53 protein-coding genes (2 of these 53 only partly in view) are annotated in these 57204 nt (G+C 60.3%); 35 read left to right on the forward strand and 18 right to left on the reverse strand.

Annotation, left to right across the window (positions count from 1 at the left end; genetic code table 11):
• The 4 genes in view from atpA to ACZYTD_RS13520 are tightly spaced (at most 46 nt apart) and all read left to right on the forward strand, a layout consistent with a single transcriptional unit that may run on beyond the window.
• Positions 1-786 carry the 3' portion of a F0F1 ATP synthase subunit alpha gene (atpA, locus tag ACZYTD_RS13505; RefSeq protein ID WP_463892749.1) on the forward strand. Its footprint begins 756 nt before the window's first position, so the window shows 786 of its 1542 coding nt (coding positions 757-1542); its start codon lies off the left edge, out of view; its stop codon occupies positions 784-786.
• Between the two features lie 46 nt (positions 787-832).
• Positions 833-1696 carry a F0F1 ATP synthase subunit gamma gene (gene atpG, locus ACZYTD_RS13510; RefSeq protein ID WP_463892750.1) on the forward strand — a complete coding sequence of 288 codons (864 nt, stop codon included), beginning with the start codon at positions 833-835 and terminating at the stop codon, positions 1694-1696.
• A gap of 33 nt (positions 1697-1729) precedes the next feature.
• Positions 1730-3118, forward strand: coding sequence for a F0F1 ATP synthase subunit beta (gene atpD, locus ACZYTD_RS13515; RefSeq protein ID WP_463892751.1), 1389 nt, complete (start codon positions 1730-1732; stop codon positions 3116-3118).
• An 18-nt stretch (positions 3119-3136) separates the two neighbouring features.
• Positions 3137-3562: a F0F1 ATP synthase subunit epsilon gene (locus ACZYTD_RS13520; protein ID WP_463892753.1), complete on the forward strand. Its 426-nt coding sequence runs from the start codon at positions 3137-3139 to the stop codon at positions 3560-3562.
• Positions 3563-3621: 59 nt separating this feature from the next.
• On the opposite strand, the gene ACZYTD_RS13525 is transcribed toward ACZYTD_RS13520, so the two are convergent.
• A complete protein-coding gene (locus tag ACZYTD_RS13525) occupies positions 3622-4824 on the reverse strand; it encodes a hypothetical protein (RefSeq protein ID WP_463892755.1) in 1203 nt (400 codons plus the stop codon).
• A 314-nt stretch (positions 4825-5138) separates the two neighbouring features.
• Here ACZYTD_RS13525 and glmU point away from each other — a divergent pair, with 314 nt between their 5' ends.
• On the forward strand, positions 5139-6503 hold the full coding sequence (gene glmU / locus ACZYTD_RS13530; RefSeq protein ID WP_463892756.1) for a bifunctional UDP-N-acetylglucosamine diphosphorylase/glucosamine-1-phosphate N-acetyltransferase GlmU: 1365 nt from the start codon (positions 5139-5141) through the stop codon (positions 6501-6503).
• A gap of 41 nt (positions 6504-6544) precedes the next feature.
• On the opposite strand, the gene creD is transcribed toward glmU, so the two are convergent.
• From creD to norR, 5 genes are all read right to left on the reverse strand, one after another.
• Positions 6545-7861 (reverse strand): cell envelope integrity protein CreD, encoded by a 1317-nt coding sequence (gene creD / locus ACZYTD_RS13535; protein WP_463892757.1) that lies wholly within the window; start codon positions 7859-7861, stop codon positions 6545-6547.
• Positions 7862-7987: 126 nt separating this feature from the next.
• Positions 7988-9430 (reverse strand): two-component system sensor histidine kinase CreC, encoded by a 1443-nt coding sequence (creC, locus tag ACZYTD_RS13540; protein WP_463892758.1) that lies wholly within the window; start codon positions 9428-9430, stop codon positions 7988-7990.
• The gene (gene creB, locus ACZYTD_RS13545) at positions 9421-10098 is read right to left on the reverse strand and encodes a two-component system response regulator CreB (protein WP_463892759.1); all 678 of its coding nucleotides are present in this window, start codon (positions 10096-10098) and stop codon (positions 9421-9423) included. Before creB ends, creC begins: the two co-directional genes overlap by 10 nt.
• A gap of 85 nt (positions 10099-10183) precedes the next feature.
• Positions 10184-11293 carry an AI-2E family transporter gene (locus ACZYTD_RS13550; RefSeq protein ID WP_463892760.1) on the reverse strand — a complete coding sequence of 370 codons (1110 nt, stop codon included), beginning with the start codon at positions 11291-11293 and terminating at the stop codon, positions 10184-10186.
• A 129-nt stretch (positions 11294-11422) separates the two neighbouring features.
• Positions 11423-12964 (reverse strand): nitric oxide reductase transcriptional regulator NorR, encoded by a 1542-nt coding sequence (gene norR, locus ACZYTD_RS13555; RefSeq protein ID WP_463892761.1) that lies wholly within the window; start codon positions 12962-12964, stop codon positions 11423-11425.
• A 155-nt stretch (positions 12965-13119) separates the two neighbouring features.
• Here norR and ytfE point away from each other — a divergent pair, with 155 nt between their 5' ends.
• From ytfE to ACZYTD_RS13610, 11 genes are all read left to right on the forward strand, one after another.
• Positions 13120-13797: an iron-sulfur cluster repair protein YtfE gene (gene ytfE, locus ACZYTD_RS13560; protein WP_463892762.1), complete on the forward strand. Its 678-nt coding sequence runs from the start codon at positions 13120-13122 to the stop codon at positions 13795-13797.
• Positions 13794-14984, forward strand: a complete 1191-nt coding sequence (gene hmpA, locus ACZYTD_RS13565; protein ID WP_463892763.1) for an NO-inducible flavohemoprotein — start codon at positions 13794-13796, stop codon at positions 14982-14984. The genes ytfE and hmpA overlap by 4 nt, the downstream gene beginning before the upstream one ends.
• Before the next feature lie 213 nt (positions 14985-15197).
• Entirely contained in the window at positions 15198-15977 is a 780-nt protein-coding gene (locus ACZYTD_RS13570; protein WP_463892765.1) for a DeoR/GlpR family DNA-binding transcription regulator, read from the forward strand.
• 17 nt (positions 15978-15994) lie between these two features.
• The gene (gene glmS / locus ACZYTD_RS13575) at positions 15995-17824 is read left to right on the forward strand and encodes a glutamine--fructose-6-phosphate transaminase (isomerizing) (protein ID WP_463892766.1); all 1830 of its coding nucleotides are present in this window, start codon (positions 15995-15997) and stop codon (positions 17822-17824) included.
• A 192-nt stretch (positions 17825-18016) separates the two neighbouring features.
• Positions 18017-19270 (forward strand): AAA family ATPase, encoded by a 1254-nt coding sequence (locus ACZYTD_RS13580; protein ID WP_463892767.1) that lies wholly within the window; start codon positions 18017-18019, stop codon positions 19268-19270.
• Positions 19267-19779 carry a hypothetical protein gene (locus tag ACZYTD_RS13585; protein WP_463892769.1) on the forward strand — a complete coding sequence of 171 codons (513 nt, stop codon included), beginning with the start codon at positions 19267-19269 and terminating at the stop codon, positions 19777-19779. The genes ACZYTD_RS13580 and ACZYTD_RS13585 overlap by 4 nt, the downstream gene beginning before the upstream one ends.
• A 37-nt stretch (positions 19780-19816) precedes the next feature.
• Positions 19817-20314: a TOTE conflict system archaeo-eukaryotic primase domain-containing protein gene (locus ACZYTD_RS13590; RefSeq protein WP_463892770.1), complete on the forward strand. Its 498-nt coding sequence runs from the start codon at positions 19817-19819 to the stop codon at positions 20312-20314.
• 268 nt (positions 20315-20582) lie between these two features.
• Positions 20583-22649 carry a PA5441 family protein gene (locus tag ACZYTD_RS13595; RefSeq protein ID WP_463892772.1) on the forward strand — a complete coding sequence of 689 codons (2067 nt, stop codon included), beginning with the start codon at positions 20583-20585 and terminating at the stop codon, positions 22647-22649.
• On the forward strand, positions 22646-22894 hold the full coding sequence (locus ACZYTD_RS13600; protein ID WP_463892774.1) for a hypothetical protein: 249 nt from the start codon (positions 22646-22648) through the stop codon (positions 22892-22894). The genes ACZYTD_RS13595 and ACZYTD_RS13600 overlap by 4 nt, the downstream gene beginning before the upstream one ends.
• A gap of 368 nt (positions 22895-23262) precedes the next feature.
• On the forward strand, positions 23263-24027 hold the full coding sequence (gene modA, locus ACZYTD_RS13605) for a molybdate ABC transporter substrate-binding protein (protein ID WP_463892775.1): 765 nt from the start codon (positions 23263-23265) through the stop codon (positions 24025-24027).
• Between the two features lie 94 nt (positions 24028-24121).
• The gene (locus ACZYTD_RS13610) at positions 24122-25261 is read left to right on the forward strand and encodes a porin (protein WP_463892777.1); all 1140 of its coding nucleotides are present in this window, start codon (positions 24122-24124) and stop codon (positions 25259-25261) included.
• A gap of 78 nt (positions 25262-25339) precedes the next feature.
• On the opposite strand, the gene ACZYTD_RS13615 is transcribed toward ACZYTD_RS13610, so the two are convergent.
• Complete coding sequence (locus ACZYTD_RS13615; protein WP_463892778.1) at positions 25340-25768, reverse strand: TOBE domain-containing protein; 429 nt, start codon at positions 25766-25768, stop codon at positions 25340-25342.
• Between the two features lie 216 nt (positions 25769-25984).
• Between ACZYTD_RS13615 and ACZYTD_RS13620 the strand changes: the two genes are divergently transcribed.
• Positions 25985-26809 (forward strand): TOBE domain-containing protein, encoded by an 825-nt coding sequence (locus ACZYTD_RS13620; protein ID WP_463892780.1) that lies wholly within the window; start codon positions 25985-25987, stop codon positions 26807-26809.
• A 44-nt stretch (positions 26810-26853) separates the two neighbouring features.
• Here ACZYTD_RS13620 and ACZYTD_RS13625 read toward each other — a convergent pair whose 3' ends face one another.
• Complete coding sequence (locus ACZYTD_RS13625) at positions 26854-27957, reverse strand: diguanylate cyclase domain-containing protein (RefSeq protein WP_463892782.1); 1104 nt, start codon at positions 27955-27957, stop codon at positions 26854-26856.
• A gap of 75 nt (positions 27958-28032) precedes the next feature.
• Entirely contained in the window at positions 28033-29265 is a 1233-nt protein-coding gene (locus tag ACZYTD_RS13630) for a multidrug effflux MFS transporter (RefSeq protein WP_463892783.1), read from the reverse strand.
• A 305-nt stretch (positions 29266-29570) separates the two neighbouring features.
• Here ACZYTD_RS13630 and ACZYTD_RS13635 point away from each other — a divergent pair, with 305 nt between their 5' ends.
• The 16 genes from ACZYTD_RS13635 (at position 29571) to ACZYTD_RS13710 (ending at position 46908) form a co-directional block, all read left to right on the forward strand.
• Positions 29571-30533 (forward strand): LysR family transcriptional regulator, encoded by a 963-nt coding sequence (locus ACZYTD_RS13635; protein ID WP_463892786.1) that lies wholly within the window; start codon positions 29571-29573, stop codon positions 30531-30533.
• An 863-nt stretch (positions 30534-31396) separates the two neighbouring features.
• The gene (locus tag ACZYTD_RS13640) at positions 31397-32176 is read left to right on the forward strand and encodes an ABC transporter substrate-binding protein (RefSeq protein WP_463892788.1); all 780 of its coding nucleotides are present in this window, start codon (positions 31397-31399) and stop codon (positions 32174-32176) included.
• Between the two features lie 54 nt (positions 32177-32230).
• Entirely contained in the window at positions 32231-32917 is a 687-nt protein-coding gene (locus ACZYTD_RS13645; protein WP_463892789.1) for an ABC transporter permease, read from the forward strand.
• A complete protein-coding gene (locus ACZYTD_RS13650) occupies positions 32914-33630 on the forward strand; it encodes an ABC transporter permease (RefSeq protein ID WP_463892792.1) in 717 nt (238 codons plus the stop codon). Before ACZYTD_RS13645 ends, ACZYTD_RS13650 begins: the two co-directional genes overlap by 4 nt.
• An 18-nt stretch (positions 33631-33648) precedes the next feature.
• Positions 33649-34431 carry a histidine ABC transporter ATP-binding protein HisP gene (hisP, locus tag ACZYTD_RS13655; protein WP_463892794.1) on the forward strand — a complete coding sequence of 261 codons (783 nt, stop codon included), beginning with the start codon at positions 33649-33651 and terminating at the stop codon, positions 34429-34431.
• Positions 34432-34623: 192 nt separating this feature from the next.
• Positions 34624-35616, forward strand: a complete 993-nt coding sequence (locus ACZYTD_RS13660; RefSeq protein ID WP_463892796.1) for a GlxA family transcriptional regulator — start codon at positions 34624-34626, stop codon at positions 35614-35616.
• A gap of 100 nt (positions 35617-35716) precedes the next feature.
• Positions 35717-36934, forward strand: coding sequence for a bifunctional succinylornithine transaminase/acetylornithine transaminase (locus tag ACZYTD_RS13665; protein WP_463892798.1), 1218 nt, complete (start codon positions 35717-35719; stop codon positions 36932-36934).
• A 5-nt stretch (positions 36935-36939) separates the two neighbouring features.
• Positions 36940-37977 carry an arginine N-succinyltransferase gene (locus ACZYTD_RS13670; RefSeq protein WP_463892800.1) on the forward strand — a complete coding sequence of 346 codons (1038 nt, stop codon included), beginning with the start codon at positions 36940-36942 and terminating at the stop codon, positions 37975-37977.
• Positions 37978-38034: 57 nt separating this feature from the next.
• Positions 38035-39060, forward strand: a complete 1026-nt coding sequence (gene astA / locus ACZYTD_RS13675; RefSeq protein WP_463892801.1) for an arginine N-succinyltransferase — start codon at positions 38035-38037, stop codon at positions 39058-39060.
• A gap of 1 nt (position 39061) precedes the next feature.
• Complete coding sequence (gene astD, locus ACZYTD_RS13680) at positions 39062-40564, forward strand: succinylglutamate-semialdehyde dehydrogenase (protein WP_463892802.1); 1503 nt, start codon at positions 39062-39064, stop codon at positions 40562-40564.
• Positions 40564-41898, forward strand: a complete 1335-nt coding sequence (gene astB, locus ACZYTD_RS13685; RefSeq protein WP_463892804.1) for an N-succinylarginine dihydrolase — start codon at positions 40564-40566, stop codon at positions 41896-41898. The genes astD and astB overlap by 1 nt, the downstream gene beginning before the upstream one ends.
• A gap of 27 nt (positions 41899-41925) precedes the next feature.
• Complete coding sequence (astE, locus tag ACZYTD_RS13690) at positions 41926-42933, forward strand: succinylglutamate desuccinylase (protein WP_463892805.1); 1008 nt, start codon at positions 41926-41928, stop codon at positions 42931-42933.
• Between the two features lie 6 nt (positions 42934-42939).
• Positions 42940-44109, forward strand: coding sequence for an ADP-forming succinate--CoA ligase subunit beta (gene sucC, locus ACZYTD_RS13695; RefSeq protein WP_463892807.1), 1170 nt, complete (start codon positions 42940-42942; stop codon positions 44107-44109).
• Positions 44106-44993: a succinate--CoA ligase subunit alpha gene (gene sucD, locus ACZYTD_RS13700; protein ID WP_463892810.1), complete on the forward strand. Its 888-nt coding sequence runs from the start codon at positions 44106-44108 to the stop codon at positions 44991-44993. Before sucC ends, sucD begins: the two co-directional genes overlap by 4 nt.
• Positions 44994-45165: 172 nt before the next feature.
• Positions 45166-45813, forward strand: coding sequence for an oxygen-insensitive NAD(P)H nitroreductase (gene nfsB, locus ACZYTD_RS13705; protein ID WP_463892812.1), 648 nt, complete (start codon positions 45166-45168; stop codon positions 45811-45813).
• Between the two features lie 438 nt (positions 45814-46251).
• Entirely contained in the window at positions 46252-46908 is a 657-nt protein-coding gene (locus ACZYTD_RS13710) for a class I SAM-dependent methyltransferase (RefSeq protein ID WP_463892813.1), read from the forward strand.
• Positions 46909-46942: 34 nt separating this feature from the next.
• On the opposite strand, the gene dgcA is transcribed toward ACZYTD_RS13710, so the two are convergent.
• The 5 genes from dgcA to ACZYTD_RS13735 all read right to left on the reverse strand — a co-directional run bounded on the left by dgcA (position 46943) and on the right by ACZYTD_RS13735 (position 51325).
• Positions 46943-47932, reverse strand: a complete 990-nt coding sequence (dgcA, locus tag ACZYTD_RS13715) for an N-acetyl-D-Glu racemase DgcA (RefSeq protein ID WP_463892815.1) — start codon at positions 47930-47932, stop codon at positions 46943-46945.
• Between the two features lie 3 nt (positions 47933-47935).
• Complete coding sequence (gene dgcN, locus ACZYTD_RS13720) at positions 47936-48955, reverse strand: N-acetyltransferase DgcN (protein WP_463892816.1); 1020 nt, start codon at positions 48953-48955, stop codon at positions 47936-47938.
• Between the two features lie 90 nt (positions 48956-49045).
• Positions 49046-49777 (reverse strand): ABC transporter permease, encoded by a 732-nt coding sequence (locus ACZYTD_RS13725; RefSeq protein WP_463892817.1) that lies wholly within the window; start codon positions 49775-49777, stop codon positions 49046-49048.
• On the reverse strand, positions 49774-50502 hold the full coding sequence (locus ACZYTD_RS13730; protein ID WP_463892819.1) for an ABC transporter permease: 729 nt from the start codon (positions 50500-50502) through the stop codon (positions 49774-49776). The genes ACZYTD_RS13725 and ACZYTD_RS13730 overlap by 4 nt, the downstream gene beginning before the upstream one ends.
• A 22-nt stretch (positions 50503-50524) precedes the next feature.
• Positions 50525-51325, reverse strand: coding sequence for an ABC transporter substrate-binding protein (locus ACZYTD_RS13735; RefSeq protein WP_463892822.1), 801 nt, complete (start codon positions 51323-51325; stop codon positions 50525-50527).
• 160 nt (positions 51326-51485) lie between these two features.
• On the opposite strand from ACZYTD_RS13735, the gene ACZYTD_RS13740 reads away from it, so the two are divergent.
• Positions 51486-52457: a LysR family transcriptional regulator gene (locus tag ACZYTD_RS13740; RefSeq protein ID WP_463892823.1), complete on the forward strand. Its 972-nt coding sequence runs from the start codon at positions 51486-51488 to the stop codon at positions 52455-52457.
• A gap of 61 nt (positions 52458-52518) precedes the next feature.
• Here ACZYTD_RS13740 and ACZYTD_RS13745 read toward each other — a convergent pair whose 3' ends face one another.
• The 4 genes from ACZYTD_RS13745 to ACZYTD_RS13760 form a co-directional block, all read right to left on the reverse strand.
• Positions 52519-53154 carry a LysE family translocator gene (locus tag ACZYTD_RS13745; RefSeq protein WP_463892825.1) on the reverse strand — a complete coding sequence of 212 codons (636 nt, stop codon included), beginning with the start codon at positions 53152-53154 and terminating at the stop codon, positions 52519-52521.
• Between the two features lie 97 nt (positions 53155-53251).
• Positions 53252-53764, reverse strand: coding sequence for a hypothetical protein (locus ACZYTD_RS13750; RefSeq protein WP_463892827.1), 513 nt, complete (start codon positions 53762-53764; stop codon positions 53252-53254).
• A 20-nt stretch (positions 53765-53784) separates the two neighbouring features.
• Positions 53785-54264 (reverse strand): magnetosome magnetite crystal formation protein family, encoded by a 480-nt coding sequence (locus ACZYTD_RS13755; RefSeq protein WP_463892829.1) that lies wholly within the window; start codon positions 54262-54264, stop codon positions 53785-53787.
• A 109-nt stretch (positions 54265-54373) separates the two neighbouring features.
• On the reverse strand, positions 54374-55210 hold the full coding sequence (locus ACZYTD_RS13760) for an alpha/beta hydrolase (RefSeq protein ID WP_463892830.1): 837 nt from the start codon (positions 55208-55210) through the stop codon (positions 54374-54376).
• A 231-nt stretch (positions 55211-55441) separates the two neighbouring features.
• Here ACZYTD_RS13760 and ACZYTD_RS13765 point away from each other — a divergent pair, with 231 nt between their 5' ends.
• A protein-coding gene (locus ACZYTD_RS13765; protein WP_463892831.1) for a PA5441 family protein crosses the window boundary here: on the forward strand, positions 55442-57204 show its 5' portion. 385 nt of this gene lie beyond the right edge of the window; 1763 of the gene's 2148 nt are visible here — the first part of the coding sequence; the start codon lies at positions 55442-55444; the stop codon falls past the right edge of the window.

Raw genomic sequence — 57204 nt, forward strand, 5'->3', positions numbered from 1 at the left:
GGTGAAGATGCACTGGTGATCTATGACGACTTGTCCAAGCACGCTGTGGCTTATCGTCAGATCTCCTTGCTGCTGCGTCGTCCGCCAGGACGTGAAGCCTATCCAGGTGACGTATTCTATCTGCACTCTCGTTTGCTGGAGCGGGCTTCTCGCGTCAACGAAGAGTATGTTGAGAAGTTCACCAAGGGTGCGGTGAAGGGCAAGACCGGTTCTCTGACCGCGCTGCCGATCATCGAAACCCAGGCGGGTGACGTCTCTGCCTTCGTACCGACTAACGTGATTTCTATCACCGATGGTCAGATCTTCCTGACCACCCAACTGTTCAACGCCGGTATTCGTCCTGCTGTTGACCCAGGTATCTCTGTATCCCGGGTAGGTGGTGCGGCGCAGACCAAGATCATCAAGAAGCTTTCTGGTGGTATTCGTACCGCCCTGGCTCAGTATCGTGAATTGGCGGCGTTTGCCCAGTTCTCTTCCGATCTGGATGATGCGACTCGCAAGCAGTTGAGCCATGGCCAAAAGGTTACCGAGCTGATGAAGCAGAAGCAGTATGCGCCCATGAGCGTAGCTGCGCAGACTCTGGTGCTGTTTGCCGCCGAACGTGGTTATCTCGACGATGTCGAATTGACCAAGATCGGTGACTTCGAAGCGGCTCTGCTCTCCTTTGCCAATGCTGAACATGCCGAACTGATGGCCGACATCAACGCCAAGGCTGATTACAACGACGACGTTGTAGCCAAGCTGACCACGTTGATCGACAGCTTCAAGGCGACTCAAACCTGGTAACTTAAAGTGGCTGCGCAGGCAGCCACCTTGAATGGAGAGTCTAGAGATGGCCGGCGCTAAAGAGATACGTAACAAGATCGGGAGTGTGAAAAACACTCAGAAGATCACCAGCGCAATGCAGATGGTCGCCGCATCCAAGATGCGTCGCGCACAGGAAAGCATGGCTGCAAGCCGTCCTTATGCAGTAACCATGCGCAAGGTGATCGGTCATATCGCTCTGGGTAACCTGGAATACAAGCATCCTTACCTTGAAGAGCGTGAGGTCAAGCGGGTTGGTTACATCATCATCTCGACCGATCGGGGTCTGTGTGGTGGCTTGAACATCAACCTGTTCAAATCTGCCCTCGGCTCGATGAAGAAGTGGAAGGATGAAGGTGTTGAGACCAGTCTGGCACTGGTAGGCGCCAAGGCTTGTGGTTTCTTTGCCCGCTACGGTGGCAAGGTGTTGGCACAGGTTTCCGGCTTTGGCGATAACCCGACGGTCAACGACTTGATCGGTTCGGTGAAAGTCATGCTGCAGGCCTATGACAATGGGGAAATCGATCGTCTCTACCTGGTGTACAACAACTTTGTTAACACCATGGTGCAGCAACCCAAGGTTGATCAACTGTTGCCGCTACCCCAGGCAAAAGATGAGAAGCTGAAGAAGCGTCACTGGGACTATCTGTATGAGCCTGATCCCAAGCATCTGCTGGATCAACTGCTCAGTCGCTACATAGAGTCTCAGGTCTACCAGGGTGTCGTCGAGAACCTGGCCAGTGAACAAGCCGCCCGTATGGTGGCGATGAAGGCAGCTACCGACAACGCGGATAATCTGATCACCGATCTGCAACTGGTGTACAACAAGGCCCGTCAGGCCAGTATCACCCAGGAGTTGACCGAGATCGTGTCCGGTGCCGCTGCGGTATAGGGCTAAGGTATTCATAGGTTTAGAGGATTTGACATGAGTAACGGTATCATCGTTCAAGTCATCGGTGCTGTGGTGGACGTGCAGTTCCCGCAAGACTCCGTACCTAAGGTGTACGATGCACTGAAGATTGTGAGCGAAGGCCAGACCAAGGGTCTGGTACTGGAAGTTCAGCAACAAACTGGCGGCGGTGTCGTCCGTTGTATCGCCATGGGTACCTCTGACGGTCTGCGTCGTGGTGCCGAAGTGGTCAACACGGGTGAAGCCATCAAGGTTCCGGTCGGCAAGGAAACCCTTGGCCGCATCATGAACGTGCTGGGTGAGCCGGTAGATGAGCAGGGTCCCATCGGTGAACAGGATAACTGGGTTATCCACCGGGCGGCCCCTAGCTACGAAGATCAATCCAACACCACTGAACTGCTGGAAACTGGCATCAAGGTTATCGACCTGATCTGCCCGTTTGCCAAGGGCGGTAAAGTCGGTCTGTTCGGTGGGGCCGGTGTTGGCAAGACCGTTAACATGATGGAGCTGATCAACAACATCGCCAAGGCCCACTCCGGTCTCTCCGTGTTTGCCGGTGTCGGTGAACGTACCCGTGAGGGTAACGACTTCTACTATGAAATGAAGGAGTCAAACGTTCTCGACAAGGTAGCCATGGTGTATGGCCAGATGAACGAGCCACCAGGAAACCGTCTGCGTGTGGCACTGACCGGCCTGACTATGGCCGAGAAGTTCCGCGATGAGGGTCGTGACGTACTGTTGTTTATCGACAACATCTACCGTTACACGCTCGCGGGCACTGAGGTATCCGCACTGCTGGGTCGTATGCCTTCTGCCGTAGGTTATCAACCTACCCTGGCTGAAGAGATGGGCGTGTTGCAGGAGCGTATTACTTCGACCAGAAGTGGTTCTATCACTTCTGTTCAGGCCGTTTACGTCCCTGCGGATGACTTGACCGACCCGAGCCCGGCCACCACCTTTGCCCACTTGGATGCGACCGTGGTTCTGTCCCGTCAGATCGCGGCTCTGGGTATCTACCCAGCCGTTGACCCGCTGGACTCTACCTCTCGTCAGCTGGATCCGCTGGTGGTAGGTCAGGAGCACTACGATGTGGCTCGTGGCGTACAAACCGTGCTGCAGCGCTACAAGGAGCTCAAGGACATCATCGCCATTCTGGGGATGGATGAACTCTCCGAGACCGACAAGCTGGTGGTAGCCCGTGCTCGTAAGATCGAACGTTTCCTCTCCCAGCCGTTCAGCGTGGCTGAAGTATTCACCGGCTCTCCCGGTAAGTACGTGTCGCTGAAAGAAACCATCCGTGGTTTCAAAGGCATACTGGATGGTGAGTTCGACGATCTGCCCGAGCAGGCGTTCTACATGGTTGGCTCCATCGACGAAGTGGTCGAGAAGGCCAAGAAACTGTAATCCGGGGCAGGAGGATCTATGGCTGAGATTACCTTCCACCTGGATGTGGTCAGCGCCGAGGGGATGTTGTTCTCCGGTCGCGTTGAATCCGTTCAGGTTTCCGGTGCGGAAGGGGAACTGGGCATCCGCCATGGTCACTCGCCGCTCCTGACGTCCATCAAGCCTGGCTTGGTGCGTCTGGTGAAATTGCACGGTGTCGAAGAGGTGATGTACATCTCTGGCGGCATGATGGAAGTGCAACCGGAAGCAGTGACAGTTCTGGCGGACACCGCCATCCGCGCTGCGGATATCGATGAAGCCAAGGCTCAAGAGGCGAAGCGGGCTGCCGAAGAGAAACTCAACGGCAAGTCTGGCGATGTGGACTACGCGGAGGCGGTTGCAGAACTGGCCAAGGCACTAGCCCAGTTGCGCGTGGTGGAACTCACCCGCAAAAACTATCGCTAAACCCTCGGCAACACAAAAAGCGGCCCGCGGGCCGCTTTTTTTATGCTCTTTGTGTTTATTTAGAAGGTGGCAGTCAGCATCATCCACGCCTTGTCGGTGTCGGTCACTAGCTTAGTGGCCTCTTGCTCGCCATCAAAATGGGCATACTTCACCATACCCGTCAGGTAGTTGGTCAGCGGGTAACTGGCGACCAAGTCCAACTCGCTGCCGAAATTCAGATCCCCTTCATCTGCCTTGAACTCATGCCAGGTGGCGGCAAATTCGCACTTGTACTTCTTGCCACCCACAGTCAAGTAACTATCACGAATGCCCTGCTTGGGCGTGGTCAGGAATTTGTCGGCAAAGCCCTGGAATTTGTGCAGGGTAGCCAGAGGAGTAGCGAAGCCTTTCTTGCCATCATCAGAGCCTAAGACCTCATAGCCCGGATTCAGATAGTAGCCATGCCAGGAGGCAGTCAGTTCGGCCAGATAGTAATGGGCATCGTAGTTAATTGGCGCATCACCGGCATCGCTCTGCTGGGCATAACTCAGGTGTGCCTTGAGCCAGGGTAGCAAGGTGCCGGTATATTCGACGCCATAGGTATTGGCAGAGTTAGTTGGCGGGTTGTTGTAATCCAGCAGGTAGCCGAAACCGGCCAACGCATGGTTGCCATTGATAAAGTAATCGGCGCGTAGCAGGTGAAAGTCGCCATCCAGCTGGCCATTGGGGTTATCCGGGCCAAATACGGTATTGATGCGCCAGCTGTAGGCATAGTCGAGGTTGAAACTGGCACTCGGTGCATAGACCAGATGGGCGGCATCGAAGGTTTGCTCCAGTTGTCGCCAGGCCACGCTACCCACAAAGCGCTCTGTGCCATGCTTGATGCGCTGGCGACCCAGCATGCCATTCCACTTCTCTGCCGTGTAGGCGAGGGCTGCCTGATTTAGTACCGTTGCTTCCGGATCGGCCACCACAGGGTAACTCTTCTTGCCATTCACCGTGCTGTTGTAGCTGTCATTGCCAATGCTGGTGACATTATCGACTTCAACTAATCCCTTGAAGCCAGCCACAGTGCCACTGGTCCAGGTCAGGCGCGATTTCAGGGTTGAGGCATTGGCCACCTCGGGTAAGCCTTCCTGATCCACATATTCATAGCGATAACGTTCAGTCACGGCGGCGCTTCCCCACTTCACGGCCGAGGCTATGCCTTCGGCAAATGTTTCGGCGTGAACCTGGCCTTGGCTAGCGAGCAAAGCCGAGATGATGAAGGTTAGTTTTTTCATGGTGGCACTCCATTGCTGTGAAATAAAAACAAAAAAGCCGACCTAATCCAGATGGATTGGGTCGGCTTCGTTGCCAGGGAACTAGATTGTTACAATTAGGTTACAGCAGGAGTCGTGCCAATAAATAAGTAGGTAAAATGCAGCTTTTAACTAGCGTGCTGCACAACTATTGGCCATCTGCACTTTATGTTGGTGCGCTTGAGGTGCAACAGGATAAAACGTAGCGAGTCAATGAACGGATCTTGGCTGGTTGCCGCTTGGCTCGGTAGATATGGTAGGATCCAGCCAATTTGGCCAGATTGTGAAGGTTGATTATGTCATTGCATGTTGTGATCCTCGCGGCGGGTAAAGGTACTCGCATGCGCTCCTCCCTGCCCAAGGTGCTGCATCCCGTCGCCGGGCGTCCCATGGTCTCCCATGTTATCGAGACGGCTCACCAGTTGGGGGCTGAGGCCATCCATCTGGTCTATGGCCATGGTGCTGAACTGTTGCAGCAGCGACTGGATGAGGCCTCGATGCAGTGGGTGCTGCAGGCTGAGCAGTTGGGAACCGGCCATGCAGTGGCCCAAGCCATGCCCGCCATTCCTGATGAGGCGCGAGTCTTGGTGCTCTATGGCGATACGCCACTGATCACTCCTGCCACGCTGAATAAACTATTGGCGGTGCAGCCAGCCGGTGGCATAGGCCTGCTGACCGTCAATCTGGATAACCCGACTGGCTATGGCCGCATAGTGCGTGAACGGGGTGCTGTGGTGGGCATAGTGGAGCAGAAGGATGCCTCAGCCGAGCAACTCACGATCGGCGAGGTGAATACCGGCGTCATGGTGGCTCCGGCAGGCAAGCTCAAGCAGTGGCTCTCTGGCCTCACCTGCCAGAATGCCCAGGGCGAATACTACCTGACCGATGTGATTGCGGCGGCCCATAACTCGGGTGCGCTCATCGAGACGGCGCAACCTGCCCAGGCGCAAGAGACGGAAGGCGCCAACAACCGTCTGCAACTGGCGGCACTGGAACGCTTCTATCAGTGTCGTGAGGCTGAGCGTCTGATGCTTGAAGGGGTCACCTTGCTGGATCCGGCCCGTTTTGATCTGCGCGGCTCGCTCAAGTGCGGTGAGGATGTGATCATTGATACCAATGTGATCATCGAAGGTCATGTCGAGCTGGGCCATCGCGTGCGTATCGGCACGGGTTGTGTGCTCAAGGAGTGCGTGATTGCCGATGACAGCATCATCAGCCCCTATACGGTGATCGAGTCCTCCAAACTGGCCCGCGCCACCACGGTCGGCCCCTTTGCCCGGCTGCGTCCCGGCTCGGTGCTGGGGGAAGAGGCCCATGTGGGTAACTTTGTCGAGATGAAGAATGCTTCTCTTGGCTTTGGTTCCAAGGCGGGTCATCTGAGTTATCTGGGTGACAGCGAGATAGGGGCCGATGTGAATATCGGCGCCGGCACCATCACCTGCAACTATGATGGCGCCAACAAGCATAAGACCATCATAGAGGATAACGTCTTCGTCGGCTCTGACACCCAGCTGGTGGCCCCGGTGACGGTACGCAAGGGCGCAACTATCGGTGCTGGCACCACAGTGACCCGTGAGGTCAAAGAGAACGAGCTGGTTATCACCCGGGTTCCCCAACGCCATGTCGCCAACTGGCAGCGGCCGGTGAAGATCAAGAAGTGAGTCTGGTTAAAACCTAACGGCCCCTTTCGGGGCCGTTGTTTTTACTCCTCTTTTTTATCGGCCAATCCGATCTGGTACCAATCCACCTTGCGGGTGACCACCATCACTATGGCGAGCACCACAAACAGCAGACCGCTGCCCAGCAGCAGGGCTATCTCTTCGGCTTGCATCAGGCCGTAGAGAATGGCGTAGAGCAGGGAGAGGAGGGCGGCGAAGCCCAGACCGCGTTTCAGGCTGCCCAGCAGATGGCTGGCGTAGTAGGCCAGCAAGCCCACACAGGCCAGGCTGGCGGCCAGATAGGCGAGTGAGAAACCGATCTGCTCGGAGAGGGCCAGCAGCACCAGATAGAAGATGATCTGGGCCATGCTGACCAGTAGATACTGGATAGGATGCAGGCGCAGTTTCTTCAGCAGTTCGAAGAGGAAGAAGCTGAGGAAGGTGAGGCCGATGAAGAGGATGCCATATTTGCTGGCGCGCTCGTTCTGTTGGTAGTGGTCAACGGGCTCGACCAGACTGACGGTAAAGGCGGGCAGGGTTCCGATCTCCTCCTCGGAGGAAAAACGCTCCTGCATATTATTGGCAAACCAGCTGCTCTCCCAGTTGGCGCTGAAGCCCTTGTCGCTGATCTGGCGCTGGCGTGGCAGGTAGTTGCCGATGAAGCCGGGATGGGGCCAGTTGCTGGTCAGCTTCAGCTGGCTGTTGGCACCGACCGGTACCAGAGCAAAGTGATCCGTACCTTGCAGCGTCAGGGCAAACTGGAAGGGGATGGGGGCACCACCCTGCAGGGAGGCCAGGGGCAGGGGGGCATGCATCCCCTGCTCACCACTGCCGAAACGGGCACCGGGCTGGAAGCTCAGCGATTGCTCGCCCCACTGCAGGGCAGGTACCTGCAGTATGCCGCGGGCATCGGCTATCATCACTGCCAGATAGGGTTGGCCCAGAGTGATATTCTCTTTGTGTAGCGACGCTAGTTCACTCATCACGAAGTGACCGTTGAAGGTGAAGTGACCATTAAAGAGTTGGCTCTGGTAGATGCCCAGCTTACGCGGCTCCACCTGCAACTGCCCCTCCACCTTCAGCTCTTCCGGCAGCAATAGCTGCTGTTTGCTGGTGACGGAGATCTTGTACTTTTTCTCTTCTTCCACATAGTCGCGGCTGGTTTCCAGGTAGGGGATCACCAGTACCGGGCCGGTCAGGCGTTGTGGGCCGCTACTGCTGGCGGTGATCTGGGATATAGCCTCGCTGCGATACTCTTGCCGCTCGGCGTTGAGCTCCATGATGGAGTGCAGGGGCAGTTGCAGCAGCAAGAAGAGGCCGACAAGCAGCGTGAGCTTGTGGCTAAGCAGATTCTTTAACATGGCAGACATCCTTTCTGGTTAATGACCAGAGCAGTGTGCGATCCCTGTGTGGGGAGAAGATGAGCCTGTGTGAACTCTCGGTGAAGTGGTGAGGTTTTTTGCGCAGCTAAATGCCACCCGAGCCCACTAGCGACAAATGGGCAGAGTCAACGTGGCACACGCCCCACTCTCTGCCTCGGGGTTATTGGCCAGGGTGATAGTGCCCTGATGCCGCTCGACCACCTCGCGCACAAAGCTGAGCCCTAGCCCTGTGCTCTTGCTCTTGTGGGGGCGGGGCAGGGAGTAGAAGCGTTCAAAGAGGCGTGGCTGGGCATAGTCGGGGATGCCTGGCCCCTGATCTATTAGGGTGAGGCGGTACTGTTCACCTACGATTTCACCTATGAGGGTGATGGCGCCGTCTGGTGGCGAGAAGTCGATGGCATTATCCAGCAGGTTGGCTATGGCTTGGCCCAGCAGCAGGGCATCGGCCTCAATGCTGGCCTCCTGCAGACTAGCGAGGAGCCTTAGCTGTCGGCGCTCGGCATGGGGTTGCAGCAGGGCAATTTGCTGCTCGATCAGCAAATGGATGGCGAGGGGCTTAAGCTCCAGGGTTGGACGCGATTCGAGGCTGGCCAGTTGCAGCATCTTGTCGATGAGATGCTGCATCCTCTCACCCTGCTCGCGGATGGAGGCAATAAAGCGGCGGGCCACCGGCTCGGGCGGTGACTCCAGCAACAGCTCGCTGGCACCACGGAGGGCCGATAGCGGGCTCTTGAGCTCATGGGTCAGGCTGTGGACATACTGCTCCACATAGGCCTTTCCCTCTAGTTTGAGGCGCATCCGCTCCAGCGCCTTGCCCAGGCGGTTGAGCTCGGGGCTGCTTAGTTTGGGCAGTGGCGCCGCTTCACCCTGGCTGACGGCTATGGCATAGGTTTCCAGGCGCCTCAGGGCACGGTTGAGCCAGAGTGTGGTGGCCAAGCCAATCAGCAAGGCTATGCCCAGCAGCAATACGGCAGCGGTCTGCAGCCGCTGTTCGCTGCGCGCCACCACGGGGGCTATGGCCCGGTTTGGGTTGGCTACCGTCAGCACCCCCACTATTTTCCCCTCCTGCAAGAGGGGGGCCGCCACATACATGACAGAGCTGCTGGCATCCTTGGGATCATCCCGACTGCTGCGGGCGCCATACTTGCCACGCAGCGTCAGGTAGACATCATTCCAACGAGAGAAGTCCTCTCCCAGATGGTTGCCGCTGGAGTCGAAGATCACCAGCCCCTTGGCATCGGTGAGATAGATGCGGTAGTTGACCTGCCGCTTGGCGAGGCCATCGACAGTCGCATCAATGGGGGTCTGTTTCAGATGTGTAATGGCCTGGCTGAGGGTTCCCTTGGCCAGGTTGTCACGGGTGAGTGACTTGCCCGCCAGATCGGCCATGGTCAGCTCGGCCAGCAGGCGCGAGGTGTCGATGAGTGAGAGCTCGGCGGTGCGGCGCACACCGGGCTTGATCTCCTGCACGAAGATGTTGAGCACAAACCAGGCGGCTATGGCCACCAGCAGGAAGAAGCCCAGCAGCAGGCGCAGACTCAGGCGCATAGGCTATAGCCCAAACCGCGATGGGTGAGTATGAGTTGGCTCTGGGTGTCTATCTCCCGCAGTTTGGCGCGTAGGGTCTTGATATGGGTATCCACGGTGCGCTCCAGGCTCTCTTCGGCATCGGCCCAAACCAGATCCATCAGTTGTTGGCGCGAATAGACCCGCTCTGGTTGTTGCAGCAGGGTCTTGAGCAACAGGTATTCGTAACGGGTGAGGTTGAGTGCGTGGCCATTGAGCGTGATGCGCGCCCGCACCTCGTCCAGTTGCAACCCGGCCGCGGGGTTGACGGGTGCCGGAGTGAGTTGTGTGCGCCTGAGTATGGTGCGAACCCGAGCGCTCACCTCGCGGGGCGAGAAGGGTTTGGCCACATAGTCATCGGCGCCCATCTCCAGTCCCAGCAGGCGATCCTGCTCCTCACTGCGGGCGGTGAGAAAGAGCAGAGGGATCTGGCTGCCATCGCGGATGCGGTGGCAGAGCTCGAAGCCACTGATATCCGGTAGCCCCACATCTAGGATCAAAAAGTCCGGCTGTTCTTTGCTCAAGGCCGCCAGTAGGGGGAGGCCGCGCTCGAACCAGCGCACGATAAAGCCCTCACTCTCCAGTGTGTAGATCAGGGTATCGGCTATGCTGGCTTCATCTTCCACCAACCAGATAGAGAGGGGTGACATGGTGTTGGGGCCTCTTGCTTTGTGGGGGAACCGGGAGACGATAAGGGGTAAATGCGCCGTCACTGTGACGGCGCATTTTTGATCATCAAGCCTCGGGTGTGGCTGTCGTTTCGGTTGCCTCAGCTGGAGGCTGGTGGTTCTTGACCCAACTCATGAAGAGCTGGTAACCCAGCGCCAGCAGGGTGGCACCGAGGAACATGCCCAGTATGCCGTTACTGACCATGCCGCCCAGTGCACCTAGCAGCACCACAGGCATGGGGGCTTCGACGCCACGACCCAGCATGATGGGCTTGAGTACGTTGTCGATCAGGCCGCCGACAAACAGCAGTACCGTGTAGAGCCCGGCCAGCAGGGGCGAGTAATCGGCACCCAGCCAGAGCCAGAGGATGGCGGGCAGGGTGATCAGGGATACCGGCAACTGGGCTATGCCCAACACCAGCACCAACAAGGCCCAAACCCCGGCCAAGGGGACACCCGCTACCATCATAATCAAACCAATGGCGATGGATTGGAGCAGCGCCACTCCCAGTATGCCCATGGCCACAGCCCGTATTGTGCTGCTGGATAGGCTGACAAAGGAGGCACCGCGTACCTGGCCGGCCAGGCGCTCGGCGATCTGCTCCATGCTGGCGGCGCCCGCCTTGCCATAGGCCATCATGATACCGGAGACCAGGAAGGCGAAGAGGAACATAAACATGCCACCGCCCATGCTGGCGGCAAAGCCCATCAACTTCTTGGTAAACGCAGCCAGTTCAGGCCCCACGCTGCCCAGCAGGGCGGGCAGATCGCTGGCAGCCTGTTGCCATAAGCCGTAGAGCTTGGGGCCAATCAGGGGCCAGCTGGCCACCTGCTCCTGAGGGGGCGGGATCTGCAGGGAGTGACTCTGCATCTTGCCTATGAGGGGGGAAACCGTATCGGCTACCGAGCTCAGCAGGAAGCCGGATGGCACCACCAGCAGCAGTACGCCGAAGAGTACTATCAGGGTCGCCGCCAGGCCGGGCTTGTTGCCCACTCTGGCGGTCAGCTTCTGGTGGGTAGGGTAGAGGGTAATGGCCAGCACCAGAGCCCAGAGCATCAGGGCCATGAAGGGGGCCAGAACCTGGTAACAGAAGAGTACCAGTAGCAGGATCAGGCCCGCCTTGATCAGAGCTTCCAGCACTGAGGCTGAGATACGGGGATCGGCTTGGTGTCGCATAGATAATCCTTGTTGGTGGAGTGATGGATCATAGGTTGGCTCGGGCTTCATTATGAACCCATTTTGTGACGCTAAACTTGGTTTCGCCCCCATTTTTAGGTGGTTTAGGCCCGGGCCCGCTGGCGAAACTCACTTCAATCCCAGGCGTTTGGCCAGTTTATGCAGGTTGCTGGGGTCCAGATCCAGATGTCGGGCGGCTTCGGCCCAGTTTTGTTCACAGGCCTCCAGTGTGTCGCGGATCAGCTGGCGCTGATAGCTATCAACCGCCACTTTCAGGGCCAATGGTGGCTGGGTTTTGCCGTTGATCTGGGGGGAGGTTGGCTCTGTGGTTACGGCTCTGGTCGACAGGGCAATGTCCAGGTCCAGGTGGGCCGGTTCCAGCGTGACTATGTCGGTACGCAGGGCACCATGGCTCACGGCGCGCAGGGCGGCGCGACTGAGCACATGCTCCAGCTCGCGGATATTGCCCGGCCAGCCATAGGCGCGCAGTGCCTGTTCGGCCCGAGCCGAGAGGCGCAGGCTGCGAAAGCCCAGCCGGGTGCGGTTGAGTTCCAGAAAATACCCTGCCAGCAGCAGTATGTCGTCACCGCGCTCCCGCAGGGGGGGGATGGGGACAGGGTAGACAGAGAGGCGATGGTAGAGATCGGCGCGGAACTCCCCTTTGCGCACCTGCTCTGCCAGATCCCGGTTGGTGGCCGCTATGATGCGCACATCCACCTTGCGCGGGACGTCTGAACCCAGGCGCTGGATCTCGCCATTTTGCAAGGCACGCAGCAGTTTGGCTTGTACCAGCAGGGGGAGCTCCCCCACCTCGTCGAGAAAGAGTATGCCGCCATTGGCCGCCTCGAAACGGCCAGCTCTATCATTGAGGGCGCCGGAGAAGGCGCCCTTGATATGCCCAAACAGCTCGCTCTCGGCCAGTGACTCCGGCAGGGCGGCACAGTTGACATGGATCATGGGGGCATGGCGTCGGGCGCTGTGGCGCTGGATGCGCCGTGCCAGCAACTCCTTGCCCACCCCGGTTTCGCCCAGCAACAGCACGGGCAACTCGGAGTCGGCCACCACATCCAGCTCGTGGAGCAGTTTCAGCAGCACAGGGCTGCGACCTATGATCTCCTGGGGCTCCTCTCCCCCATTGGCCAGTTCCGGCACTTGGGGTTGACGAGTGAGCTGGAGCGCCCGGATCTCCTCCTCCAGTCGGCAGATGCGGATCGCGGCCTCGCCACTTAGCGCCACCAGCTCCAGCTGTTCAATCACAGCCGGGGCAAAGGTCGTGCCCGCCAGGGAGTCCAGTGTCAGCACGCCCCAGCACTGTCCCTCCTGATAGAGGCGGATCCCCATGCAGTCATGGACGGGCAGGGGCTCGCCCTGGTTCGATTCCAGCAGACCATCATAGGGGTCGGGTAGCGGGCTGCCGGGGGGAAAGTGGACCAGGCCCTGTCGGGAGAGAATGGTAGCCAGGCGAGGATGCTGGCTTATGGCGAAGCGACGTCCCAGTGTCTCATGAGCCAGCCCCGCCACTGCCACCGGGCTCAGATAGTCTCCCTCCAGCTTCAACAGACCCACGGCACCACAGCCCAGCGCCTGATGAATGGCGGTGACCAACCGCTCCTGACGCACGGCTCGGGGAAACTCTGTGGTCAAATCGGTCAGCAGTTGTTGCAGCAGCATGGTCAAAAACACCCTGAATGGTTTTTTATACCCTATATCATCAGGGTTGTTTTTACCACGATAGAAAACTAACTGTTAAAAATCAGTATGTTATGTGTTGGCATATTCCCTGCAGATTATTGATTGAGATCAATTATCTGGAGCGGAGCAACGCGATGAACTATCTGGAGCAGACCCTGGCCCAACTGGCCTGTGATATTCCCGGCGCCACGCGCGTCTTCCATCAACATAAGCTCGATTTTTGCTGTGGTGGCAAGGTGACGCTGGCGGAGGCCATAGCCGGCAGACATGTCACAGCCGAGCAGATCTCGGCCGAGCTGGCTGCGATTGTCCCCTTACTCGATGATGAGCACGACTGGCGTCTGGCTACCCGGAGCGAGCTGATTGACCATCTGCTGGCCCGCTATCACGAGGTGCATCGCGTTCAGCTGCCTGAACTGATCCGTCTGGCCAAACGGGTAGAGCATGTGCACGGTGAACGTCAGGATTGCCCGAAAGGCTTGTCGGTACATCTGACCCTGATGCTGGCTGAGCTGGAGCTGCATATGCAAAAAGAGGAGCAGATCCTCCTCCCCCTGCTGCGGGATGGTCTGCTGGCCCAGGCGGCAGGTCCCATCAGCGTCATGCAACGGGAACATGAGGAGCATGGTGATAATCTGGAGACTATGGCGCGGCTGACCGATGACATCACACCGCCCCCCTTTGCCTGCGTCACCTGGCGGGCGCTCTACACGGGTCTCAACCAGTTGCGAGAAGATCTGATGGCCCATATCCATCTGGAAAATAACGTGTTGTTTCCTGCCGTGGCCATGACTCAGGAGGTGAAGGGATGACTCCACAACAAAAAGCCCTGGTGCAGGCCACCATACCCCTGTTGCGCAGCAGCGGGGTCGCCTTGACCAGCCACTTTTACCAGCGCATGTTTGAGCATAATCCCGAGCTGAAACATCTCTTCAATCAGGGGCAGCAGGGGTCCGGGCGCCAGCAACAGGCTCTGGCGGCGGCTGTGCTGGCCTATGCCGAGAATCTGGATGATCCGAGCGTGCTGCTGCCCGTGGTCGAGCGTATTGCCCACAAGCATGTGAGCCTGGGCATACGGGCGGAACACTACGGCATAGTGGGCAAACACCTGCTGGCCTCCATTCAGGAGGTGCTGGGGGAGACGGCGACACCCGAGCTTATCGACGCCTGGGCGGCCGCGTATGGGGCGCTGGCCGAACTGTTTATCGGTGTGGAGAGTGCGCTCTATCAGCAGGCCACGGCAACGTTGGGGGGGTGGAGTGGCTGGCGCCCATTTCGCATCAGCAAGCGGGTTGCGGAGAGCGAGGTGATCACCTCCTTCTACTTCGAACCGTTGGATGGCGGAGCGCTGCCCGCTTTCAAGCCCGGACAATACGTGACGCTTCGCCTCTATGTGGCGGAGTTGGATCTGTTCCAGCCGCGTCAGTACAGTTTGTCTGATGCGCCGGGTCAGCCCTATCTGCGCATCTCGGTGAAGCGCGAGGCAGCCAGCGAGCAGCATCCGGCGGGTCGCGTCTCCAACTTGCTGCACGAGCAGTATGATGAGGGGCAGATAGTCGAGTTATCGGCACCCTTTGGTGATTTTTATCTGCAGGAGTCCAGCACCTCTCCCGTGGTCTTGCTCAGCGGGGGCGTGGGGATTACACCCATGGTGTCGATCCTCAACCATCTGGTGCGCAGTGGCAGCCAGCGCCCCATTCACTTTATTCATTCAGCACGAGATGCTGCCTCCCACGCTTTCAACGCCCATCTGCAGGCGATGGCCGCCAAGCCGGGTGTGACGGTGCGCTGTTTTTACGATCGGCTCCTGCCCCAGGATGCGGGCATCGAGCAGGCGCCGTTTCTCCTGCCGCGTCATCTGCCTGAGCCGCCTCTGAACGCCGAGTATTACCTCTGCGGCCCCGTACCCTTCATGCGCCATTATCTGGGCGAGTTGGGCAAGCTGGGTATACCGGCGGCCAACATCCATGCTGAAGCCTTTGGCTCTGGCGGCATCTAACCGCGTCACTTCCGCCTTCATCACTTCTCCCCCTGAGTGCTGCTCTGGGGGAGCCACTCTGTGTTATTTTCATCTGAAGCGGATGCTCGCGGCCAGAAAGTGGCGCGAACGAATCTTGCTGTATTGTGATTTTGTGCACTGCAAGTCACTTGATCTTTCGAATCGAAAGATTAAACTGCAAAAACTTTCTTTTTGCTTTCACCTTGAAGGCTTATGCAGCCAAAGCGCAACACCCAACAGCGGCGCCACACCATAGTCACCCTGCTTGCCGAACGCGGCGAGCTGAGTGTGGATTGGTTGGCCCGCGAGTTCGAAACCTCGGAAGTCACCATCCGCAAGGATCTGGCCGAGCTGGAGCGCAACGGCCTGCTGCTGCGCCGCTATGGCGGTGCCGTGCCCGTGCCCCAGGAGCTGGTGGCCGATGTGCCGGAGGCCGAGCAGGTTTCCAAACGCAAGCTGGCGATCGCCAAGGCGGCGGCCTCCCTCATTCGCGACCATAACCGCATCATAATCGACTCAGGCAGTACCACGGCGGCGCTGATCCCGGAACTGGGCAAGCGGCGCGGTCTGGTGGTGATGACCAACTCCCTGGCCCTGGCGGCCGCCCTGCGCGAGCTGGAAAACGAACCGACCCTGCTGATGACGGGCGGCACCTGGGATCCTCACTCCGAGTCGTTTCAGGGGCAGGTGGCCGAGCAGGTGCTGCGCTCCTACGACTTTGACCAACTCTTTATCGGCGCGGCGGGCATAGATCCGGCGCGGGGCAGCACCACCTTCAATGAGCTGATCGGTCTCTCCCGGGTGATGGCCGAGGTGGCGCGGGAGGTGGTGGTGCTGGCCGAGTCGCACAAGGTGGGGCGCAAGATCCCCAACCTGGAATTGCCCTGGAGCAGCGTAGATATACTGATCACCGATACCGGTATCGATGGCACCCTCAAGGCACAGATTGAACAACAGGGCGTGCAGGTGATCTGCGCGCCGGAACTGGCGTAACTAATAAGGAACAGAGCATGTGTGGAATTGTCGGGGCGGTTGCCCAGCGTGATGTGGTGGACATTCTGGTGGAAGGGCTGCGCCGCCTGGAGTACCGGGGTTATGATTCAGCCGGGGTGGCTGTCATTCATGATAATCAGCTGCAGCGAGTGCGCCGTCTGGGCAAGGTGCAGGAGCTGGCCAAGGCACTGCAGGAGAGCCCGCTCTCTGGCGGCACAGGGATAGCCCACACCCGTTGGGCCACCCATGGCGAGCCCTCCGAAACCAACGCCCACCCCCATGTCTCCGGCACCCTGGCCGTGGTGCATAACGGCATCATAGAGAACCACGAAGAGCTGCGTCACCGGCTCAAGGGGTTGGGTTACGAGTTCATCTCCCAGACCGATACCGAGGTGATAGTGCACCTGGTGCACCACCATCGCCAAACTGAACCGACCCTGCTGGCGGCGCTGCAAAAGGCAGTGAAAGAGCTGCGCGGCGCCTATGGCACAGTGCTGGTAGATAGCCGGGAGCCGGAACGCATGGTGGTGGCCCGCTCCGGCTCACCGCTGGTCATCGGTCTTGGCATAGGCGAGAACTTTATCGCCTCGGATCAGCTGGCCCTGCTGCCGGTGACCCGTCGCTTCCAGTTCCTCGAAGAGGGGGATGTGGCCGAGGTGACCCGTCGCGAAGTGAAGATCTTCGATCTGAATGGCAATCCGGTACAACGCCCCGAGCTGGAGTCCGAACTGACTCACGATGCCGGTGACAAGGGTGAATACCGCCACTATATGCTCAAGGAGATCTACGAGCAGCCAGCGGCCCTCAACAACACCCTGGAGGGGCGTCTGAGCGGCGACCACCTGGTGCCGGAAGCCTTCGGCAACGGAGCCCGCGACATCTTCAACAAGGTGGAGCATGTGCAGATCGTCGCCTGTGGCACCTCCTACCACTCCGGCATGGTGGCTCGTTACTGGTTCGAGGAGATTGCCGGTGTCACCTGCAATGTGGAGATCGCCTCCGAATTCCGTTATCGCAAGTCGGTGACCCGCCCTGGCTCTCTGCTGGTGACCCTCTCCCAGTCCGGCGAGACCGCCGACACCCTGGCGGCGCTGCGTCTGGCCAAGGAGTCCGGCTATATGTCGAGCCTGGCCATCTGTAACGTACCCGGCTCCTCACTGGTGCGCGAATCGGCTCTGGCCTTCATGACTCGCGCCGGCGCCGAGATTGGTGTGGCCTCCACCAAAGCCTTCACCACCCAGCTGGCCGGGTTGCTGATGCTGGTGGGTAGCATAGGTCACTGTCGTGGCAATCTGGCCCCGTCTGCCGAGGCGGCGCTGGTTCACTCCCTGCGCAATCTGCCTGAGCAGGTGCAGAGTGCACTGGCGTTGGATAAGCAGATCCAGACTCTGGCCGAAGAGTTTGCCAACAAGCACAACAGCCTGTTTCTGGGCCGCGGCAGCCAGTACCCCATCGCCATGGAGGGGGCGCTCAAGCTCAAGGAGATCAGCTATATCCACGCCGAAGCCTATGCCGCCGGTGAGCTCAAGCATGGCCCGCTGGCACTGATCGATGCCGATATGCCGATTATCGTGGTGGCGCCCAACAACGAGTTGCTGGAGAAGCTGAAATCCAACGTGGAAGAGGTGCGAGCCCGCGGCGGTATCCTCTATGTCTTCGCCGACCAGGAGGCCGGTTTCAAATCCGATGCCACCATGCGGGTGATGCAGATGCCCAAGGTGGACGAGGTGATCGCCCCCATAGTCTACACCCTGCCGCTGCAACTGCTCTCCTACCACGTCGCCATCATCAAGGGCACGGATGTGGACCAGCCCCGTAACTTGGCCAAGAGTGTCACGGTTGAGTAATTGCATGATATTTATGAAAAAAACATAACAAGGTGATAAGGTTGTGTACCGAAACCTTTCTGATAAATACGTCCTCTGTTTTACATTTTAAGTAGGCTGTATTAAGAGTGAGGTACGCAATCTTACCCGATTAAAAACAAGGGTTATTCGATAAGTACTTTGAAGTTGAACGGGTATTAATAGGGATTCACCATGCTTAAAGAAGTGAAACTCCATAATTGGAAAAGTTTTGAGCAAGCCACGCTCTTTATTGACCCGTTGACCATCATCATTGGTACCAATGCCAGCGGTAAATCTAATACTCTGGATGCATTGCTTTTCTTACAACGAGTTGCCTCTGGGGTTGGTATTTTTCAAGCTATCAATGGGGATGTGTCACTTTCATCGATCCGTGGTGGTATGGAGTGGATCTGTCGTAAACCCACTAATGAATTCACGATAGAGTTGACCTTGGGTGGAGAGACAGAAAACCAAGATTACCGCTATGAGTTAAGCATACAAGTAAATGGTGCTAAGGCTGAGGTTGCTCGTGAAGAGCTCAAATTGCTGAAGTACGGTCCGCGCAGTCAAATCCCTAAAGAAAGCCGCCTTTTTTATACTCAACCCCAGGAGAGTTCTGCTCCTGGTTTACCCGCCTACTTTTCCACAGGAACTAAAGGGCCAGGTAAGCGCCTAGACGTAAATCGATCCCTTATTGTGCTAGCTCAGGCCGATACCTTGAATTTACGGAAGGAGGTTCAAGAGGGGGTTAGGCGGGTTCTCAACCAGCTTCAGCAGATATTTGTTTTTGACCCCATTCCTAGTCATATGCGTGCTTACACGCCATTTTCTGAAAAGTTGCAGGCGGATGGTTCAAACATTGCTGGTGTGCTTGCCGCTCTCGATGCGCCGCGTAAGTCAGAGGTTGAGAGAACGCTGACCGATTACCTGAAGGCATTGCCGGAACGAGACATATTGAAAATATGGACTGAGCCGGTTGGGCGATTTCAGACAGACGCCATGCTTTACTGTAAAGAAGGGTGGTCAGATTCAGCGTCACATACAGTGGATGCAAGGGGAATGTCAGATGGCACTTTGCGCTATTTGGCTATAGTCACGGCTATGCTCACTCGTCAACCAGGCAGCTTGCTGGTAATTGAAGAAGTGGATAATGGCTTGCATCCCTCTCGCGCCCATGTACTGGTTGAGATGCTACGGACTCTCGGTAAGCTGCGGGGGATAGATGTGATTGTCACGACTCATAACCCCGCACTTTTGGATGCGGCAGGTGCGAGTATGGTGCCCTTTATTACTGTTGCCCATCGCAATGGCGAGACTGGGGCCAGTCAGTTGACACAGTTGGAAGATGTTGAGCACTTACCCAAGTTGATGGCCTCAGGGTCACTGGGACGACTCACATCTGAAGGGCTTATTGAGGCTGCCTTACAGCGGGAGGCCGCCAAATGAAAAAAGTGTTGGTCATTGACACCAGCATTCTTTGTGTTTGGCTGGATATCCCCGGTATGGAAGATTGCGGCCCGGATGCGGATAAGTGGAACCGGGCCAGAGTTGCGGCCAAAATTGAGGCTGAGGAACGGGAAAACACAACTTTTGTTTTGCCTCTGGCCAGCATCATTGAGACTGGAAATCACATAGCTCAAGCACGAAATTATAGACGCGAACGCGGAGAGTCACTCGCAGAGCTGATAAGGAAGAGTGCGAATCAGGATACGCCCTGGGCTGCATTTTCTGATCAGTCAACTTTGTGGACATCAGCAAAGCTCACTGAGTTGGCTGATAGTTGGCCTGCTTTGGCTCAACAGCAGCTCTCGCTCGGTGATGCCACTATCAAGGATGTTGCTGAGTTCTATGCTGCTACGGGGTGTCGCGTTGAGATCCTGACGGGTGATGCAGGATTGAAAGCCTACGAGCCAATAGTTCAGCCTGAAATTCCCAGACGAAAACAGCGTCGATGATCTGAATTGTCCTGATGGATGTTGCGTTAGTTCCCATATGAGCCAGAAGAACACGCTTGCAGCCCTTGAAGCCGAAAATGCTCGCCTGATAGCACTGCTAGATCAGTACGGAATCGAGTGGCGGCCGCAGGAACCTGCCGCTACTGCCCCCCGAAGGCTTGAGTCATCAACGCTTTCCACCTCCGAAAAAGTGGCTCTGTTTCGCCGTCTGTTTCGTGGGCGTGCCGATGTCTATCCCCTTCGCTGGGAAAGTAAAACAACAGGCAAATCTGGGTATGTACCAGCTTGCGCCAACGAATGGCGTTCTGGTCTCTGCGAAAAACCCCGCATCAAGTGCGGTGAGTGCCGCAACCGCCTGTTGAGTCCACTGTCCGATAACGTGATCTACGATCATCTGGCAGGCTGCCACACAGTGGGCGTCTATCCGCTACTAGAGGATGATTCCTGCCATTTTCTTGCCATCGATTTTGATGAGGCCGATTGGCGCGAGGATGCCTGCGCGATAGAAGAGCTGGGTGCCCCTACCGCAATGTAATATGGCTTGTGGTGTGATTTGGTATGAAACTTTATTGCTCACCCACAGGCGCTGAAAAATAGCGCGGATTGAAAAAGCCTCCCTTGCTTATGCAGCGGGAGGCTTTTTCGTTTGAACTCCGAGGGCGGGGCCGGCTACTCGACCAGGGCGACTGATTTGGCCTGTTTAATGCCCTTTCCGTGACGGCAACTCACTACTCTTGGCATAATGGGGCTCATTGGATACCAACTTGTGCCGCATTGAGAGGCTGTACGCTCAGGGAGAGAGCATGAATACCCCATGGAAAGTTGCCAGCGTTCTGGCGTTGATGGCCACCCAACCCGTTTGGGGTTGTGGTGGTGACGATGAGTGTGAGCCCTATCTGGCTTTGCAGGGGGATGGTCTCGACTGTGAAGTGCGGTCGCTCCCCTTCCTGTCACCGAACAACGACCTGGGCACCAATCTGGCGCTCTTGTATCCGACCACAGCACAACCGGGGGGGGCCACCTCGTCTGAGCCGATTGATGAGGTCGATCGCGATCAGTTGACCGAGCAGGCGCTACCGCCGATGAGCTCGTTGGCCGGGGCTCTAGGCGTCAACCCTACGCTTATCGAAGAGGCCGGCAAACGGGCGAGTGGCTGGCTGGAGGGGCGCTGTAGCCTGAATCGCCCTCAGGCGGCCACCCCCTTCTTACAGGCCCTGCAGGCCAGTGGTCTGCCTGCCGAGGAGCAACGGCAACTGGCCGAGGCGCGGGTAGCGCTGCTGGGCTTGTGTCAGAGTGATACCCTGCCGGATTTCAGCGCCCTGCCATCGACCCCGGCTGCTGTCGGTTACAGCGATTATCTGCGCGGTGCGCGCGCCTTCTATCTGGGGGATTTCCCGGATGCCAAACAACGCTTCACGGCGCTGAGTCAGCAGGAACAACCCTGGCTCAAGGAGACCGCCAGCTATCTGCTGGCTCGGGTCGCCATCAATCAGGCCCAGGCCAAGGCCGTGGATGACGAAGGATTCTTCGATCCGACCAAGGCCGATCCGGCGGCGCTGAGCGAGGCTGAGCAGGCTTTCGCCCACTATCTGGCCACCTATCCCAAGGGGAGGTATGCCAACTCGGCGATCGGCCTCCATGAGCGTCTCTATCTTTTGCAGGGAGCACAGAACAAGCTTGGCGCCATCTATCTCAAGGAGTTGCAGAGTCTGAAACCCGAGGATGACAAAGCGGCGGTGTTTACCAAGATCGTCCGCAATCTGATCAATGAGCCGGGTCATGGTATGCCGCCGCGCTTCCTGTTGATCCAGGATCTGAACCATCTGCAGGGGGGCGGCGATCCACAGTGGCTGCTGTCGGCCGAGGCGCTAGCCGCCCAGCAGCCCAGCTTCGCGGCGGCCGGCATGCAGGCCGAGTATGACTATCTGCAACTGGTTCGTCGTTACTACATAGATCACGACTATGCTGGCGTGGTGCAGGCCATCACACCGCCTGCCGACGGTCAGCCACTGGATCGTCTGACCTTCAGTCGGCAGATGCTGCGCGGCATGGCGCTGCTGGCTCAGGAGCAGTGGCCTGAGGCCGAGGCGCACTGGCGCCAGCTGTGGGCCATGCAGCCGGACTCGAGCCAGAAATCCGCTCTGGAGCTGGCGATGGCGATGACGCTGGAGCGCAGCTATCGGCTGGAGGCTATGTTTGCCGCCGACTCTCTGGTGACCAATCCGGAATGGCGTCTGCGGTTGCTGAACTTATCGGCACCGGGCGAGACGCTGCGCAAGGTGGTGACGGATACCAGCCTGTCGGCCGAGGTGCGGCAGACCGCTCTCTCCACCCTGTTCACCAAGCAGCTGGAGCACAGCCACTTCACCCGGTTCCTCAAGGATTATGCGGCCTTGACCCCCACCATGCCGGATCCGGCGGCCTATGCCACCGTGTTTGCCCAACCCTATACCACAGAAGAGGGGTATAGCTGTCCCTCCCTTCTGGAGACGGTCCAGCAGCTCGCCAAGCCGGGGGCTGGCGCCAGGATCCGACTCTGTTTCGATGTCACTCCTCGATCCGGCCCTAACAGTCGCTATTATGATGAGAAGCCGACGCTGCCTGCTCTGGGCGGTGCCGGAGATGGCTTCGTCGGTCCGTTCCCGGAGTCGATGACCCTCTATCGGGCGGTGATGACGGATCCATACGCCGCGGCAGAGGAGAAGAGTTTTGCGCTCTACAAGGCAATCAACTGCTTTGCCAATCAGGGAGATAACCACTGTGGTGGTGGGGAGGAGATCCCCATCGAGGTGCGCAAGGGGTGGTTCCAGACCCTGAAACACCGTTATGCCGCCATGCCCTGGTCGAAGCAGCAGAAGTACTACTGGTGAGTCGATGGTGGGGCGCCGGGCTGCTGGTGCTGAGTGGTCTGGCAATGCGGCTCTGGGGTTGGATGGCGGCGGATGCCTCATCACCCACGGCGGTTGCACCAGCGACCGAGAAACCGATACGGGTCGATGCGGCAATCTCTTCTGCAACAACCCGCTGGGGATACCCCATGAGTGAATATCAATACTACGAGTTCAGGGCGCTGGCCGAGTATCTGGCGGTTACCCCAGTCTCCTTCGCTGCTTAGCCTCATAGGCACAATCGCCCAGCGCTGTCTTTTATAGGGGATAGCGCTGGCTGGTGCCGCTATCTCCTCCGAGGTTAACCCTTAGCCTGGGCTATCTCTTGTGGCCTCCCGCCTAATATCCCGATTTTGGCCTCTATCTTGCTTTTACCCTACTGCACCCGCTGTTGTGGCATGAGGCCAAAGAGAGGGCGCCAGGATAAAATGCTGTTTAAACTGGGTTTGCTGATTAATTTTATCGGCAACTATGGCTCTATCGTTATATAGCTAGAGTTATAGCCATATGGTTGAACGCCTCCTGTTTGTGCACTGTCGTTATACCCGTGTGGATATAGCGACATTGGAGAGAATCAGACACAAGGAATAACAAGATGAAACAAGACTCGCATCGTTTAACCCTCGCCTCTTTGCTGTTGACCCTGCTGGCTTGCTCCTCTGCGGCTCATGCCGATGAGGTGCTGGTGGCGGTGGCAGCCAACTTCCTGGCTCCCATGCAGGAGATTGCTACCGAATTTGAGAAGAGCACCCAGCATCATGTGGTTATCACCTCGGGTGCCACCGGTAAGCTGTTTACCCAGATCCAGAATGGGGCGCCGTTCGAGGTGATGGTCAGCGCTGACAGCAAGACCCCGAAGAAGCTGGTGAAGAGCGAGCTGGCCCTGGCCGACTCCCTGTTTACCTATGCTCGGGGCAAGCTGGTGCTCTGGTCGGCGGATGCCAAGTTGGTGGATAACCAGGGGGCCGTGCTCAAGAGCGGTAGCTTTAAACATCTGGCCATTGCCAATCCCAAGACGGCTCCTTATGGTGCCGCCGCTATCGAAACCCTGGATAAGCTGGGTCTGAGTGCCAGCCTGCAGAGCAAACAGGTGACGGGCGAGAACATCTCCCAGACCAAGCAGTTTGTGGATTCAGGCAATGCGGAGCTGGGGTTTGTCGCCCTGTCGCAAGTCTATAAGGATGGCCAGATCCCCAAGGGTTCCGCCTGGCGGGTGCCGGAAAACCTCTACAGCCCCCTCTATCAGGATGCGGTCTTGCTGAAGAGAGGCGAAGACAACCCAGCCGCCACCGCCCTGCTTAACTACCTCAAGAGCGATACGGCCAAGGCCATCATGGTCAGCTACGGCTACAGCCATTAATTGCATTGGAGTTGGGGCTCTAGTGAGTCCCTCCATTCAACCCATTCATCAGAAGAATTTGATATTCAGATAATCCAAATTTAGGACGCTCATCATGAAGACAACACTATTTGCGGTGGCGCTGGCCGTCACTGCCGGGCAAGCTCATGCCGTTTCTCTGCTCAACAATCAATATGGCTCCATTGATATGACGGGGCGCGCCTATGCGGGCCATTACTTTGGTGATGAGCGGGATAGCGAGCTGTATGGCTCTAACACCTTCCTGCGCTTTGGCCTCAAGGGCCGAAGCAAGATCAACGATACCTTGACTGCCATTGGTACCTATGAGGGGCAACTGAACGTGGGTGATAAGGCCAGCCCCAGCACTGTGCCCACCCTAGATACCGAGAAGGGCAGCACGGTTGCCACCCGGTTGGCGTTTGGTGGGGTCTCGCACACCGATTTTGGCACCCTCACCTTTGGTCGCCAGAATGGTGCCGCCAACTTGGTAACCAGTTGGACCGATGTCTCGCTGACCGATGGTTATGGCAACCATGGTCTGGGGGTGGGGGTCGACAAGTTCGGTACCAAGCGCTCCTCAGATCAATTCAAGTACTCCCTGAGTTACAAGCAACTGGGCATGGATTTGAGCTACAAGCTGCGCACTAATCAAGACACCTGTGCCGATGGGGTCTGTACCAGCAAGGACAGTAACGGCAAGAGTCAGCAAGAGGTGGCGGTGGATAAGGATAACAGCGCCTATGGGGTGGCTATGAGTTATAAGCCGCTGCCCGTGGCGAGTCTGGGGGCCAGCTACAGCGTGGGCCAGCAGGGGAGCTATGAGGATGCCAAGCTCTGGACTCTGGGCGCCAAGTATGACGACAAGGCGCTCTATGCGGCGTTCGCCTATGGCTCGGGTCAGCAGTGGTACAAGCCAGGCTATGATCACGATGGCTATGAGGCGACGCTGGGCTATAACTTCCAAAATGGCGTTGGTGTGCTGGCCATGTGGAACAAGCAGGAGGCCGAGGGCGTTGACGCTGTGGCAGGCAAGAGTAATGGGGTGAGCAGTGATACTGTGGATTACTACACGCTAGGCGCCAACTACAAGTTCAACCGTCGCCTGAGCCTGGCGGCTGAATTCCGCATCAACAACAAGGAGGCCAGCTCCTTTGCCGCGGTCAAGGATCCGGTCACGGGTCTGGCGGTGGATGCGGCCAACGATTGGCAGCTGGCGGCTCGCTACGACTTCTGAGAGCCGAAGAGCAGAGCGCCAACCGGAAGGTTGGCGCGCTATTGCGGTGCGTCACGCCCCGATATGGGGTGTCGCGGCTTAGGCCGGGACGGCCAGAACGACGTGGCTGGCCTTGATCAGTGCCGAAGCCGGGGCCCCAACACTCAGTTGCAGCTCTTTGGCGGCATCGTTGGTGATGACGGCATAGACCAGGCTACCACCGGCCAGCTCGATAGCCACCTCGGTGTTGACGGCACCCTTGCTCAGGCTCTGCACCTTGCCGCTCAGCTGGTTGCGGGCACTGAACTTCAGGTTGCTCTCACCGGCCAGCACTATGACCCAGGGGGCCTTGACCAGGGCCGTGGCCGCTTTACCCACGGCCAGCCCCAGAGACTGGGTACTGGATTCGGTGACTATGGCCACCAGCTTGTCGCCACCGGCCAGGGTCAGTTCTACTTCGGTGTTGACCGCGCCGTTGACCAGGGCGGAGATGGTGCCTTCGAATACATTCCGTGCGCTGACTTTCATCTGTTCTTCCTTCTAACTTCAGGTAATTCAGGGGCAAGTTGGCCCGATCCTCGCAAGCTAGTCGCTATAGCTAGCAGGGCATAGCGACGAATTCGCGGGCTGGAATGACTCTAATCCTCCAGCCTGTATAGATACAACCATAGCGACAGCGCTATAAACGGACTCGTTAGTTGCCATTTGGTGGCTAGCTGGGGGCGTTATAAACAGGACACTACAATGACAATCGAACAGAGCGCACCGCGTTTGCGTACCAAACTGGAAGTGGAAACCGAATTTGGCATCTTTCTGGGGGATACCCGTATCCGCCTGTTGGAGGCGATCGCCCTGCATGGCTCCATCACTCAGGCCGCCAAGGCGGTGCCTCTCTCCTATAAGGCCGCCTGGGATGCCATCGATACCATGAACAACCTCTCGGATCAGCCGCTGGTGCTGCGAGCGGCCGGTGGGCGTCAGGGGGGCGGTACCCAACTGACTAGCTATGGCAAGAAGGTGATCGATCTCTATCGGGCCCTGGAGGCTGAGTACCAGCAGGCGCTGGATCGGTTGGCCAACAGCATGTATGCGGGCGAGGGCAACGACTTTCAGCAGTTCCGCCAACTGCTCAAGCGCATGTCCATGAAGAGCAGTGCCCGCAACCAGTTTGCCGGCACCCTGACCGCCTTGCGGGCGGGTCAGGTGGACTTCGAGGCCTGCCTCAAGCTGGATGACGAGAATGAGCTGGTGGCGGTGATCACCCGAGAATCAGCCGAGTCGCTGGAGCTGGCCCTTGGCATGGAGGTGCTGGCTCTGGTCAAATCCTCCTCCATACTCTTGCTGACCGATCCGGCCATCAGAACCACGGCCCGTAATCACCTCTGGGGCCAGGTGACCCGCATTCACGATGGCCCGGTCAACGCCGAAGTGACCCTGACCCTGGCCAGCGGCAAGACGGTCTGTGCCGTGGTGACTCACGACAGCATAGCGCGCCTGGAGCTGATGGTGGGCCAGCGCGCCTGCGCCGTGTTCAAGGCCTCGTCTGTGATCCTCTGTCTGCACCCTTGAGGGGGAAGCCCTCCCTCCTTGGATAACAGAAGGGCTTGGGCGGGTCAGGAAACGCGGGCGCCGCCTTGGCGTTTGGCGCTATACATGGCCCGATCGGCGGCCGCCAGTAGCGCCTCCGGGTTGCGCATGGTGGCATCCGCTTCGGCTGTGCCTATGCTGAGGGCCCCCCTCCAGCACTCCTCTCCCTCCGGGGTATGAAAGGGGAGCGAGGCGGCCACTATCTTTCTGGCTAACTCGGTGGCCCCGGCATAGTCGGTGCGTGGGCAGATCACCAGAAACTCATCGCCCCCCAGACGGCAGACTATGTCGCTGGCGCGGACTGTACTGCGAATACGTCTGCCAATTTCGCAGATCAGGGCATCGCCCATGGCATGGCCGAAGTTGTCATTCACCGCCTTGAACTGATCGGCATCGATCATCAGCACAGCCAGTGGCGTCTGGTAACGCACTCTCTCTTGCCACTGCTGATCCAGGCTCAAGTAGGCAAAGCGACGATTGGGTAACTTGGTGAGATCATCCTGGGTTGAGAGCAGCTGTAGCCTGTGATTGGCCGTCTCCAACGCTTGGGTTCGCTCCTTGACCCTCATCTCCAGCTCACGATTTAGCGAACGCAATTCCCGATTGCGCTCCGAGACCATATAGAAGAGACCGCTCATGGCCGCCAGTAATGGCTCCGAACTGTAACGAGCGGACTGGGCCTCGGTCTCATAGGCGGTGGCGGCGCTCTCGCCTTTTTCGACGGCAAGTACCTGCTTGGCCATGGTCTGATCCATGCCCAGTATATGGTAGGCCAGCCAATTGATCAGGTAGTCAACCAATCTGCGGGCTTCGTCGATAGAGAAGCCATTGGTGATATCGCCCAACACCAGGGCCTCGGCGAGAAAGGCCTGGTGAGCCAGGATATGTGGTTCGCAGTGGCGCGGATCCAGCCCGGCGGTGGCCATGATGGACTCTTCATCGACAAAATGCTGATGCACATAGTTGAATAGCTTGTCGCGTACCGGGATAAACTGCAGCGGATCCAGTGTATCCGAGGAGAAGATCATCTCGCCCAGGTCATTGATCAACTCCACCAGCTGGTGATGCTGCTCATCCACGGAGGAGATATGGGTCAAGAAACCTTCATTCCAGTTAAATAACGAGAGCATCCCTACCCCTTGTTTCTCTGATGACTCCCATAAGAGTACTTCAGATCCATGGAGTTCAGAGGGCTATAGATCAAATTATGGTTGTACGCTCCACTCATCGGAGGCCGGAATGGCGTGGTGACCCAGCTGTACCAGCACCGCCAGCAGCAGGGCACCGATAAACAGCAGGCTGCCCAGTTGCGGCAGGGTGTGGAGGCCCGCGTGGATCAGCAGGGCGCTGCCCAGGGCGGCGCTCAGCATCTGGCCCGCCCCGGCCAGTGCGGTGGCGGTGCCCGCCTTCTGCCGGAACGGCTCTAACAGGCAGGAGAGGGCGTTGGGAAAGGCCATGCCGGTGGCGAAGGTGAAGAGGGCCTGGCTGCCCATCACGCTCCAGGGGGTGCTGGCCAGGGTGCACATGGCGACGCCGGCCAGGGCCTGCAACAGGGCCGCTTGCCAGAGCATCTGCTCCTGGCTCATGCGCTGGCGCAGACGATTGGCCAGCCCGCTGCCCAGCATCAGGGCCACAGCGGGTAACAGGGTCCAGCGGCCGTAGAGCTCACTGCTGACCCCCAGCTGTTGCTGCATGATGAAGGGGATGAGGGAGAGGCTGAGAATGCCCAGGCCATACTGGATCCAGACAATTCCCGAGTAGCAACAGAAGTGGCTGTTGGCCAGCAGCTGCTGGTATTGGCGCACTATCTCCCCGACTCCTGGCCCTCTCTCCTGCCGTTGGGCGGGGTGGGACTCCTCGAAGCGCCACGCCACCAGCATGCTCAGTAGCAGCAGGTAACCTGCCATGGCGAGGAAGAGACTCAACCAGCCGCAACGCTCGGTCAGCAGGCCCCCCAACAGCGGGGCCAGCATGGGGAAGAGCGCCATCATGGTGCCGAACTGGGACATCACCTGGCGTAGCCGCCCCCCCTCGAACTGATCCCGCAGGCTGACCCGGGCGATCACCGAAGCTCCGCCTGCCCCCACCCCCTGCAGTAGCCGACCCGCCAGAATAGCCCAGAGGGAGTCATGCCCCAGCAGACAGAGCAGCACACCGGCCAGGGCCAGCAGTAACCCCCAGAGCAGCACGGGGCGACGGCCGTAGCGATCCGAGAGCGGGCCATAGACCAACTGGCTGGGGCCGAACCCCAGCAGGAAGGCACTGAGCAGCCACTGCACCTCCTGCCCCGAGACGGCGAGGGCTTCCCGCATCACGGGGAGCGCCGGGAGAATCAAGCCGACCCCGGATTGTCCGACGGCGATCAGCAGGCAGGAGAAGGCAACCGGAGTCCAGCCCGGAACGGGGCGGACCGCCGGGGAGGGCGGGTGAGGGTGCATAGTGGACTCTAATAGTGGCGACAGAAAGGCGCTGGGTTTGGGCACGGTTTTCGGGGATCTGGCCCGTAACCCCTTGATGTGGCGATTATTGAGCCGGGCTCCCTGGCTGTCTAACGAGTAATTTGCATGGCCTGTGATAGAAGATTTCGTTCACCCAGGCGTACCCCTGAGCCCCGGGGGGCGGTTCGCTGGAGCCATGCTCTGCGCGGAGGGGATCTTGGCCTGTAAGCTGCAATAACCATGGAGTGCCGAATTAGAGCGACGCTATGTCGCGTTGGAAGCCATAGGTTGTTGGGAGCATAGATATGCAGGTTCGAGTCCTGGAGACCTTTCTGTGGGTCGCCAGATTGAAGAGTTTTCGCTTGGCCGCCGAGCGGCTGTTTCTGACCCAGGCCACAGTCTCGCACCGGATTGCGGTGCTGGAGGAGGAGCTGGGGGTGCGGCTCTTTGTCCGCGACAGCAAGGGGGTGACCCTGACCCCGGATGGTGAGCTGGTGCGGGAGCATGCCGAGCGGCTGGTCAGCCAGAGTCATGGTCTGCTGCAGGCGGTGGGGGCGGCCCGGCAGGGGAAGGGCAAGATCCGTATCGGCGTCATAGATTCCGTGGTCTACACCTGGCTGACGGCGCTGGTGGCGGCGATTTCCGCCCGCTTTCCCCATCTGGAGCTGGAGCTCACCTCGGATAGCGCCCGCAGCCTCACGCATCAGTTGCAGAAGGGCTATCTGGATATCGTCTTCCAGACCGATCTGCTGCGGCTGGAGGCGGTGGAGAACCTGGAGCTGGCCCGCTACCCCATAGGCTGGATTGTGGCGACCGGCTCGCCCCTGGATCGCCATTACGGCTCCCTGGCCGAGTTGGCCCGGGAGCGGCTCATCACCTTCGGCGCCCATTCCCGCCCCCATCAGGACATTCTCAGCCTGCTGCATCTGAACGGCATAGTGGCACCCCGGGTCAACTGTGTGAACTCCTTCGCCGCCATGGGGCGGCTGATCGAGGATGGCTTCGGCGTCGGGGCCATACCGCCTGTACTGGTGCGGGAGCAGTTGCAGCAGGGCAAGCTGACTCAGCTGCAGGTGGGGGATGGCTCCCACCATGGCCTCTCCAGCCTGTCGCTGGTGGCCTCCTGGCGTCTGGGTTCAGGCCTGGAGTTTTGCCAGGAGATAGTGGCCATGGCGAGCCAAATAGTGCAGGACTTCGGCCAGCAGGTAGGCGAGGCCTTTGTGGCGCCGGTCCCGCATCAGCCACTCTGTGCCCTGGTCGAGAGTTAAGGGCTCTCCTGACCGCCCCTCTCCCCGTTAAGTGTTGGTGCTCATGCGGCATCGGGGCCACCTTACGCCGACACGCCGTTAATCCCTCCCCATGCCCTCCCCTTGAAAAATGGAGGGAGCCTCTGCCTTCCTGCCCTGGCATCAAGGGGATGGGCGTTGTGTCGCAGCGTCGGCGCCATTGGTTTCGTTTGGCCGGTTATTAACTAGCCTGGGTTTAAAATCCGACGGCGATTTTAAAAACACTCATCCGAGTCTATTACGCGGGGTGAGTGGGCTTTAATTAAATCAGCGGTAGGCTTTTCTGGCGATTTAATTAAGCCGTCGGGCGTAAAACTATATAAACAGGTCGTAAATTTGATTGTATTTCTCGGCGTAATTTTGGTGTTTCTGCTGCGCCCCATGCTGGGGCGTTTTTCCTGTGCTTTATGCTTCTATTGAGTCTTATCTTCCGGCAGCGCCTCATGCGTGAGTGGATAATAGGGCCATAATGGCTATTTATGCATTTATATCCATGATCTGTGAGTTTTTATCTGCTCCATTGCCGAGTTGATGGCAAAAACAGCTGAAGCCGCCCGCCTGTGGTTTGCACTTTTATGGTGATCGTAATTAGCGCCGCCTGAGCCAGCATGAGGCTTGTGGGTGAAATTAGCCCGTTTGTGGGTGGCGGTGAATAGTGAACCTAATATGAATGGCCTCAGGAGTAATTAGCCTGTTTGTGCGTTTATATTCATTAGTGGCCCGATAGTTATTCAATGATTAATTCCCGATGGCTTTGGCATGCAGCCTATTTACCGGCTATGGCATACATCCTGCTCTATTGGTTTGAGCTGCAACCACTTTCAACTTCTTCAGGGAATATAACCATGCGTACTCTGTTAAAGACACTCTGCCTGCTCTCTGTCGCCGTCAGCGGCACCCTCAGCGCCGCCGAGCCTCAGGAACTCCGCCTGGGGGTAGAGCCGGGTTATGCCCCCTTCGAGATGAAGAAGGCCGATGGCACGCTGGCCGGTTTCGATATCGATCTGGGCAACGAGCTGTGCCAGCGCATCCAGGCCAAGTGCCGCTGGGTGGAGAATGACTTCGATGGGCTGATCCCCGCCCTCAAGGCCAAGAAGATCGATGCCATCCTCTCCTCCATGTCCATCACTGCGCAGCGCCAAAAAGAGATCGATTTTACCGACAAGCTCTACGGCACTCCGGCCCGGTTGATTTCTGCCAAGGGCGCATCTCTGGCGCCGGAAGCGGCTGCCTTGCAAGGCAAGCGGGTGGGGGTGTTCCAGGGCACCACGGCGGAGACCTATGCCAAGGAGCTGTGGCAGCCGAAGGGCGTCGAGGTGGTGGTCTATCAGAGTCAGGATCTGGTCTATGCCGATCTGGCTTCCGGTCGGCTGGATGCGGCGTTTCAGGATGCGGTCGCCGCCAATGAGGGCTTCCTCAAGCAGCCCCAGGGCGCCGGTTATGCCTTCAGTGGCCCAGAGGTGGCGGATGCCAAGTACTTTGGCGTCGGGGCGGGTGTCGGCCTGCGCAAGGGGGATGACGCCCTGAAGGCCAAGCTGAACCAGGCGCTGGCCGCCATGCTCAAGGATGGCAGCTACCAGAAGATTGCCAGCAAGTATTTCGACTTCGATATCTACGGTAAATGAGGGTAACGGGCTGGCCGCTGGCCAGCCCGTGGCGTGACGCAGAGGGAAGTCGCTATGTTATATGGATATGAGAAGGTGGTGTGGCAGGGGGCCCTGGTCACCTTGCAGCTGGCGCTGCTGGCGGTGATGGTCTCTGTGCTGCTGGGGTTGCTGGGCGCCTGTGCCAAGATGTCGGGGCGACGCGGCTTGGTGGGGTTGGCGCAACTCTACACCACGCTGGTGCGGGGTATTCCCGACCTGGTACTGATGCTGCTGATCTTCTTCGGTCTGCAGATCGCCGTGAACCAGATCACCGAGTTTCTGGGGCTACCCCAACTGGATATCGACCCCTTTGCCGCCGGTGTGCTGACCATAGGTTTCATCTATGGCGCCTACTTTGCCGAAACCTTCCGCGGCGCCTTTATGGCTATCCCCAAGGGGCAGGCCGAAGCGGGTAACGCCTACGGCTTCAGCCAGTGGCAGATTTTCCATATCATCATATTCCCGCAGATGATGCGCTTTGCCCTGCCGGGCATTGCCAATAACTGGCTGGTGACCCTCAAGGCCACGGCGCTGGTCTCCATCATTGGCCTCGCCGACGTGGTGAAGGCGACCCAGAACGCCGGTAAGGGCACCTTTCACTTTTTCCTCTTCACCCTGGTGGCTGCCGCCATCTACCTGCTCTTCACCACCCTCTCCAACCTGGTGTTCTACTGGCTCTCCCGGCGTTATGGGGCCGGTGTGCGGGAGGCGCAACTATGACGGAAATACTCCAACAGTACGGCAAGGCCTTCCTCTGGAGCGACGGCTACCACTTCACCGGCGTCGCGGTCACCCTCTGGCTGCTGGTCATCTCTGTCATCGCTGGTTTTTTCCTGGCCCTGCCGCTGGCGGTGGCGCGGGTCTCCCGGCGCAAGGTGTGCTGGCTGCCGGTGTGGGGCTTCTCCTACCTGTTTCGCGGCACGCCGCTCTATGTGCAGTTGCTGGTCTTCTATTCCGGCGTCTACTCCCTGAGCTGGGTACGGGAGGTGGACTTCCTCAACTGGTTCTTCCGCAGTGGCTATCTCTGCACCCTGCTGGCGCTGACCCTGAATACCTGCGCCTATACCCTGGAGATCTTCGCCGGCGCCATTCGCGATCTGACCCACGGTGAGGTCGAAGCGGCCCGAGCCTACGGTTTTAGCGGCTGGCGCCTCTACCGCCACATCATATTGCCGGCAGCACTGCGTCGGGCGCTACCGGCCTACAGCAACGAGGTGATCCTGATGCTGCATGCCACCTCGCTGGCGTTCACGGCCACAGTGCCAGATATCCTCAAGGTGGCGCGGGATGCCAATGCTGCCACCTATCAGCCCTTCTACTCCTTCGGATTGGCGGCGCTCATCTATCTGACGATCTCCTTCGGACTGGTAGCGCTGTTCCGGCTGGCGGAGCAGCGTTGGCTGGTGCACCTCAAACCCATTACTCATCACTGATGTCACGGAAACGATGCTATGCAGAACATGCAGGATTACAAGCTGGCGGTGAAAGAGCTGCACAAACAGTACGGCAGTCACCAGGTGATCAAGGGGGTGTCGCTGCGCGCCAAAGCCGGGGATGTGATCAGCATCATTGGCTCCTCCGGCTCGGGCAAGAGCACCTTTTTGCGCTGCCTGAACTTTCTGGAGAAGCCCAGCGAGGGCTCCATCTACATCAACGGTAAAGAGATCCGCATGGTGCGGGATCTGGATGAGCAACTGAAGGTGTTTGACCACAAGCAGCTGCAGCTGTTGCGCACCAAGCTGACCATGGTGTTCCAGCACTTCAATCTCTGGAACCACATGACGGTGCTGGATAACGTCATGGCCGCCCCCCTGCATGTGCTGGGGGTGAGTCGGGAAGAGGCCCACGATAGGGCGATCCGTTATCTGGAGAAGGTGGGGATAGATGAGCGGGCCCGGGCCAAGTACCCGGCCCATCTCTCCGGCGGCCAACAGCAACGGGTCTCCATTGCCCGGGCCCTGGCCATGGAGCCGGAGGTGTTGCTGTTCGATGAACCCACTTCGGCGCTGGATCCCGAGCTGGTGGGCGAGGTGTTGCGCATCATGCAGCAGTTGGCCGAAGAGGGGAAAACCATGGTGGTGGTGACCCACGAGATGGGTTTTGCCCGCCATGTCTCCAACCATGTCATCTTCCTGCATCAGGGGGTGATCGAGGAGGAGGGGCATCCGAATGAGTTATTTACCAACCCCAAGAGTGAGCGCTTGCAGCAATTTTTATCCGGGGCCCTGAAATAAGCGCGTGAGCCGAACATTTATACACAACTCCCCTCTCGTTGATGAGAGGTGCAGGAAGGCAGAGGCTCCCTCCCCTTTTTTCAAGGGGAGGGCCGTTCGCCGCATCTTTCGGTATTTATCTCATCTAACGTCCATTGATGTGTATAAGAGAGAGGCTAACCCCTGAATTAAATTAGTTATCGAGCCATCATCATGCCCTATATCACAGACCCCGAAGCGACTATTTATGTCGGGGTCTATATTATTCCACCCTGTTCGGTTCTGACCTTGGGGGCTATTTCCTCCCCCCTGGAACAGGCCAATGCTCTCTTGGGTTATGAACGATATAAATTTATTTACATCGCCGACTCGGCTCAGCCATTAACCCTTTCTTCGCGGATCACATGGGGCATAGACTGTTCCATAGATGAGACACCCGAGCTGGATCTGTTATTTATTGTCAGCGAACAGTTGCCGGTTGAAAAAATAAGCCTGCGCAGCCGCAAATTTCTGCAGCGCCTGGCCAGCCACAGTTCGGCCCGCTTGGTGGGTGTCCAGCTGGGGGGCTATTGGCTGGCGGATGCGGGCTTGTTGCAGGAGCAGGCGGTTACCCTGCACTGGCAGGGGGTGGCGCTGTTTCGCGAACAGTTTCCGCAGCAGCCGGTGAGCCAGCAGCTCTGCGATCTGCAAGGGGTGCGCGCCAGTTGCGCCGGTCAGGCGGCCACGCTGGATTTCATGCTTCATCTTATTGAAAAATATGATGATGACGAGCTGGCGGCCCAGGTGGCGGAGTGGCTCTGTCTGGAGCGTATCCGTCTGCCCAGCGAGCGGCAGCGGCTGCCACTGCAGAATCTGGGGGGCGAGAGCCAACCCAGATTGATGCAGGCCATCCAGCTGATGGAGGCCCATACCGAGGAGCCTCTGGCTACCGAGGAGATAGCCAAGCGAGTCAATCTGTCGCGGCGTCATCTGGAGCGGTTGTTCAAGCGTTATCTGGGCAGTATGCCGGCGCGTTACTATCTGGAATTGCGCCTCAAACGTGCCCAGCAGCTGTTATTGAGCAGCAATAAATCGATTATTCAAATTGGCCTGGGTTGTGGTTTCTCAAGTGGCCCCCACTTTTCCAGTGCCTACAAGAGCTATTTTAATTTAACCCCCAGAGATGAGCGCAATAGAAAAATGAAATCGCAGAGCGGGGGCGATTAAAAACCCTGAAAATATAAAAGCTGGTCGCGTTTATATAATTTCCCTTGGCTTGCGGTAGTTAGAATCCTGTTAATCCCGTTCGCCTTATGTCGAGGTCGTCATGTCCAACCCTGCTACTGTTTCCCGCCAAGCGTTTGATGAGTACTTTATTCCCATGTTTGCCCCGGCCCCGTTTATTCCGGTGCGCGGTGAAGGCTCCCGCTTGTGGGATCAAGAGGGGCGGGATTACATCGACTTTGCCGGCGGCATAGCGGTCAACGCCCTGGGTCACGCCCACCCCGAGCTCTGCCGCACCCTGCAGCAGCAGTCCCACCAGTTGTGGCATCTGGGCAATGGCTACACCAATGAGCCTGTGCTGCGTCTGGCGCGGCAGTTGGTGGAGGCCACCTTTGCCGACAAGGTCTTCTTCTGCAACTCGGGTGCCGAGGCCAACGAGGCGGCGCTGAAGCTGGCGCGCAAATATGCCCACGACAAGGCGGGTGCCGAGAAGTGCGAGATAGTGGCCTTCGACAACGCCTTCCATGGCCGCACCCTGTTTACCGTCAGTGCCGGGGGGCAGCCCAAATACGCCAAGGATTTTGCCCCGCTGCCGGCGGGGATACGTCATGTTCCTTACAACGATCTGGCCGCGGCCCGCGCCGCGATTGGTCCGCGCACCTGTGCCGTGATCGTCGAGCCCATCCAGGGCGAGGGGGGCGTGGTGCCGGCGGATCCCGCCTTCCTGCAGGGGTTGCGCGAACTGTGCGATGAGCAGGATGCGCTGCTGATCTTCGACGAGGTGCAGACCGGCGTGGGTCGAACCGGTGCCCTCTATGCCTATATGGAATATGGCGTGACCCCGGATCTGCTCACCAGCGCCAAGGCGCTGGGTGGTGGCTTCCCCATAGGGGCCCTGCTGACCACCAACCGCCATGCTGCGGCGTTGTCGGTGGGCAGCCATGGCACCACCTATGGCGGCAACCCCTTGGCCAGCGCCGTGGCCGATACCTGTTTGTCGATCATCAATACCCCCTCAGTGCTGGCTGGCGTGAGCGAGCGCCATGGCTGGTTCCTCGAGGGGTTGACGCAGATCAACGCCCAGTTCCCGCTCTTCAGTGAGATCCGCGGCCGTGGCCTGCTCATCGGCTGTGCCCTGGCACCTGCCTATGCCGGACAGGCCAAGAGGCTCACCAACTACGCCGCCGATGCGGGTCTGCTGGCGCTCATCGCCGGGCCGGATGTGGTGCGCTTCGCGCCGTCGCTCATCATTCCCCACGCCGATGTGAGCGAGGGGCTCCAGCGCTTCGCGACCGCCGCGGCTCGTCTGGTGCAGGGATAACGACCATGTTAGTGATGCGACCGGCCCAGCTCGCCGATCTGGCGCAGATAGAGCAACTGGCCGAGGCCAGTGGCCCCATGGTCTGTACCCTGCCGGTCAACCACGATCATCTGCGACAGAAGATCCGTCACTCGCTGGCCTCGTTGCGGGCCGAGGTGGAGTCGCCGGGGGAGGAGAGCTACTTCTTCGTGCTGGAGGAGAGCCAGAGCGGGCAACTGTTGGGTACGGCCGCCATCATAGCTCAGGCCGGTTATCGGGAGCCCTTCTACGCCTATCGCAACGATGTGGTGATCCACTCCTCCCGGGCGCTGAAGGTACACAATCGCCTCCATGCCCTGACCCTGGCCCATGATCTGACCGACCACAGCCAGCTCTGCTCCTTCTACCTGGCTCCCGAGTGGCGGCAGGGCTATTGGCCACAATTGCTCTCGCTGGGGCGTCTGTTGTTCATCGCCCAGCACCCCGCCCGCTTCTCCCCCGATCTGGTCGCCGTGCTGCCAGGGGTGGTGGATGACCAGGGGCATTCCCCCTTCTGGGAGCAGGTGGGGCGCAAGTTTTTCGGGATCGATTACAACCAGGTGGAGTACTACCACGGTACTCGCAACAAGACCTTTATCGCCGAACTGATGCCCCACCATCCGCTCTATGTCTCCCTGTTGGCGGAGGAGGCCCAGGCGGTGATGGGGCAAGTCCATCCTGATGCTGGGCTGCAGTTCGAGCTATTGGTGGCGCAAGGCTTCGAGGCCGATGACTACATCGAAATCTTCGATGCCGGCCCTGTCATTACCGCCCGGCGCACCCTGCTACAGAGCTGGCAGCAGAGCCGGGTTACTCCGCTGGCGGCACTGGAGCCACCCCGGCTGGCGCCTGCCGCCGACCAACAACCCTACCTCTTGATTAACGAGCAGCTGGAAAACTTCCGCGCCCTGGTGGCGCCGCTGGTCGACCCGCAGCAGCAGCTGGTGCTGAGTCCGGAGCAGGCCCAGCAGCTTGGCGTCCGGGTGGGGGATGCCGTGCGCTGGTTGCCGCTGCCGGAGCAGTAGCTCGCCATCGGGTTCCCGCTCCACGCCTTCCCATTTTTGTAGACAAGGATAGATACCATGATGCTCATTCGTCCGGTGCGACGCGATGATCTGGCCGCGATCACCCAACTGGCGGCCAAAACCGGGGTCGGCGTCACCTCGCTGCCCCTCAATGAAGAGCGCCTGTTGGCCCGCATCGAGCGGATGCTCGCCAGTTGGCAAGAGAGTGCTCCCCTGGCGGATCAGGGCTACCTCTTCGTGCTGGAGGATACCCAACAGCAGCAAGTGGTGGGGATCAGTGGCCTGGAGGCGGCCGTGGGGTTAGCCGAACCCTGGTACAACTACCGGGTCGGCACCCTGGTTCATGCCTCCAAAGAGCTGAGTGTCTACAGCCAGATGCCCACCCTGTTTCTGAGCAATGACCATACCGGCTACAGCGAGCTCTGCACCCTGTTTCTGGATCCCGATTACCGCCACAGCAAGAACGGGCAGCTGCTCTCCAAGTGTCGCTTCCTCTTCATGGCCGCCTTCCGCGAGCGTTTCGCCGACAAGGTGATCGCCGAGATGCGCGGCTACTCGAATGGCGAGGGGCGTTCCCCCTTCTGGGAGGGGCTGGGTCGCCACTTCTTTGCCATCGACTTCTCCGAGGCCGACTACCTGACCGGCATAGGCCAGAAATCCTTTATCGCCGAGCTGATGCCCAAGCATCCGCTCTATGTGGATTTTCTCACCCCCGAGACCCGGGCCGTGATTGGCCAGGTTCACCCGCAGACGGCGCCGGCCCGCGCCATTCTGGAGAGCGAAGGGCTGCGCTATGAGGGGTACGTGGATATTTTCGATGGCGGCCCGACCCTGGAGTCCTATGTCAGCGAGATCCGCGCCGTGCGTGACAGCCGGGTGCTGCCGGTGCGCATCGGCACCCCGGCCAGCGAGGGCCCCCTCTATCTGCTGGCCAACGACCGCTTCAGCCAGTTCCGTAGCCTGTTGGCCCAGGTGACCCTGAGCGACCACGCCGTGCTGCTCTCGGCCGAGGTCGCGGCCGCCCTGAATGTCACCCCGGATGATACGGTCCGGGTCGTCCCCCTGTTTGCCGAGGAGAAATAACATGTTGCACCCCTCTGTTCTGATCGACGGCTCCTGGCACCACGGCCTGGGCTCCAGTTTCAGCAAGTTTGACCCTGTGGATGAGAGCCTACTTTGGCACTCCAATGCTGCCAGTGCCAGCGATGTGGCGCTGGCGGTGGAGTCGGCCCGCGCCGCCTTCCCGGCCTGGGCGCGACGCCCTCTGGCCGAGCGGCAGGCGGTGCTGGAGCGCTTTGCCGAGTTGCTGAGCGAGCACAAGCGTGCGCTGGCTCAGGTCATCTCCCGGGAGACCGGCAAGCCGGGCTGGGAGGCGCTGACCGAGGTGCAAACCATGATCAACAAGGTGGCCATCTCGCTGCAGGCCTATCAGGAGCGCACTGGCGAGCGCAGCACGCCCCTGGCCGATGGCGAGGCGGTGTTGCGGCATAGACCCCATGGCGTGCTGGCGGTGTTCGGCCCCTACAACTTCCCAGGGCATCTACCCAACGGCCATATAGTACCGGCCCTGCTGGCCGGCAACTGCGTGGTGTTCAAACCCAGCGAGCTGACCCCCTGGACCGCCGAAGAGACGGTGAAGCTCTGGCTGGCGGCCGGGCTGCCGGCCGGGGTGCTCAATCTGGTGCAGGGGGGCCCCACCACAGGCATGGCGCTGAGTGCCCACCCCGGCATCGACGGCCTGCTGTTTACCGGCAGCGCCGGCACCGGCTATCAGTTGCACCGGCAGTTGGCCGGGCAACCGGAGAAAATATTGGCGCTGGAGATGGGCGGCAACAATGCGCTGATAGTCGAAGGGTATGCCGATCTGGATGCCGCCGTGCTGCTGACCATACAGTCGGCCTTCATCTCCGCCGGGCAGCGCTGCACCTGTGCGCGCCGCCTGCTGGTCAAGCGCGGGGCGGCCGGGGATGCCTTCCTGGCGCGGCTGGTGGCGGTCACCGCCGCGCTGACGGTCGGGCGCTGGGATGCTGACCCGGCGGTGTTTATGGGGCCTGTGATTTCGACCCAGGCCATGCATGCCCTGCTGGCCGCCCAGCAGCAGTTGCTGGCGCGCGGGGCCCAGCCCCTGTTGCCGCTGACCCGGATCGGTGAGCGGGGGGCCCTGCTGCGCCCCGGTATTCTGGATCTGAGTGCCGTGCTGCAACTGCCGGATGAGGAGTACTTCGGCCCGCTGCTCTGTGTGGTGCGCTACGACGCCTTTGACGAGGCGCTGGAGCTGGCCAACCAGACCCGGTTCGGGCTGGCGGTGGGGCTTATCTCGCCGGAGCGGGCCGACTATGAGCGGTTGTTGCTGGAGGCCCGCGCCGGGATAGTCAACTGGAACAAGCCGCTGACCGGCGCCGCCAGCAGCGCCCCCTTCGGTGGCATAGGGGCCTCCGGCAACCACAGGGCCAGCGCCTACTATGCCGCCGACTACTGTGCCTGGCCCATGGCTTCGATGGAGGCTGATTCCATCACCCTACCGGCCACCCTGCCCGCCGGGGTGTCGTTTCCTGATGTGAGCGCCACGGCGCAAGGAGCTGGCTAATGTCTGCCTATGAACTCAATTTCGATGGTCTGGTGGGGCTGACCCACCACTACGCCGGGCTCTCCTTCGGCAACGTGGCCTCTACCCGTAACCAGCAGGCGGTGGCCAACCCGAAACTGGCAGCCCAGCAGGGGCTGCTGAAGATGAAGCAGTTGGCGGATCTGGGGTTCCAGCAGGCGGTGTTGCCGCCCCATGAGCGCCCGCAGCTGGAGTTGCTGCGCCAGTTGGGCTTCAGCGGCAGCGACAGTCAGGTGCTGGCCCGCGCGGCGCGGGAAGCGCCACGTCTGCTCTGCGCCGTCAGCTCCGCCTCGGCCATGTGGACCGCTAACGCGGCGACCGTGTCGCCCTCCAGCGATACCGCCGATGGTCGGGTCCATTTCACCGTGGCCAACCTGAACAACAAGTTCCATCGCGCCAGCGAGGCGGAAACGACCGGCGCCATGCTGCGGGCCATCTTCCGCGGCGACCACTTTGCCCATCATGATCCGCTGCCGCAGGTGGCCATGTTCGGTGACGAGGGGGCGGCCAACCACAATCGGCTCTGCGGTGAGTATGGCGAGGCCGGGGTCGAGGTGTTTGTCTATGGCCGCAGCGAGCAGGGTGGCGTGGCCCCCCAACGCTATCCGGCGCGGCAGAACCGGGAAGCCTGCGAGGCTGTGATGCGCCTGCACCAGCTGGACCCCGAGCGCTGCGTCTTGCTGCAGCAGGACCCGGAGGTGATCGATCAGGGGGTGTTTCATAACGACGTGATTGCGGTGAGCAATCGCAACGTACTGTTCCATCACCAGCAGGCGTTTCTCCATCAGGCCCAGGGGCTGGACGAGATCCGCCGCAAGCTGGCCCGGCAAGAGCGCGATTTCATCTCGCTGGAGGTGCCGAGCGCGGCGGTGTCGGTGGCCGATGCGGTCGCCACCTACCTGTTCAACAGCCAGCTGCTGAGCAAGCCCGATGGCCGCATGGTGCTGGTGGTGCCGGAAGAGTCGCGCCAGCATGCCGGGGTCTGGAGCTACCTCGGCTCGTTGACGGCCAGCGGCGGCCCCATCGACGAGGTGAAGGTGTTTGATCTGCGCGAGAGCATGCGCAACGGCGGCGGTCCGGCCTGCCTGCGGCTGCGGGTGGTGCTGAATGAGGCGGAACGGGCGGCGATTGCCCCCGGGGTATTGATGAACGATACCCTGTTCCAGACCCTCAATGGCTGGGTGGAACGCCACTACCGGGATCGTCTGAGCGAAGCCGATCTGGCCGATCCGCAACTGCTGATCGAGAACCGGCAGGCGCTGGATGAGCTGACCCGCCTGCTGGGGCTGGGTGCCATCTATCCGTTCCAGCGTTAAGTTATGTTTCCCGCCTCAGGAGGCCAGATGAAGCAGTTTCTGCAGTTGACCCTGGAGCGGCAGACGCCGCTGCAGCGACAGGGGCGCACGGCCCAGCTGAGTTGGCAGTGGCATGGCCACGGCCTGCTGGAGTTGCGGCCCCTGCAAATTCCGCGCAGTGATCTGGTGCTGTCGGCGGCCATTCATGGCGACGAGACAGCTCCGGTGGAGCTGTTGATGAGCCTGCTCGACGCCTTGCTGGCCGGTCGCCAGACGCTGGCGGTGCGCTTGCTGCTGATCCTCGGCAATCCGGTGGCCATGGCGGCGGGCTGCCGCTATCAGCAGCGGGATCTGAACCGCCTGTTCGGGGGGCGTTACCCGCAACTGGCGCTCGGGAGTGAGGATTCGGTGGAGGCAGTTCGGGCCCGCGAGCTGGAGTCGGCCTTGCAGGCGTTCTGGCCCCAAGCCCCGGAGCGGCCGCGCTTTCACTATGATCTGCACACCGCCATTCGCGGCTCCCGGCATCCGCGTTTCGCCCTGTTGCCGAGCCAGGCTCGCCCCTACTCGGCGGAGCTGCTGGCCTGGCTGCCCCAAGCGGGGATCTCGGCTCTGGTGCAGCACAACCGGCCCAGCGGCACCTTCAGCCACTACAGCAGCGAGCGGTTTGCCGCCGCCAGTTGCACCCTGGAGCTGGGCAAGGCGCGCCCCTTCGGCTGCAACGATCTCAGCCAGTTTGCCGGGGTCGCGGCGGCGCTGGCGGCTCAGCTCAGTGGCGACTCGCCTGCGGATGTCGCCAACGCCGGGGGCGAGATCCAGGTGTTCCGAGTCAGCCAGGAGCTGCGCAAACTGAGCGCCGATTTTCGGTTGGCGTTTGACGAGCAGGTGCTTAATTTCACTCCCTTCGCCCAGGGCTGCCTGCTGGCCGAGGATGGCGACACCCGCTATCGGGTCGAGGCGGCCGAGGAGTTTTTGCTGTTTCCCAATGCCGGGGTGCGCCCCGGCCTGCGGGCCGGCCTGATGCTGGTACCGCAGCCTTTCACTGCTCTATTGGAATAGCCAACAATGAATTTACATGAGTATCAGGCCAAGCAGTTGCTGGCCAAGCATGGGGTGCCCGTGCCCAACGGCTTGCCCTGTCATCGCCGCCAGGAGCTGGCTGCCGTGGCGGCCCGCTTGGGCGGCGACTGCTGGGTGGCCAAGTGTCAGATCCACGCCGGCGGGCGGGGCAAGGCGGGCGGCGTCAAGCTGGTGCGCTCCCTGGCCGAGTTGCAGGCCTTTGCCGACCAGTGGCTGGGTGGGCGACTGGTGACCCACCAGACCTCGGCCGAGGGGCAGCCGGTGGATACCCTGCTCATCGAGCGCTGCAGCCTCATCAGTCGCGAGCTCTACTTAGCTCTGGTGCTGGATCGCGCCGCGGGTCGGGTAGTGGTGATCGCCTCCGCCGCCGGGGGCATGGATATCGAGACGCTGGCGGCCGAGAAACCCGAGCAGATCTGCCGCCTGGAGCTGGATCCCCTCTGTGGTCCTCAGCCCTATCAGGTGCGGGCCATTGGCTTCAAGCTGGGGCTCACTGCCAACCAGCTCAAGCAGTTCCAGAGCCTCTTCATGACCCTGTGCGAGCTGTTTGTGCAGTACGACCTCTCGCTGCTGGAGATCAATCCACTGGTCATCACCAGCGATGGTCACCTGCTCTGTCTGGATGCCAAGTTCACCGTGGATGACAACGCCCTCTATCGCCAGCCGCTGCTGCTGTCGATGCAGGATGGCGCGCAACAGGAGGCCCGCGAGCTGGAAGCCCGGCAGTGGGATCTCAACTATGTGGCACTGGAGGGGGAGATTGGCTGCATGGTCAACGGCGCCGGGCTGGCCATGGGCACCATGGATATGATCCAGCTGCAGGGCGGGCGTCCGGCCAACTTCCTGGATGTGGGCGGTGGCGCCACCCAGGAGCGGGTGGCGGCGGCCTTCAAGCTGATCCTGGCCGACCCCCAGGTCAAGGTGGTGCTGGTCAATATCTTCGGCGGTATCGTGCGCTGCGATCTCATTGCTGAGGGGGTCATGGCGGCGGTGGCCGAGGTGGGGATCACCCTGCCTGTGGTGGTGCGGCTGGAGGGCAACCAGGCCGAGGTCGGACGCCACGCCCTGGCCCACAGCGGCCTCAATATTCTGGCGGCCCGCTCCCTGAGCGAGGCGGCGACACTGGCCGTGGCGGCAGCCAAGGAGCAAGCATGAGCATTCTGATCGACAAACAGACCCGGGTCATCTGCCAGGGCTTCACCGGCTCCCAGGGCAGCTTGCACTGCGAGCAGGCATTAGCCTATGGCACCCGGCTGGTGGGTGGCACCTCGCCGGGCAAGGGGGGCAGCCGTCATCTGGGGCTGCCGGTCTTCAATACGGTGCGGGAGGCGGTCAAGGCCACCGGCGCCACGGCCTCGATGATCTATGTGCCGGCGCCCTTCTGTAAGGATGCCATGCTCGAGGCCATAGACGCCGGGATTGAGCTCATCGTCTGCATCACAGAGGGGATACCGACCCTGGATATGCTGCAGGTGAAGTGCCGGTTGCAGCAGAGCGGCGTCCGCATGATTGGCCCCAACTGCCCCGGTGTCATCACCCCGGGCCAGAGCAAGCTGGGTATCATGCCGGGCGCCATTCATCAGCCCGGTCGGGTGGGGATAGTCTCGCGCTCCGGCACCCTCACCTATGAGGCGGTGAAGCAGACCACGGATGTCGGCTTCGGCCAGTCCACCTGCGTCGGCATTGGCGGGGATCCGATCCCGGGCAGTAACTTCATCGAGATACTGGCGCTGTTCGAGGCGGATCCCCAGACCGAGGCGATAGTGCTGATCGGCGAGATAGGTGGCAGCGCCGAAGAGGAGGCCGCCGCGTATATCCGCGCCCATGTCCACAAGCCGGTGGTGGCTTACATAGCTGGCATGACGGCTCCGGCGGGCAAGCGCATGGGCCACGCCGGCGCCATTATCGCTGGTGGCAAGGGTACCGCCGCCGACAAGGTGGCGGCCCTGGAGGCGGCCGGGGTGAACTGTGTGCGTTCGTTGGCCGATATCGCCCGAGGGCTGAGTGAGGCAACCGGCTGGCCGTTGGCGCGCGGTTGAGGCATGGAGCTGGGTTGTGAACGAGGGAGCCAGTGCGCCGCCGATTATTGCGGCTTGAGCAGCAGAGTTTGGTGCAAAACGGCCCTTATCCTGGCGCTCATCCGGTGTAGTATGGCCGCCATGGGACTCCGATTTTTTCCTCGACCTCTCAACCTATCTAAGGAGCAGCTTGATGAATATTGCTGAACTGGTGCGCAGCCGCCACACCTGCAAAGCCTATGATGCCCAGCGCCCGTTAACCGAAGAGCAGCTGCAACAACTGCAGGAAATACTGCGGTTTAGCCCCTCCTCGGTCAACTCCCAGCCCTGGCACTTCTTCCTCGTCACCTCGGAGGCAGGCAAGGATAAGCTGATCCCGACCCTGACCGAACACAACCGGGAGAAGGTGCGTCAGGCCGCGCTGACCGTGGTGATCGCCACCCAGACTGAACTGGATGAGGCCCACCTGCAGGCCCTGCTGGCTCAGGAGGAGCGGGATGGCCGCTTCGGCGGCAATGAGGAGGCCAAGAAGGGGGCCGATGGGGCGCGGCGCTACTATGTGGGTCTCAACAGCAGCTCACCCCAGCAGCAGCAGGCGTGGATGGCCCGTCAGGCCTATATCTCTCTGGGCTTTTTGCTGATGGGTGCCGCCACCCTGGGGCTCGACGCCACCCCCATCGAAGGCTTCTTCCCCGAGCAGTTGGATGCCGCCTTCGGCCTGACCGAGCAGGGCCTCAAGAGCGTGGTGGTCGCCAGCATAGGCTATCGCAGCGAGCAGGACTTTAACGCCAGCCTCACCAAGTCCCGCCTCCCCGCCGAGCAGCTGTTTACCCGGCTCTAGGCGGTTCACGATTCACAATGGGACACCCACCGCCAGAATGGGGTGAGTGTCCCGTTGGCTCTCTATTCTGACCTCTGTTTTACTGTCTCGTCCCGCCTAGACCGGCCTCTGGCGCCTGCCCGAACGCCGACACGCCATAAATACCTCCCTGTAGCTCGAAGGCGGCATCCCTGCCGCCCACGGTCGGCTTATCGTCCACCCGCCAGCCCCGTGTAGGTGCTTAGCGCCAGCGTAGTAGCACAAGGCACGCTCGGTAGCTGGGGGGATGAAAAACCATGCGGCCGATTATGCTGCGCTAATCGGACCTACTGAGCTGCGGTCACCCGTTGCGCCCTAGTGCGGCCAATGAAATTTAGGTTAATGGGGGCCATCAGGGTAGAGTGGCGGCCCTGCAGGTGTTCACCTCTGAATGCTGCGCATCACGGCCACAGGCTCTCTATGAATCCGCTCCGCGTTCGCTACCAGACCCTGGAGTTTGGTAATACCGATATTCATCTGCGCACCCTGCGCGACAACCAGCAATATGCGGATGTCGATGATATTGCCCTGAAACTGGGTATCTCGTCGGCCACCTGGCCGCTGTTTGGCATACTCTGGGCTTCCGGGAGTGTGCTGGCCCATCTGATGGTCGAGCATGAGATTGACGGGTTGCGTATTCTAGAGGTGGGGTGTGGCATAGCCCTCGCCAGCCTGGTACTCAATCACAGGCTCGCCAATATTACCGCGACCGATTATCACCCTGAGGCCGGCAATTTCCTGCGGGAAAATGTGATCTTGAATCGTGGCGCGCATATTCCCTTCGTCCGTACTGGTTGGGAAGATGAGGCGAGCGAATTAGGCGCGTTCGACCTGATCATCGGCAGCGATCTGCTGTATGAACGCTCCCATGTGAATATCTTGTCCGGCTTCATCGAACAACATGCCGCCCCCCACTGCCAGGTGATTCTGGTCGATCCGGGCCGGGGGCATCACGCCTGTTTCAGCAAGAAAATGGTCACCCTGGGCTACTCCCACCGTCAACACAAGCCCGAGCATACCGACTATTTAACGCCACCCTTTAAAGGGCAGATCTTGCGTTATCAGCGGCAACATTGAGGCGAGCGGAGCGGGAGCCTGGGCTCCCGCTCGGTTAGCCCCACAATCCAGTTTCGGCGGGGAATAGGGTGTTGCCCTCGTAGCGCAGGCCATTCTCATGGTCGCGGCTCAGCAGCAGCGGGCCATCCAGATCGACGAAGCGGGCTTGCTGGGCCAGCAGCAGTGCCGGGGCCATGGCCAGCGAGGTGCCGATATTGCAGCCGACCATGATCTCGAACCCGATGGCGCGGGCGGCATCAGCCAGCGCCACGGCTTCGGTGAGGCCGCCACTCTTGTCCAGTTTGATGTTGACCACATCGTAGCGACCGACCAACTGCGGCAGGGAGTCCCGGGTCAGGCAGGATTCGTCCGCCGCTATGGGCACCAGCCGCGCTATGCCTTCCAGCCAATGGTCGGCGCCGACCGGGAAGGGCTGCTCGATCAGCTCGACCCCCAGTGCCTTGAGGTGGGGCAGGTAGGCAGACAACTGCTCCCGGCTCCAGCCGGTGTTGGCATCGACGACGAGCCGGCTGTCCGGTGCGTTGGCGCGCACCGCGGCGACCCGCTCCAGATCCCCCTCGGCTTGTCCCAACTTGAGCTTCAGCAGTGGTCGCCACGCCTGCTGGCGCGCCGCTTCGCCCATCTGCTGCGGGCTGCGCAGGGAGAGGGTAAACACGCTGGTCACAGGCCCAGGGGCCGTCGGCTGCCCCAACAGTTGCCAGACCGGGCGCTGCTGCAGCCGGGATTGCAGATCCCACAGCGCGCAGTCCAGGGCATTGCGGGCACAGCCGGGGGGCAACAGGGTTAGCAGATCCGCCTGGCTGGCGCCCTGTTCAATGGCGGTTCTGACCGATTCCAGCTGGGGTAGGATAGGCGGGGCGTCGGCCTCGTAGATGTCCGAGCGCTCGCATTCGCCGCGCCCGGTGACCCCCTGTTCGCTGATCTCGACCACCACCACATCGGCCTGCAGAAAGGGAGGCAGCCGCGAGATGATAAAAGGCTCATGCAGCGGCCACTGTTCGATGCGGATCGTCAACTGGCGCATGGGTTATGCCTCGCCAGCCAGGATGGCATCGACCAGACTCTGCACCCCGGTGCGCACCGGATCGATCACCGGCACCTGGAGTTGTTCCGCATAGTCGGCCATCACCCGGGTGGCGGCATCGGCACTCAGGCGCGAGGTGTTGAGGGCAATACCGCCCAGACGGGCCTTGGGATTGGTCAGGCGAGCCATGGCCAGATTGGTGGCGATCACCTGCTCCATGGGTTGGATGGGGTAGCCCTCCATGCCATCAAGCTGGGTGCGTCCCGCTTCGTGACAAACCACCAGCACATCGGCCTGTGCGCCATGGAGCAGACCCAGACTGACACCGGCATAGGCCGGATGAAACAGGGAGCCCTGACCCTCTATGATGTCCCAGTGGTCGGCGGCGTTGGCGGGGGCCAGCACCTCGACGGCGCCAGAGATGAAGTCGGCGACCACCGCATCCACCGAGATGCCATAACCTTCGATCAGTATGCCGGTCTGCCCTGTGGGGCGGAAGGTGGCCGGGATCTGGCGGCGAGCCATCTCGGCCTGGATCGCCAGTGCGGTAAACATCTTGCCCACACAGCAGTCGGTGCCGACGGTGAGCAGGCGTTTGCCCGTCCGGGGCAGGCCGGTGCCGCACGGCAGGGTGGAGGGTGGGGTGCGGACATCCAGGATCCGGCGCTGGTTGCGTTCGGCGGCGGCGACTATGGCCGGGATGCCCTGCAGGCGAATATGCAGGCCGCTGGCCACATCCATGCCGTGATCCAGCGCCTCGACGCAGGTATCGATCCAGCTTTGGGGCAGGGTGGCACCGAAGGGGGCCAGACCGATCACCAGCGTCTTGGCGCCGGCCGCCACGGCGGTGGAGACATCCATATCCGGCAGACCCAGATCCACCTCGATGCCGGGGTAGCGCAGCTGGGCCAGGCATTTCTCCCGCCGCCAGTGGGCGACGCCCTTGGCGGTCTTGGCCATCAGCAGATCCTGGGCATCACCGATAAACAGCAGGTAGGGCGGGGTCAAATCGATCAATTCCATGGTAACTCCTTGTTTTTCGAGCATGACTCTCCCCATACGGCACGGGGTCGCAGTCAGAGTGGTGGTGTGGCTGTCCGCAGACAGCCGGGTTCAGGCGAGCGTCGCCATAGCGGCTGCTGGGGTTGAGGCCGCCGGTTGCAGGTGGCGGGTGAGTCGTTTCTCCAGCAGATGCCAGAGCCAGACCAGAGTGCTGGTGATCAGCAGATAGGCCAACGCGGCATAGCAGTAGACGGTGAAATCAAAGGTCTGGGCGAACAGGCGCCGGGTCTGGCCCATCAGATCCAGCAGAGTGACGATACTGGCCACGGCCCCCCCCTTGAGCAGTAGTATCAGTTCGTTGCCCAGCGCCGGAAAGGCGATGCGATAGGCGTTGGGCAGCAATACCAGGCGGTAGAGTTGCCCTCGGGAGAAACCGTAGGCCAGAGCCGCCTCGACCTCTCCCTGACGCACCGCCTGCAGCCCGCCCCGCAGTATGGCGGCCTGATAGGCACTGGAGTTGAGGCTGAAGGCGAGCAGAGCACACCAGAAGGGCTCCCGGAACAGCCCCCACAGCCCGAGACTTTGCAGCTCGGGCCGGAACTGGCCGGCCCCGTAATAGATGAGGAACAGCTGGCCCAGCAGTGGTGTCCCGCGGAAGAAGGAGACATAGGCGCGGACGATCGGGTACAGCCCCGGCGTCTGGCGGTAGAGCACTATGGCCAGCGGCAGTGCCAGCAGTGCGGCGATCAGGGCCGCCGACAGGGTCAGTTGCAGGGTCAGCCCAGCCCCCGCGGCCAGTTGGCTGCCGTAACGGAGCAGATCCGTCCATGGGGAGTCCATCATTGCATGCCTCCTTTACCGGGTGCCGCTGGCTGGCCCCAACGGCAGGCTTGCTCCAGGCGGGCAATTCCCCACTCCGAGCAAAGACAGATCAGCCAGTAGAGGAGGCAGACCAGCAGGAAGAAAAAGAACGGCTTGCGGGTGGCTCCCACGGCGACCGAGGTTTCACGCATCAGATCATTGAGGGCGATGACCGAGACCAGGGCTGTGTCCTTGACCAGGTTCAGCCACAGGTTGCCCAACCCGGGCAGAGCCAGTTGCAGCATGGGGCGGAACTCGATGAGCAGGAACACCTGCCAGCGGCGTAACCCCAAGGCCAGACCCGCCTCGCGCGGCCCCTTCTCCAGGGCCTGAAACGCGCCTCGTAGTACCTCGGCGGCGAAGGCTCCCAGCACCAGAGCCAGGGAGATCACGCCCGCCAGAAAGGGGCTCAGCCCGATGAAGCTGGCATCGCCACTGTGATGGAACAGCCGGTTGAGCAGCAGGGCGGCGCCGTTGTAGACCACAAACAGCGTCAACAGCTCGGGGGTGCCGCGAATGAGGGTGGTATAACCGAGTCCCAGCCAGCGCCAGATCCCGCCCCGCAGCAGCAGGGCCGTGGTGAGCAGACCCAGGGCCAGACCCACGGGCAGGGTGGTCAGCGCCAGGCTGAGGGTGACCAGCAGGCCGGAAGCCAGCTCATCCCCCCATCCTGTCGCGCCCCAACTGAGATATTGCCACCAAGCCATCATCTGCTTCCTCGTCTCGACGTCATTGCTTCAGGGTGTAGATATTGATGGGAAAGTACTGGTTGTTGATCTTCTGGTAGGTACCGTTGGCAATGATGGCCGCCAGCGCCTGGTTCAGTTGCTCGCGCAGATCCTGATCCTCCTGACGCACCGCTATGCCGACGCCTTCGCCGACAAACTTGGGATCGGTGATCATCTCTCCGGCCAATTGACAGCACTTGCCATCGTCTGTGCTCTTGGTCCACATCAGCAGCGGGATGGCATCACCTAGTTGCAGATCCAGCCGGCCCGAGGCCATATCCAGATTCACCGCCTCCTGGGTGGGATAGAGGCGCACATCCGACTTGGGATAGTGTTGGGTCAGGTAGTCCCCCTGGGTGGTGCCGGCCTGGGCGCCTATGACCTTGCCTTCCAGCGCCTTGGGCGTGAAGTCATGAAGGTTTGAGTCGGCCGGCACGGCGAAGCTCATGGCGGCCTTGTAATAGGGATCGGTGAACGCCACCTGCTTTTTTCGCTCTTCGGTGATGAACATGGAGGCGAGGATCAGATCATACTTGCCCGCCTTCAGCGCCGGGATTATGCCATCCCAATCCTGGGTGACGGTCGTGCACTTGGCTTGCATCTGTTGGCACAACGCCTTGCCGACTTCGATATCGAAGCCCTGTACCTCGCCACTGGGCGACATGAAATTGAAGGGTGGGTAAGCCCCTTCGGTGCCGATGCGAATGCTCTTCCACTCCTTGGCCTGCAGGGCCGTGCTGACGGAGGCGCTTAGCAGGGTGGCAAGCAACAAGGTTCCGAGACGAGCTGTTCCTTTGGACATGGGGTCTTCCTTTGCGTCGTGAGCTGGAGTCGGCGGGATCAACATCATGCTCCCGGGTGGAGACCAGTGTTGAAAATGGCATGATATTTATCAAATGAATTATTAATATGGGATACATAGCCTGTGGCTATGGCGTGCTGTTCAGGACAAGGAGAGTGGTATGGAACAAGGGCAAAGACCCAGCGAGCGTCTGCTACGCAATCTGGACTGGAATCTGCTTTACCTGTTTATCACCATAGTGGAGGAGGGCGGCATCACAGCGGCCGCAAGTAAGCTCTCCTTGAGCCAGCCCAGCGTTAGCAATGGTCTCAAGCGGTTGGAAGAGCATCTGGGGGCCCGGCTGTTGTTGCGGCGCAAGGGGGCGTTTGCCCTCACCTATCAGGGGCGTCGGGTCTATGAGGATGCCGCCGCCATGTGCCGCATTGTGCGTAAACTGGCAGAGAACTTTGCCAAGGATGATCAGCAGGTGAGCGGCGAATTGGCGATTGCGGTGGCCAGCCATGTGCACCTGCCCCCCTTTGATCAGACCCTGAATGAATTTCACCAGCTCTATCCCAAGGTGACGTACAACCTGAGTGTGCTGCCCAGTGAGGAGATTATCAGCGCCGTGGCCAACGGTAGTCTGCGCCTGGGGATCTGCACCATGCAAAAATCCCTGCCTGGGCTCGAGTTTCAGCTGCTGGGTCATGAACAGATGGCGTTCTACTGCGGCCGCCAGCATCCGTTGTACGGGCAGGATGAGTTGACGCTGGCTCATCTGCAGGGGCTCTCCTACGTCTCCTTCGAGAGTGAACAGCCCGCGCAGGGCTTGCATGCCATCAGCACCCTGCGTCGCGAGCATGCGCTCTGGGGCAACCTGATTGCGGTCTCACCCAATGATGAAGAGGTGCGACGCTTGATCCTGGCTGGCGTGGGCTTCGGTGTGCTGACTGTGTATGGGGCGGCCCCCTTCGTGCGGAGCGGTGAGCTGTGGCAACTGCCCCCCTATGAGGCGCTACCCACAGTCGATATCTATCTGGTTACCCACAGCCATCAGCCGTTGAGCCAGGCCGAAACCTTGTTCCTGCAGACCCTGTGCCGTCATGCCGAGACGGCGCGCTATCAGCGCTATTTTCAGCCACAAACACCATAACCGCTTGTGGTGGCTCTCTCTGCCCCGGAGGCGATCTTGACTATGCCCCAGGTGGGCTGACTCAACTGCCCTGCTCGACCAGCGCCAGGCGGATGCCCAGCAGCACGAAGAGGCTACCGACGCCCCGGTTGAGCCAGTGGCTGAAGCGTTGACTGCGGCGCAGGCGGGCGCCGGTCCGGGCACTCACCCAGGCCAGCAGGGCACACCAGAGCAGGGAGTTGAGATCGAAGATGATGCCCAGGTAGAGGAAGGCCAGGGTCTTGCTCTCGGCATCATGCCCGATGAACTGGGGAACGAAGGCCAGGAAGAAGAGGGCGACCTTGGGGTTGAGCAGGTTGGTGAGCAGCCCCTGGCGAAATAGCTGGCTCAGGCTTTGGGGCGGCAGCAGGAGCGGCTGCGCACTCTGCTGGCCGCCTTGGCGCAGCAGGCCCACTCCCAGCCACAGCAGGTAAACCGCCCCCACCAGCTTCACCACCAGGAAGGCGGTGGCCGAGGTCGCCAGCAGGGCGGCCAGCCCCAGCGCCGCCGCCAGCACATGGCCGAATACGCCAGTGCAAACACCCAGGCTGGCCACCATGCCAGCGCGCCACCCCTGGCTCAGGCTGCGGGCGGCGATGAAGAGGTTATCCGGCCCAGGCGTCACATTCAGCAGCAAACCGGAGAGGATAAATAGCCAGAGGTCATGGGTGCCGAACATGGGGGGCTCCTTGCGTACCGCGCCGGGATAGAGACCCCAGTGCAACAAATAAGTAGGCGAGGAGCAAGCAGAACCATGCGGTTAGTATGGAGTTAAGTCAGTACGGCTGACGGCAGAGATCCAGCAGCCGCTCCTCTTCGTCTGTATCGGCATCCACTTCGGTGACCAGGGTCCAGAGTGCCGGTGTGGTGGGCAGCAAGGCAAACGCCTGCTGCCGCTCCAGGCGCACCATGACGCGGCGTAGGGTGCCGAGAAAGCCCTCGGCAAACTCGGCAAAGGTCGCCTCATCATTCTCATCCTGGCGGGCGAGATAGGCGCGGGCTATGGGGTCATACTCCCGCTGCCAGAGATCCGCCACCGCCGGGACAAGGTGCGCTATCACCTCATAGCGCCAATCCGGTGGGTAATACCCCTTGGCCTTCACCTCGGGGTCGGTAGCCAGGCTCAACACTATGTCGCCGTAATAGGCGCTGCAGTTAAAGGCAAAGGCGGAAAATGGCTCGACAAAGGAGGCGTGAGCAATCAGCGCCAGGCTCTGCTCGGTCAAGGTCAGGAGCCGGTTTTCCAGATCATGCTGCCGGGTAAACTCGGCCCAACGTGTGGCTGCCATGGCTGACGCCTCCTGATGCGTCATTTGATAAAGCTTAATGAGAGCGGGTAGCGCCATAGTTCCCCGTTATTGGCCTTGATGGCGCCAATGACGGGAAAGATGATGCTGAGGAAGCTGAGCACCAGCAGCAGCGGCACGCCGATCAGCACGAAGGTGAGCAGGAAGAACACAAAGCCGTAGATCAGCTCGCTGATGATCCAGTTGGCGATCACCTTGCCGTGGGCATCCAGCTCGGGCAACGCATCCTTCTTCACCTGCCACAACACTATGGGGGCTATCAGTCCGGCCAAGGGCAGCAGCACGCCTGCCAGTTGTGAGAGGTGCAGAAACAGGCTCCACTGCCTCACCTGCTGCTCCCGCTCGGCCGGAGCCGCCACCTGGGTTGCCTGGGGTTGGTCATGGCCTAGCAACTTGGCCTTGGCTTGGGCAAATTCGCTCTCGCTCAGGGCGCCGGAGTGGTGTAACTCCACTAATTTTTGTAACTCGTCCGCTGTACTCACAGATAACTCCTGGTGTTAAGTGCCGTTAGGTGACCGGGAGCCAACCCGGCCGAGGCAAGAGGGGGATGTGAGGCGACATCTTGAGCCAAATGAACCATTCAGGGCAAGCTCAAGGCGTGGTACTCACGGCGGCGGAGGCGAAGAAGAAGCTCATGGCATCGGGTACGGCCAGGGCCATGATGCCGTTGTGATCGGTCTGATAGCTGCGGATAGTTAACTGCAGCTCGGGGTAGTGGTGATCCTCCATGGCTCGGCCCACATGCTGCGCCAAGGTGTTATTCCCTGCGGTGGCTGAGCCCACAAACACCTTCACTGGCAGCCGGCTGCTCTCCTGATAGAAGCGTTGCTCCAGCTGATCCAGATAGTCGAAGTTGAAGTTGGAGGCATCCGAGGCGAAATAGCCGCGGTAGGTAGGCTCATTGGGGTTGTCGTTGAGCAGGGCATACTCCACCAGCAAACCACCCAGAGAGTGGCCCATCAGATAGCGCTGGCTGGGGTCGATGCGATAACGCTGCTCCAGCAACGGCAGCACCTCATCCCGCAGCATGGCCACATACAGGTCGGCCTGGCCATCACCCAGGCCGGGCAGGGTGCCGTGGAAATCCGGCGGCACAAAGTCGGGCTCCCGCCGGGTATCGTTACCTATGCCGACCACTATGGCCGCCGTGCCGATGGCGGCGACCTCATCGGCCACCCGTGCCTGGTGCCAGCGCCCATCCAGCACCAGGATCACCGGCAGAGCCTGGGTCATCTCGGTATAAGCCGGGGGCAGCAGTACGGTCAGCGGGTAACTGTCCTGCAGTATGCGGCTGCTGAAGGGCAGGGTCTCGCTCCTGACCACCGGGGTGTTGCTTGCGGTGCTACTGCTGCTACTGTTATCGCCGCCGCCACAGGCAATTAACAGCGAGAGCAGGGCGGCGACTAGCCAGGGTGTGCCGAACTTCATGACTACCTCCTTGTCGAGTGAGTCGGCATCATCGGGTCAGGTGTGGGGGTAAAAATTGCGCCGCCGCAAGGCGAGGGTGAAAAGCCCGATTGGAAACCAAAACTTGCTATGGCGATCACCTTGTCGGCCAGATGAGTCAGCAACCGAGTGAGGCTTGGCGCTATCATGGCGAGAACTCATCGTTATCTGCGGCTCATCATCGCAGGCGCTCCCTGAAAAAGGATTTACATCATGGCTCTCAAGCTGAAAAACAGTCTGCTCGCTCTTTCATTACTGGTGACCATGCCCTCGGTGTGGGCCTGTGCCGATGTGGAGTGTTCGCCGCCCCTGGCGTTGCAGTTGAGCCCGGATGCCTGTGGCTTGACCGGTTTGCCCTTTCTGGCGGCGGATAACGACACCCGCACCACCCTGGCCTTGTGGGCTCAGGCGCATGGGGGTAAACCCCTGTCGGGATGGGATGAGGCGCGTAAACAGCCGGCGGCGCTGAGCGTACCCTTTGCCACCGCCGATTGGCTGCAGCGTGGCGAAGAGGGGGGCGAAGAGAGTGGCCCGGCCGCGGCAGGCGCCACATCTGACGTCGGCATACTGGAGTTGGCGACCCGCCTGGGGGTGCGCGAAGAGGTGCTCACCGCCGCCCAGGAGCGGGACAGCAGCTGGCTGGAGGGGCGTTGCAGCATGAACCGTCTGGCCACCACGGCCCCCTGGTTGCTGGCCTTGCAGCAGAGCGGATTAGCGGCCGAGGAGGTGAGTCAGTTGGCCGAGGCGCGGCTACAACTGGTGGGGCTCTGCCAGAGCGATACGCTGCCCGATTTTTCCGAGCTACCTGCCAGCCCGGCGGCGGCCCCCTTCAGTGACTATCTGCGCGGAGCGAGTGCCTTCTATCAGGGGGATTTTGCCACGGCTCTGCCGCTCTTCACCGCCCTGAGTCAGCAGGCCCAGCCCTGGCTCAAGGAGACCGCCAGCTATCTGCTGGCCCGGGTGGCCATCAACCAGGCCCAGCTCAACGCTTTTGATGAGTATGGTTTTTTCGATGCCAGCAAGGTGGACAAGGCTCCTCTGGCCCAGGCCGAGCAAGCGCTGACGGCCTATTTGCACGCCTACCCCCAGGGGCACTACGCCGCGTCGGCCAAGGGGCTCTATCGCCGTATCTACTGGTTGTCTGGCAATAGCGACCAGTTGGCGGCCAGCTATCAACAGGCGTTGAACCAGGCGCCGGATACCCGCCCGCTATTTAACGAGATCGATCTGCGTCTGCTGGGGAGTGCGGGTAACAAGGTGGCCCTGCCCGCCCAGTTTGCCCTGGCCCAGGATCTGCGCCGGATGCGCCCCCATGTGGAGGGGGACGATAGCTGGCAGCCCATTTTGCCTGACGAGTTGCTGAGCCAGCAGGCCAGCTTCACTGCCGCAGGCTTGCCGGGGGAGTTTGCCTACCTGCAGCTGGCCCAGCGTTACTATGTGCAGCAGGACTATGCGGGTGTGGTGCAAGCGGTGGCCGCCCCGGCCCCCGGCAGCAGACTTGACTTGCTCACCTTCAGCCAACAGATGTTGCGAGGCATGGCGCTGTTGGCCTTGCAGCAGTGGCCCCAGGCCGAGGCTCACTGGAACCAGTTGTGGAGCCTGCAACCGGATGCTCAGCAACAACAACTGCTGCAACTGGCTCAGGCCATGACACTGGAGCGGGCCGGACGTCTCGACGCCCTGTTTGCCAAGGGCTCCTGGATCACCTCACCGACGCTGCGGGATCCTCTGCTGCGCTTCGTGGCTCCCGCCGATCTGCTGCGCCAGCTAGCGCAGGATGCCACACGGCCAGCTGACGAGCGTAATACCGCCCTCTTCACCCTGCTCTACAAGGCGCTGCTCTCCGGGCACTACTCGGCCTTCCTCAAGGATGTGACGCTGGTCAGTTCGCAACCCCAGGCCAAGGCGCCGTTTGATCTGGCCCTCTTTGCTCAGGGTGCCACGGCCGAGGAGGGGTATGCCTGTCCGGCCCTGCA

The organism is Pseudaeromonas sp. HNCC25DJ180, assembly GCF_055413345.1.

Coding starts and splice junctions, on each gene's coding strand:
- atpG (WP_463892750.1), top strand. CDS start 833: ATGGCCGGCGCTAAAGAGATACGTAACAAGATCGGGAGTGTGAAAAAC.
- ACZYTD_RS13625 (WP_463892782.1), bottom strand. CDS start 27,957: ATGCTCTCGTTATTTAACTGGAATGAAGGTTTCTTGACCCATATCTCC.
- ACZYTD_RS13640 (WP_463892788.1), top strand. CDS start 31,397: ATGCGTACTCTGTTAAAGACACTCTGCCTGCTCTCTGTCGCCGTCAGC.
- ACZYTD_RS13745 (WP_463892825.1), bottom strand. CDS start 53,154: ATGTTCGGCACCCATGACCTCTGGCTATTTATCCTCTCCGGTTTGCTG.
- ACZYTD_RS13595 (WP_463892772.1), top strand. CDS start 20,583: ATGAATACCCCATGGAAAGTTGCCAGCGTTCTGGCGTTGATGGCCACC.
- dgcA (WP_463892815.1), bottom strand. CDS start 47,932: ATGCGCCAGTTGACGATCCGCATCGAACAGTGGCCGCTGCATGAGCCT.
- ACZYTD_RS13710 (WP_463892813.1), top strand. CDS start 46,252: ATGAATCCGCTCCGCGTTCGCTACCAGACCCTGGAGTTTGGTAATACC.
- ACZYTD_RS13725 (WP_463892817.1), bottom strand. CDS start 49,777: ATGATGGACTCCCCATGGACGGATCTGCTCCGTTACGGCAGCCAACTG.
- creB (WP_463892759.1), bottom strand. CDS start 10,098: ATGTCACCCCTCTCTATCTGGTTGGTGGAAGATGAAGCCAGCATAGCC.
- atpD (WP_463892751.1), top strand. CDS start 1,730: ATGAGTAACGGTATCATCGTTCAAGTCATCGGTGCTGTGGTGGACGTG.
- ytfE (WP_463892762.1), top strand. CDS start 13,120: ATGAACTATCTGGAGCAGACCCTGGCCCAACTGGCCTGTGATATTCCC.
- ACZYTD_RS13550 (WP_463892760.1), bottom strand. CDS start 11,293: ATGCGACACCAAGCCGATCCCCGTATCTCAGCCTCAGTGCTGGAAGCT.
- ACZYTD_RS13580 (WP_463892767.1), top strand. CDS start 18,017: ATGCTTAAAGAAGTGAAACTCCATAATTGGAAAAGTTTTGAGCAAGCC.
- ACZYTD_RS13590 (WP_463892770.1), top strand. CDS start 19,817: ATGAGCCAGAAGAACACGCTTGCAGCCCTTGAAGCCGAAAATGCTCGC.
- dgcN (WP_463892816.1), bottom strand. CDS start 48,955: ATGGAATTGATCGATTTGACCCCGCCCTACCTGCTGTTTATCGGTGAT.
- ACZYTD_RS13750 (WP_463892827.1), bottom strand. CDS start 53,764: ATGGCAGCCACACGTTGGGCCGAGTTTACCCGGCAGCATGATCTGGAA.
- ACZYTD_RS13520 (WP_463892753.1), top strand. CDS start 3,137: ATGGCTGAGATTACCTTCCACCTGGATGTGGTCAGCGCCGAGGGGATG.
- astE (WP_463892805.1), top strand. CDS start 41,926: ATGAAGCAGTTTCTGCAGTTGACCCTGGAGCGGCAGACGCCGCTGCAG.
- modA (WP_463892775.1), top strand. CDS start 23,263: ATGAAACAAGACTCGCATCGTTTAACCCTCGCCTCTTTGCTGTTGACC.
- ACZYTD_RS13740 (WP_463892823.1), top strand. CDS start 51,486: ATGGAACAAGGGCAAAGACCCAGCGAGCGTCTGCTACGCAATCTGGAC.
- nfsB (WP_463892812.1), top strand. CDS start 45,166: ATGAATATTGCTGAACTGGTGCGCAGCCGCCACACCTGCAAAGCCTAT.
- astA (WP_463892801.1), top strand. CDS start 38,035: ATGATGCTCATTCGTCCGGTGCGACGCGATGATCTGGCCGCGATCACC.
- ACZYTD_RS13610 (WP_463892777.1), top strand. CDS start 24,122: ATGAAGACAACACTATTTGCGGTGGCGCTGGCCGTCACTGCCGGGCAA.
- hmpA (WP_463892763.1), top strand. CDS start 13,794: ATGACTCCACAACAAAAAGCCCTGGTGCAGGCCACCATACCCCTGTTG.
- ACZYTD_RS13650 (WP_463892792.1), top strand. CDS start 32,914: ATGACGGAAATACTCCAACAGTACGGCAAGGCCTTCCTCTGGAGCGAC.
- ACZYTD_RS13620 (WP_463892780.1), top strand. CDS start 25,985: ATGACAATCGAACAGAGCGCACCGCGTTTGCGTACCAAACTGGAAGTG.
- sucC (WP_463892807.1), top strand. CDS start 42,940: ATGAATTTACATGAGTATCAGGCCAAGCAGTTGCTGGCCAAGCATGGG.
- ACZYTD_RS13665 (WP_463892798.1), top strand. CDS start 35,717: ATGTCCAACCCTGCTACTGTTTCCCGCCAAGCGTTTGATGAGTACTTT.
- ACZYTD_RS13635 (WP_463892786.1), top strand. CDS start 29,571: ATGCAGGTTCGAGTCCTGGAGACCTTTCTGTGGGTCGCCAGATTGAAG.
- ACZYTD_RS13570 (WP_463892765.1), top strand. CDS start 15,198: ATGCAGCCAAAGCGCAACACCCAACAGCGGCGCCACACCATAGTCACC.
- ACZYTD_RS13760 (WP_463892830.1), bottom strand. CDS start 55,210: ATGAAGTTCGGCACACCCTGGCTAGTCGCCGCCCTGCTCTCGCTGTTA.
- ACZYTD_RS13660 (WP_463892796.1), top strand. CDS start 34,624: ATGCCCTATATCACAGACCCCGAAGCGACTATTTATGTCGGGGTCTAT.
- sucD (WP_463892810.1), top strand. CDS start 44,106: ATGAGCATTCTGATCGACAAACAGACCCGGGTCATCTGCCAGGGCTTC.
- ACZYTD_RS13735 (WP_463892822.1), bottom strand. CDS start 51,325: ATGTCCAAAGGAACAGCTCGTCTCGGAACCTTGTTGCTTGCCACCCTG.
- ACZYTD_RS13670 (WP_463892800.1), top strand. CDS start 36,940: ATGTTAGTGATGCGACCGGCCCAGCTCGCCGATCTGGCGCAGATAGAG.
- norR (WP_463892761.1), bottom strand. CDS start 12,964: ATGCTGCTGCAACAACTGCTGACCGATTTGACCACAGAGTTTCCCCGA.
- ACZYTD_RS13645 (WP_463892789.1), top strand. CDS start 32,231: ATGTTATATGGATATGAGAAGGTGGTGTGGCAGGGGGCCCTGGTCACC.
- ACZYTD_RS13585 (WP_463892769.1), top strand. CDS start 19,267: ATGAAAAAAGTGTTGGTCATTGACACCAGCATTCTTTGTGTTTGGCTG.
- astB (WP_463892804.1), top strand. CDS start 40,564: ATGTCTGCCTATGAACTCAATTTCGATGGTCTGGTGGGGCTGACCCAC.
- ACZYTD_RS13615 (WP_463892778.1), bottom strand. CDS start 25,768: ATGAAAGTCAGCGCACGGAATGTATTCGAAGGCACCATCTCCGCCCTG.
- ACZYTD_RS13525 (WP_463892755.1), bottom strand. CDS start 4,824: ATGAAAAAACTAACCTTCATCATCTCGGCTTTGCTCGCTAGCCAAGGC.
- glmS (WP_463892766.1), top strand. CDS start 15,995: ATGTGTGGAATTGTCGGGGCGGTTGCCCAGCGTGATGTGGTGGACATT.
- astD (WP_463892802.1), top strand. CDS start 39,062: ATGTTGCACCCCTCTGTTCTGATCGACGGCTCCTGGCACCACGGCCTG.
- glmU (WP_463892756.1), top strand. CDS start 5,139: ATGTCATTGCATGTTGTGATCCTCGCGGCGGGTAAAGGTACTCGCATG.
- creC (WP_463892758.1), bottom strand. CDS start 9,430: ATGCGCCTGAGTCTGCGCCTGCTGCTGGGCTTCTTCCTGCTGGTGGCC.
- creD (WP_463892757.1), bottom strand. CDS start 7,861: ATGTTAAAGAATCTGCTTAGCCACAAGCTCACGCTGCTTGTCGGCCTC.
- ACZYTD_RS13730 (WP_463892819.1), bottom strand. CDS start 50,502: ATGGCTTGGTGGCAATATCTCAGTTGGGGCGCGACAGGATGGGGGGAT.
- ACZYTD_RS13630 (WP_463892783.1), bottom strand. CDS start 29,265: ATGCACCCTCACCCGCCCTCCCCGGCGGTCCGCCCCGTTCCGGGCTGG.
- hisP (WP_463892794.1), top strand. CDS start 33,649: ATGCAGAACATGCAGGATTACAAGCTGGCGGTGAAAGAGCTGCACAAA.